We start from the raw sequence: 53,568 nt of genomic DNA, 5'->3' as shown, positions 1-53,568 counted from the left end.
GGCTCCGGAAGCCGGCACCACCACCATCGCCAAGCTTGCCGAGAGGGCGCCCGAGCCGGCGCGCGCCAGCGAGAGCCGTCCGGCCGTCGCCACCAGCAAGTGGGTCATCCAGCTCGGCGCGACCGACGACGAGGCCAAGGCCAAGGACATCCTGGCCCGCGCCCGCGCCAAGGCGGCCGGCCCCCTCGCCGATGCCTCGGGCTTCACCGAGAAGGTCGAAAGGGGCGGATCGACGCTGTTCCGCGCCCGCTTCGCCGGCTTCGAGGAGTCCAAGGACGCCCAGAACGCCTGCGCCAGGCTCAAGCGCGACGGCTTCGCCTGCTTCGCCACCCGCGGCTGACGGACAAGGACAAGGAACGCTGCCATGTCGTACCAGACCTCCTCCCTGTTCCCGGCCGGAACCTCACTTCAGAAGGACGTCCTTGGCCTGGTTGACGCGAGCGGCAAGACCGCTGGTGCCCCCGGCATCCGGGTGGATGCGCTTCATCAGGGCTCGATGGGCCTCGCGGATCGCCTCCTCGCCCGCCCCCGGCTGAAGCCCCAGGATCTCGTAGGCCTCCTGATGCGACATCGCGCCCGTGCCCGGCGCGCGGCCCTGCCCCGCGTCGCGGTGACGATCAGCGTCTTCACGCCAGCCGGGCGACCGGCGGTCGAGATATGCCTCTAGCAGGCGGGCTCCGTCAGGATCCTGCGCCAGGCATTCGCGCATCAGCGCGCCGATCTCCGGAAGCGCCAGCTCGTCGAGCCTGCGCCCGGCGAAACTCCCGCCGCTGACCGTTCCGGTCATCTCCCCGCTGTCATGGTCGAGTTCCATGGCGAGCAGCACGGACGTCACCTTGGAGCGGGCGCCGGGCGTGGCGGTGGTGTCCTGGCCCCAGGGAAAGCGTATCCCACCCGGCCCGGTCGCGCTCCAGCCGAGCAGCCAGGCGCCGATCCCGCCGACGAACAGCGCCATGTCCATGCGGCCGCGCATCATCAGCAGCCCGGCGACGCCGAGCGAGAGCACGCCGCCGCCGCTCTTCATGACCTTGGCCAGCGACTTCGGATTGGTGCCGGCGAAGAGCTTCGACACCCACCAGACCAGCAGGACGGCGGCTAGCCCATAGAGCAGCGTCAACGGCGGTCTCCATCCATCGCCCCAAGCAGCCCACGGACAGCGGGGCTCGCACCGGCAAGCTTCAACATCGCCTCGCGCCCGCCCGCGGCATAGGCGGCAGCGCCGCGCAGCAGCTCGAGCAGCGACTGCGGCGCGTTCACATCGAAGCGCGCATGCGCCCCGCCGGTGAGGCGCGCGATCGAGGCGAAGGCAGCGCTCGCCGCCGGATCATGCCCCTCCTGGAAGAGGAAGCCGCGAATGCCGCGCAGGCCGAGCTCGCCGGCGAGCGCCGCAAGCGCATCCGGCTCCTCCTCCATCGCGTCGCCGACGAGGACGAAAGCCCGGATCGGCACGGCTTTCGCTTCGTCGCGGACATGCTTCAGCACCCGCGCGATCTGGGTCTGGCCGCCCTCGCAGGCGATTCCGGCCATCAGTCCGTTGAGCCGTCGCGGCTCGCCGATCCAGCCGGAGGCGCGGCATTCGCCAAGGCCCCGGAAATAGACGAGTTGCACCGCGAGCCCGCCGCTCGTCGCGGCGATCTCGAACATCCGCGCCTGCAGCGAGCAGGCGAGATCCCAGGTCGGCTGGCGGCTCATTGTCGCGTCGAGCGCGAAGACGAGCCTGCCCGCCTGCCCCGTCGCCAGCGGCACGAGCTGTTTCGCAGCCCCCAGGAAGCGCTCGATCTCGCCCGGCGCGGACTGCGCGCTCACACCCTTGCCGGCACTCTTGTCCAGCGCCCTGTCGGTCTTGTCGCTCATGCCTCTGATATTGGCCATCGCCGGGACATTTGCTACCCGTCGCGGCAGGAACTCCCGTTCCTTCCAGCCCTCATCCTGAGGAGCCACGGCACGCGGCGTCTCGAAGGATGCTTCAGATGTCTCTCCCGAGCCTTCTGGGCCATCCTTCGAGACGCGCTCTGCGAGCGCTCCTCAGGATGAGGGCTGTGGGAGAGCGAGCGAACGAGAAGGTGAAGCCCATGACCGGAATCGCGGTGTTCGAGACGGTGTCCGCGATGCGGGCCGCGGTAGCCGGTTGGCACGTCGCCGGCGAGAAAGTCGGGCTCGTGCCGACCATGGGCGCGCTGCATGAGGGCCATATCGCGCTGGTGAAGGAGGGGCAGCGCCATGCGAGGCGCGTGATCGTCTCGATCTTCGTCAACCCGACGCAGTTCGCGCCGCATGAGGATTTCAAGAAATACCCCCGCACCTTCGACGACGACTGCGCCAAGCTCGTCGCCGCGGGCGCCGACGCGGTCTTCTTCCCGTCGGTCGAGGAGATGTACCCGGCCGGCTTCGCGACCCGGGTGCTGCTGCTCGGTCCCGCTGCCGCCGGCCTCGACGACCGCTTCCGGCCGACGCATTTCGAGGGCGTCGCGACGATCTGCTGCAAGCTGTTCACGCAGTCCCGCGCCGACTTCGCGGTGTTAGGCGAGAAGGACTACCAGCAGCTCAAGGTCGTGACGCGCATGGCCGCCGATCTCGACCTCGGCATCCGCATCGTCCCGCTACCGACCTTCCGCGAGCGCGACGGCCTCGCCATGTCCTCGCGCAACCGCTACCTCTCGCCGGAGGAGCGCGCGCTCGCACCGATGCTGCACAGGGTCATGCAGGCGCTCGCCGGCCGCATCCGCAACCGCGACGACCTGTTCCGGGCGGTAGCGGACGCGCAAGGCGAGATCATCTCCGCCGGCTTCGAGCTCGACTATCTGGAGGCCCGGCACGCCGAGACCCTGGCGCATGTCACGTCGCTCGCCGACGGGCCGATCAGGATTCTGGTCGCGGCGAGGATCGGCGCGACGCGGCTGATCGACAATATCGCGGTCTGAAGGCGCGATCTTAAAGCAGCCCCAGCCCTGCGAGCTCGCGCCGCATTTCCTCCGGCATCTCGCCGAAACCGCTGCCGCGATCGGCCAGATCGCGCGGCGCGTCCTCGGCCTGCAGGTAGCGCCAGCCCTGGAATGGCCGGAACGGGCGCGGCTCCACAGGCACCAGCACCGGCTCCATCACGAGATGGCAGCGGCCGATGCCCTCGCCGTCGGTGAAGGGGCGGATGTCGGTCAGGCGCTGGCGGGCCGAGATCTGGCCCTTGATCACCCAATAGAGCGAGCCGCCCGCGACGATCTCCTCGATGCGCTTGGGCACCATGCGGGTGGTGTGGAGCTGCTCCTGCGGCTCGCCGGCGCGGCGGCGCTGCGCCATGCGCTGCGCGATCCAGCCCTCGAGATCGCTGATCGATTCCGCGCCGACGCAGAGCTTGAGCAGATGTAGCGGCATGGGCGGCAACCTACTGCGGCAGGCGCAACCAGACCAGCGCCTGCCGCGCTTCTCCACAGATGTGAGGCACCGCCGGAGCATGACGCGCGGGACTGCGCTATCAATGCCAAAAGCACGGAGACTCTCATGCGCGGACTTTCGGGCAAGGCCTTCCTCGTCACCGGCTCCTCCAACGGCATCGGCCACGCCATGGCGCAGCGCCTCATCGAGGAAGGCGCCAAGGTGCTGGTCCATGGCCGGAACCGGGACGAGGTCGAGGCCGTCAGTCGAGAGCTCGGAGACGCTGCCCAGGGCACGACCGGCGACCTCGCCGATCCAACGACGCCGCAGGCGCTCGTCGATGCCACGGTGGGCGCCTTCGGCCGCATCGACGGGCTGGTCAACAATGCCGGGATCTACCCGCGTGGGATCATCGGCGAGACCACGGCCGACTTCTTCGACCATGTGTTCGCGGTCAACACCCGCGCGCCCCTCCTCTGCGCCGAGGCCGCGATCCGCGCCTTCCGCCGGCAGAAATCGAGCGGCTCCATCGTCACCGTCGGCTCGATCAACGCCTGGTGCGGACTGTCGAACCTGACCGTCTATTCGATGTCGAAGGGCGCGCTGATGACGATGACGCGCAACCTCGCCGACGCGCTCGGCCCCGAGCGCATCCGCGTCAACCAGCTCAATGTCGGCTGGACCTTCACCGAAAACGAGGACGCCACCCAGCAGCGCGAGGGCCGCAAGCCCGGCTGGCAGAATTCGCTGCCCCTCCGCCACGCCCCGACCGGGCGGATCATGCAGCCCACCGAGATCGCCGCCCACACCGCCTTCTGGCTCGCGGATGAGAGCGCGCCGGTGTCGGGGCAGGTCTACGAGGTCGAGCAGTTCCCGGTGATCGGGCGCGGATGAACGACGCTGCCCTCGCTCCCTTCGCGCCCTGGCTCGCCCGGTGGAAAGCCGTCGTCGACGGTCAGCCGATCACGACGCCCGCCAGCCGCCTGCTTCCGGTCAGGCAGCGCGGCGCGCCCGCCATGCTGAAACTGACGGACTCCGAGGACGAACGGCAGGGCCACCGGCTGCTCGAATACTGGAACGGCGATGGCGCCGCGCGCCTGCTCTCCCGCAGCGACGACGGCAGCGCCATGCTGATCGAACGCGCCACGGGCTCCCGCTCGCTCTCAGCCATGGCCCGCAATGGCTACGACGACGAAGCGACCGCGATCCTCTGCGACGCGATCGCCGCCCTGCACAAACCGCACGGTTCTGCGCCGGCCGGGCTGATCCCGCTCGAGACCTGGTTCCGCGAACTCTTCCCGATGGCGGCCAGCCGCGGCGGCGCCCTGGCGCACTCCGGCTCCGTGGCGCGCGAGGTCCTGGCGACGCAGCAGGAGATCGTACCGCTGCACGCCGATTGCCACCATGACAACGTGCTGGATTTCGAAGGACGCGGCTGGCTCGCCATCGATCCGAAATGCGTGATCGGTGACCGGGCCTTCGAATACGCCATCCTGTTCTGCGACCCGGATCTCGCCGATCCCCAGCCGCCTGTCGCCGTCGCACCGGGCGTCTTCGAGCGCCGGCTGGAGATCGTGCTGGAGAGATCGGGGCTGGAGCGCGGGCGACTGCTGTGCTGGATCATCGCCTGGTGCGGGCTCTCGGCCGCATGGTTCCTCGGCGACGACGATCCGCTTGCCGAGATCAACCTGACGGTCATGGCGAAAGCGATCGCCGCGCTCGATGACTGAATCAAAAAGCGAAGAACCGCCTGCAAGCGATTCCGCCGATTTGACTATTCCCCCAGCACCACCACCTTCGCGCCTTCCGCCACTTGCGAGCCCGGCTCGCCCACGACCTCGCTGACGGTGCCGTCGCGCGGGGCGGTGAGCACATGCTCCATCTTCATCGCCTCGACGATGGCGAGGCGCTGGCCCTTCGTCACCGGCTCGCCGGGCGCGACGAAGACGGCGACGAGCTTGCCGTGCATCGGCGCCTTGACGACGCCGCCGGAGCCCGCCGCCGCGTCGAGATCGACGGCGAAGGGATCGAACAGCGAGACCGTCGTCTGGCGCCCGCGATGAAGCGCGAAATAACTGCCCGGTCCTGCCTCGGCGAGGGTGATCTCATGCTCGCCCTCGCCGATGTCGTGGCCGGGCACGCTGACCCGCGCGCCCGCCTCATGCCATTCGATCTGCGCATCGACACGCTCGCCATCGACCGAGAGCGGCAGCCCCAGGGGCGGGCGCGGCATCAGCGAGAACACGTCGGCCTCGAGCCAGGGCGAGCGATGCTCGCCCTCGGCCCGCTCCGAGGCCAGGTTCAGCCCGGCGAGCTGGCGCTCCTCCTCGAGCTGGAGCGCGGCGGCCGCCACCGCCGCGGCGTCGAGAGGCTGCGGCTCGGCCCCGAGCGCCGCAAGGTTGCGCTCGATGAAGCCGGTGTCGAATGTGCCTTGGCGAAACCCCTCCGCCTCGGTCAAAGCCTTGAGGAAGGCGAGATTCGTGCGCGGGCCTGCGACCAATGTCTCGCCCAGCGCCTCGCCGAGCCGGTCCAGCGCTTCGGTCCGCGTCGCGCCATGGGCGATCACCTTGGCGATCATCGGGTCGTAGAAGGGCGTCACCGTATCGCCGGCCTCGACACCGGTATCGATGCGGATGTCGTCGTCATCGGGAAACTGCAGCGCCCAGAGCTTGCCGGTCGAGGGCAGGAAGCCCTTCTCCGGGTCCTCGGCATACAGCCTCGCCTCGACGGCGTGACCGGTCGCGGTGACGTCCGCCTGCGAGAAGCCGAGCGGCTCGCCAGCCGCGACCCGCAACTGCAGTTCGACCAGATCGAGGCCCGTGATCGCCTCCGTCACCGGATGCTCGACCTGCAGCCGCGTATTCATCTCCATGAACCAGAAGCCGTCGGCTCTGAGCCCCTCGCGCCCGTCGGCGATGAACTCGACCGTGCCTGCGCCGACATAGCCGACGGCCTTCGCCGCTTCCGTCGCCGCCTTGCCCATCGCGGCCCGGACCTCCGCCGTCATGCCCGGCGCCGGCGCCTCCTCGATCACCTTCTGGTGGCGCCGCTGCAGCGAGCAGTCGCGCTCGTAGAGATGGACGACATTGCCGTGACTGTCGCCGAACACCTGGATCTCGACATGGCGCGGCGCCAGCACGTATTTCTCCACCAGCACGCGGCCATCACCGAAGGCGTTCTCGCCCTCGCGCTGCGCGCTCGCCAGGGCCTCATCGAAATCTTCCGGCCGCTCGACCTTTCTCATGCCCTTGCCGCCTCCGCCGGCAACGGCCTTGATCAGCACGGGGTAGCCGATGCGACGCGCCTCGCTGCGGAGGTGATCGGCGCCCTGCTCGGCCCCGTGATAGCCCGGCACCACCGGGACGCCCGCCTTCTCGACCAGCGCCTTGGCGGCGTCCTTGAGGCCCATGGCGCGGATCGCCGAGGCCGGCGGCCCGACGAAGACGATGCCGGCCGCCGCGCAGGCCTCGGCGAAATCCGCATTTTCGGAGAGGAAGCCGTAGCCCGGATGAATGCAGGCAGCGCCGGCCTGCTTCGCGACGGCCAGGATCTTCCCGGCGTCGAGATAGCTCTCCCGCGCCGGCGCAGGCCCTATCGCATAGGCCTCGTCGGCCATCTGCACGAACAGCGCCTCGGCATCGGCTTCGGAATGGACCGCGATGGTGCGTAAGCCCAGCCGGCTTGCCGTGCGGATCACCCGGCAGGCGATCTCGCCGCGATTGGCGATCAGGATGGAGGGCAGTTTGGCAGCGATCGACATGGGTGGCGGTCCTCGAAGGCGTGCCGCCTTTATAGCCCGGCCGCCTGCCCTGTCGCCGCCTTATCCTGCACAGGCAGATCGGCAGGCTTCGCCCGCAGCGAGCGCCAGATCGCCCATGTCGCCTGGAAGCAGATGCCGGCGACGACGACGTCGAAGAGATATTCCGGCCAGCGCACCGGCGCGACGCGCGCCGCGAGACCGACCAGCGCGAACCCGGTCGTTGAGATGACGTCGTTGCGCGAGGACAGCCAGGTCGCCTTGATGACGGGATTGTCCTCGCCCCGGAAGCGCCAGAGCACTCCGACGATCAGCACCGCGACGACGATGGCGCTGGCGGCCGAGAAGCCGAGCATCCAGACCTCGATCGGCCGCGGCGTAATGATCTTGGAGGCGAGGTCGTAGAGCGTGTGCAGTCCAGCCGCCGCCATGACGGCGCCGATCGCCAGCGCCGCCACACGCTCGGCCCGCGCATCGCGGCCGAAGACCACCGCCGCGATGCCGTAGAGCAGGACGTCATAGACCCAGTCGACGCCGTCCTTGAAAAGCTGGGCGTTGCCGACCGCGAGCGCCCAGAGCACGACCGCGATGGCGAAGATCAGGATGCCGAGCGCGATGCCCCAGATGGTGAGGGTGTAGGCGCGGGCGACGGAAGGATGAGTGGTTGCGGGGCTTTCGTCTGCCTGCGTCATGCCAATCCCCGAGCGTCATCCCGGACAAGCGGCGAAGCCGCGCCGATCCGGGATCCATGCCTGAAGCGTTCCGGCATGGATCCCGGGTCTACGCTGCGCTACGCCCGGGACGACAGGCAAGCGGGATGTACCCTCACCCACGCCCGACGAAGGGCGCGTTCGTCGCCATCACGGTCACGAACAGCACGTTCGCCTCCGGCGGCAGGGCGGCCATGTGCAGCACCGTCGTCGCGACGTTGTCGACGTCCATCACCGCCTCGACCTTGATCGAGCCGTCGGCCTGCGGCACGCCCGTCGTCATCCGGCGCGCCATCTCGGTGAGTGCATTGCCGATGTCGACCTGCCCGACGGCGATGCCGTATTTGCGGCCGTCCAGCGAGGCGGTCTTGGTCAGGCCGGTGATGGCGTGCTTGGTCGCGGTATAGGCGACCGAGTTCGGCCGCGGGGCGTGCGCCGAGATCGAGCCGTTGTTGATGATGCGACCGCCCTGCGGCTGCTGGTCCCGCATCGCCTTGAAGGCTTCCTGCGTGCACAGGAACGGGCCGGTCAGGTTGGTGTCGACGACCTTCTGCCAGTCCTCGAGCGAGAGGTCCTCCAGCATGATGCCGCCCGGCGCATTCACGCCGGCATTGTTGAACAGGACGTCGACGCGGCCGAAGGCCTCCTTGGTCTTGGCGAACAGGTTCGCAACCGAAGCCTTGTCGGTCACGTCGGTCGGCACCGCGAGAACCTGGGCCGCCGGCGCGCCGGACAGCTGCGCGGTCTCCTCCAGCGCATCCTTGCGGCGCCCGGCCAGCACGGTGCGGTAGCCGTCCTTCAGGAAGGCGAGCGCCACGGCCCGTCCGACTCCCGAGCCGGCTCCGGTGATGATGGCGACCTTGTTGTGCGACGGCATGGCGTATCCTCTGGTTTCTTCTCGGCTAAACCGTTTCAGTTCGGTGCCGGCGACCATAGCAGCGGCGCCGCCGGACGGAACAGCATTTCGCCGCGCTCCACGGCGATTTCGCCGTCCCGCGTGCTTTAGAAACCGTGAGTTGCCAAGATGCGGCAGCGCTCTACTCTCGCCGGAAATGGGAAACCGACGCATGACCGATCCGACCCGCCGCCATCTGCTCGTCGTCGCCGGCGCCGCCATCGCCACGCCCGCGCTGGCGCAGCAGCCCGGCCATGAGCATCACGGCGGCCATTACGAGCGCCTGAACCAGCCCGGCCGCATCGAGAAGCCCGAGCTCGCGGCCAGCCAGAACGTCTTCGATTCGCCCGTTCCCAAGGCCGCCGATCCCGGACGCTGGAGCGCGAAGGCCTTCCTGCCGATGCCGCGCTCTGAAATGGCCTGGGCGGCGGCCCATGAGGACCGCATGCACATCGTCGGCGGCTATGCCGAACAGCGCGTCGACCGGCCCTATCACCATGTCTACGAGCCCAAGGCCGACCGCTGGAGCGACGCCGCTCCCCTTCCGCTCGGTGCCAACCATGTCGGCGTCGCCTTCCTCGACGGCAAGCTTTACGCCATCGGCGGCTTCCTCGACCAGAACCGCAGGCCGCATCCGCGCTGCTTCGTCTGGGACCCGGCGGCCGACCGTTGGAGCGAGATCGCCGCCCTGTCCCGCCCCGTCGGCTCGGCCGCGGTCGTCGGCCTGAACGGCGTCCTGCACGTCATCGGCGGCGCGATCGGCAACACCACCGAGTCCAAGCGCTCGGTCGATTGGCATCTTGTCTACGACCCCAAGGGCGACCGCTGGAGCGAGCGCACCCCGATGCCGACGGCGCGCGACCACACCGGCACGCTGGCGATCGGCAAGCTGATCCATGTCATCGGCGGGCGCGTCGACAGCTTCCACACCAATTCGAACCTGCACCACGCCTACGACCCGGCGACCGACCGATGGGCGCCGCGCAACCCGCTTCCGACCGCCCGCTCGGGCCATGGCGCGGTGCTCTATCGCGGCAAGGTGTTCGTCATGGGCGGCGAAGGCACGAACCGCGTCTTCGGCCAGATGGAGGCCTATGACCCGGCGACGGACGGCTGGGAGCAATACGCCCCGATGATCACGCCGCGCCACGGGCTGGGCGCGGCGCTGGTCGGCGACGCGATCCACGTCGCCGGCGGCGGCCCGGTCATGGGCGGCGGCGTGCAGAGCGCCGTGCATGAGGCGTTCGTGTTGGGGTGACCGTGCCCCCTAATCAATCATCGTTTCGACGAAAAGCTCCGGGTCGGCCCAGAATTCGCGCATGATCCTGAAATGCTCGGTCTCTTCGACGCGGATGGGATCGAGCCCGTATTTCGTAAGCCCCAGCAGGGTGGCACCCGGATAGGCCATCAGCATCGGCGCATGTGTTGCGATGATCACCTGGCAATGCCCCAGCCGGTCCATCCGGCGCAGCAGCTTCAGGAACTCGATCTGGCGGGAGGGCGACAGGGCCGCCTCCGGCTCGTCGAAGATGAACAGCCCCTGTCTCTGACAGCGCTCCTCGAAAAAACGCAGGAAGCCTTCCCCATGCGAATGAGACAGGAAATCCGGCGCAATCGGGCCACCAGCCTCATCGAGATAGCGCGCCACCGAAAAGAAGGTTTCGGCCTTGAAAAACCAGCCATTGGTGATCTTTGGAAGCCAGCTCGCCCTAAGCGCGATGGCCAGCCGCCCGCCCATCGCCTCGATCGCCTGCGAATGATCGACGGGACGATAGCCCTTCCCCCCACCGGCCTCGTCATAACCGGCCAGCGAGGCGATACCTTCCAGCAGCGTCGATTTCCCCGTCCCGTTCTCTCCGACGATGATTGTAATCGCCTTCTCGAATGAAACCTCGAACGCGTTACGCAGGAAGGGCAGGCAGAATGGATAGGCATCTGCGTCCTCGACTGCATTCGGATCGAGCCAGACGCGCTTGAGATAGGGCGCTGGCAGGCGGCTCGCGCGTGCTTTCATAGTCTCCCCGAGCATGGTGATGCACGGCGGGACTTAGGAGCCGTGCAAAGCGCTGTCGATAAGCTGGGAGCAACACGGCGAGTGCCCGGCGCACGACCTTCGGAACGAAGCACTCACATCCGGAACACGCCGAACCGCGTCTCAGGCGCCGGCGCGTTGAGGCAGGCGGAGAAGGCCAGCGCCAGCACGCGCCGGGTTTCCGAGGGCAGGATGATGCCGTCGTCCCAGAGGCGCGCCGTGGCGAAATAGGGCGAGCCTTCATCCTCGTATCTCTCGCGGATCGGCGCCTTGAAGGCCTCCTCCTCCTCAGCACCCCAGCTCTTGCCGTCGGCCTCGATGTTGTCGCGGCGCACGGTCGCGAGCACGCTCGCAGCCTGCTCGCCGCCCATCACCGAGATGCGCGAATTTGGCCAGGTGAACAGGAAACGCGGGCTGTAGGCGCGCCCGCACATGCCGTAATTGCCTGCGCCGAAGGAGCCGCCCACCAGCACGGTGATCTTCGGCACCCGCGCCGAGGCGACCGCGGTCACGAGTTTCGCCCCGTCCTTGGCGATGCCGCGCGTCTCGACGTCGCGGCCGACCATGAAGCCGGTGATGTTCTGCAGGAAGAGCAGCGGAATGCGCCGCTGGCAGCAGAGCTCGATGAAATGCGCGCCCTTCAGCGCACTTTCAGAGAACAGGATGCCGTTATTGGCGATGATGCCGACCGGCATGCCGTGGATGCGGGCGAATCCGGTCACCAGCGTCGTGCCGTAGAGCTTCTTGAACTCGTCGAACTCGGAGCCGTCGACGAGGCGCGCGATGACCTCGCGGATGTCGTACTGCTTCTTGAGGTCGGTCGGCACCACCGCCTCGAGCTCGGCGGGATCGTAGAGCGGCTCCAGCGGCTCGGCGATGTCGATATCCGGCCGCTTGACGCTGTTGAGATTGGCGGCGATGCGCCGGGCGATCGCCAGCGCATGAGTGTCGTCGCCGGCATAGTGGTCGGCCACGCCGGAATGGCGCGCATGAACGTCGGCGCCGCCGAGATCCTCGGCCGAGACGACCTCGCCCGTCGCGGCCTTCACCAGCGGCGGACCGCCGAGGAAGATCGTGCCCTGCCGGCGAACGATGACGGTCTCGTCCGACATCGCCGGCACATAGGCGCCGCCGGCCGTGCAGGAGCCCATCACCACGGCGATCTGCGGGATGCCTTCGGCCGAGAGCGTCGCCTGGTTGTAGAAGATGCGGCCGAAATGCTCGCGGTCCGGGAAGACCTCGGTCTGGTGCGGCAGGTTCGCTCCGCCCGAATCGACCAGATAGACGCAAGGCAGCCGGTTCTCACGCGCGATCTCCTGCGCGCGCAGATGCTTCTTCACCGTCATCGGATAATAGGTGCCGCCCTTGATGGTGGCGTCGTTGCAGACGACCATCACCTCGCGCCCCGCGACGCGGCCGATGCCGGCGATCATGCCGGCGCCGTGGACATCGCCCTCATACATGCCGAAGGCGGCGAGCGAGCCGATCTCCAGGAAGGCCGAGCCCGGATCGAGCAGGCGCAGCACGCGTTCCCTCGGAAGAAGCTTGCCGCGCGACGTATGGCGATCGCGCGACTTGGCGTTGCCGCCGAGCGCGGCCGTCGTGCGCCGCTCCTGCAGATCGGTCCGGAGGGCGGACCAGGCCTGCGCATTGGCGCGCATCTCGGCCGCGTTCAGATCGACCTTGCTTTCGATGACCGGCACGGATCCGCTCCCAGGCGATGGCGTCCTGCGGGTTATCGCGCGGCACGCGGCAAACGCCAACCGGCGCGGATGCTCACAGGCGAAAGCGCAAGGCGCCCATGCGGTCGGCGGGTCTAGCCGTCGAGCCGGTCGACCGAGCCCTTCACGCTCGGTCCGGCGACCGCACCGATCGCGCCGCCCGCAACCGCGCCGATCGGACCCAGCACGATCGCCCCGGCCCCCGCTCCGGCGGCGGCGCCGGCAATGCGCTGATCTGTGGTGGTGCAGGCTGCAAGACACGCCGTGATGGCGGCCGCGAGCATGATGCGTGTCATGATCGTCCCTCCTCTCCGTCTACCCGCCGGGAGGATGGCCGCACCATGGTCAATGGAGGGTAAATCGGACTATTGGAATGCGATTCCCCGTCTTTCGAGCCCTCGTTTGAAGAAGCCCGAAGGGCTGTCTCGAACGATGCTCCAGATGTCGCCGGAGCCTCCTGGAACGCCTTCGAGCCGCGCCTGCGGCTTCTCAGGATGAGGGCTGAGCGGCGTTTAAGCCAAGCTGTCAAAGGTCGGCAGGACCGGCCCTACCCCTTAAACTGCGACGGTTTCGCCGAAAATCTGCTCGAACTGCGCCCGCAGCACCGAATCGACGTCGGCCATCGTCAGCGGCAGGCCGAGATCGACCAGCGAGGTCACGCCGTGGCCGGTAACGCCGCAGGGCACGATGCCGTCGAAATGCGCGAGCTCCGGCTCGACATTGAGCGCAATGCCGTGGAACGACACCCAGCGGCGCACCCGGATGCCGATCGCGGCGATCTTGTCCTCGGCGCTCGGCGCCTTCTCCGGGCGACGCACCCAGACGCCGACGCGATCCTCCCGGCGCTCGCCGCGGATGTTGAAGCCGTCCAGCGTCGCGATCAGCCAGGCTTCGAGCGCGGCGACGAAACGGCGAAGGTCCGGCTCGCGCCGCTTCAGGTCGAGCATGACATAGGCCACGCGCTGACCCGGCCCGTGATAGGTGAACTGCCCGCCCCGCCCGCTGCGATGCACCGGGAAGCGTTCCGGCGCGATCAGGTCTGCATCGTCAGCCGAGGTGCCGGCCGTATAGAGCGGCGGATGTTCGACCAGCCAGGCCCGCTCGCGCGCCAGGCCGTCGGCGATCAGGCCAGCGCGCCGCTCCATTTCGGCGACCGCCTCGTCATAACCGGTCAGCCCCTCGGCGACGACCCATTCGACCGGCGCTGAGCCGGCTTCGGGCAGGAAAGTCTCGGCAAGCGCATCGCGCGTCTTCACGGCGCATTAACCCTGTTCGGCCAACCTCGGAATCGAAGCGGCGGCCAGCCTCATGCCCCCGGACGGGGAATCAGGCAAGTTTCGTTGGTTGAATTCTGAAGTAGGGTCTCGGAGGCAGGACTTGAAGGCCGATCTCGATCTCGTACCCGTCGAGCTGACCGTCGTGCTCGGCTCGGCCCGCATGCCGATCTACAAGCTGCTGCGCATGGGCCGCGGCGCCATCATCGAACTCAATGCCAGCGAGACCGACGAGGTCCAGATTCTCGCCAACAACCATCCCTTCGCCAAGGGAATCGTCGTCGTCAACGGCTCGAAGATCGCCGTCGAGATCACGCAGATGCTGAAACGACCGACCGTCTACAGCCTTCAGAGCGTCGCGGCGGCGGCCTGATCGCTTTTCCTTCCGAAGGCTCTTGTGGCGACGGATTCGATTTGCTAGACCCGCGCCGCTCCGGAGTTCTCCGCCACCAAGCGGACGGGTCCCGGGACACTGCGGTCATGGCGGAATTGGTAGACGCACTACCTTGAGGTGGTAGCGGGGAGACCCGTGGAGGTTCGAGTCCTCTTGACCGCACCAATTTGAGGGCTCCGGCCCCGCGAACGGCGATCCGAAAGGGTCGCCGTTTGCGTTTGGGGCGATGCTTGGCTTTTTGCCGCGGACGCGCGTTGTTGCATTGCAACCGGGCGGCCGCGCTGACACAAGGGCGCACAGGCGCCTCGCCGAATCCATCTCTTCGACATCTTCAAGCGCGGAACGGGCCCATGACGGACACCGAAAACGCTCCGGGCGAAACGTTCGACCGCAAGATCCGCAACGCGGACGGCGCCATCGATGCCGTGCTCGTCGAGCAGGTCTCGCAGGCGCTGCTGCTCTCGGATCTGACGACGCTGCGTGCCGTCGTCGCCGACATGCACGAGGCCGATCTCGGCGCGCTGCTGGAAGCGCTGGAGCCGGAGGAGCGGCCGCGCCTGATCTCGCTGCTCGGGCCGGACTTCGACTTCACGGCCCTGACCGAGGTCGACGATTCGGTCCGCGAGGAGATTCTCGAGGGCCTCTCGCCCGAGACTTTGGCGGAAGGCGTCCGCGACCTCGACACCGACGACGCCGTCTACATCCTCGAGGACCTCGACGAAGCCGACAAGCGCGAGGTGCTCGACAAGCTGCCGGCAGCCGAGCGCATCGCCCTGCAGCAGGGCCTTGACTATCCCGAGGACAGCGCCGGCCGGCGCATGCAGAGCGAGGTGGTGGCGGTTCCGGCTTTCTGGAATGTCGGCCAGACCATCGACTATCTGCGCGAGGCTGACGACATGCCGGAGCGCTTCTTCGAGATTTTCGTCGCCGACCCGGCGCATCACTTCGTCGGCACGGTCAGGCTCGACCGATTGCTGCGCACCAAGCGCCCGGTGCCGGTCGCGGAGCTGGTCGAGGACGACAGCCGCGTCGTCAAGGCGACGCAGGACATCGAGGAGGTGGCGCGCCTGTTCCAGCGCTACAACCTCATCGCCGCGCCCGTCGTGGACGATGCCGGGCGGCTCGTCGGCGTGATCACGGTCGACGACATCGTCGACGTGATCGAGGAAGCAGCCGACGATGACGTCAAGCAGCTCGGCGGCGTCCATGCCGACGAAGAGCTTTCGGACACGGTGCGCACCGTGGCGCTCGGCCGCTTCCGCTGGCGCTTCATCAGCCTCGTCGCCGCCTTCATCAGTGCATCCGTAATGGCTATGTTCGAGGCGCAGCTCTCGAAGCTCGTCGCGCTGGCGGTGCTGGCGCCGATCGTCGCCAGCCAGGGCGGCAACGCCGCAACGCAGACGATGACGGTCGCGGTGCGCGCGCTCGGCACCGGCGAGCTCGGCAGCTGGAACATGGCCCGCTTCTTTCGGCGAGAGATGATCGTCGGGCTCCTGAACGGCGTCGCCTTCGCGGCGATCACCGCGCTCGTGGCGGGCTTCTGGTTTGCCGATCATATGCTCGGCACGGTGATCGGCATCGCGATGTTGATCACACTGATCGTCGCGGCGCTGGCCGGCGTCGCGGTGCCGCTGGCGCTCGACAAGGCCGGCGTCGATCCTGCGATCGCATCCGGCACCTTCGTCACCACGATCACGGACGTGATCGGCTTCTTCTCCTTCCTGGGCATCGCGACGGTGCTGCTGCGTCTGGGGTGACGGAAGCGAAAAGCCGGTAACGTAAACCGGGCGTCAAGCTTTCTCCTCAATCTTGCGGCAATGACCGCCCGCCGCATGCAAACCTCATCCTTGGCCCTTCTCGCGTTGGCCGCTGCCCTCGCCCTTCTGGGCGGCTGCGTTGCCATGGAAGGCCATTATCCGGCCAAAGGCGACGCCAAACCCCATCCCGGCGTCGCCGACGCGCACAGATACCCGATCCACGGCATCGACATCTCGCGCTGGCAGGGCGAGATCGACTGGACCGCGGTCAAGGGCGCGGGCACCCGCTTCGTCTTCATGAAGGCGACCGAGGGCGGCGACCACATCGACCCCGCCTTCAAGCGCAACTGGGAAGGCGCGCGCCGCGCAGGCGTCGCGCGCGGCGCCTATCATTTCGTCTACTGGTGCCGCCCGGCCCATGAGCAGGCGATCTGGTTCAAGCAGCACATTCCCAACGACCCGGATGCCTTGCCGCCGGTGCTCGACGTCGAATGGAACGGCCATTCGCGCAGCTGCCCGCAGAAGATCGATCCCGAGCTCGCCCGCGAGAAGATCCGCCTCATGCTGACCGAGCTCGAGCAGCTCACCGGCAAGAAGCCGGTGATCTACACCGACATCCCCTTCCACAAGGACGTCCTAGAAGGGCAGTTCAACGACTATCCCTACTGGATCCGCTCCACCGCCGCCCTGCCCGAGACCCGCTACAACAACCGGCCCTGGGCGTTCTGGCAATTCACCACCACCGGCCGCGTGCCCGGCATCAAGGGCGATGTCGACCGCAACGCCTTCTACGGCAACGAGGGCGAGTTCGTCGGCTGGATGACCGGCCGCTTCGACATCGGCACGCGCCGCTGGACCCGCGAGCGGCCCGTGCCGCCCAATCCGGGCCCCGAGCGCGAGGCGCCGCGCGCGCCTGCCGTGGCGCAGATGCCCGGCAGCGCGACGCCCGTCTCCTCGGCCTTCCAGCCGGTGGCCGACGAGATCGCCGAGACCGAATGACCGGCGGCTGCGGCGGTTAACCACACCGCCCATCTTCCGCGCAATCCGAGCCGTCCAGGTAATACTCGCTTAACCGCGCTCGCCTCTCCTGACTTCGCTTGATGGAGGGTCTTGATGCCGGTTCGAACGACGATCTGGGCGCGCAGCGCCGCCGCGATGCTGTTGGCGGTCCTGCTCTCCCCCCTCGCCGCGACGGCCGGGCCCCACTATCCCAAGAAGAGCGACGCCAAGCCGCATCACGGCGTCCGCGAGGCACGGCTGCGCACCATCCACGGCATCGACGTCTCGCGCTGGCAAGGCGAGATCGACTGGGCCCGCGTCAAGGACGCCGGCACCCGCTTCGCCTTCATCAAGGCGACCGAGGGCGGCGACCATCTCGACCCGAATTTCCGCCGCAACTGGGCCGAGGCCAAGCGACACGGCGTCGCGCGCGGCGCCTATCACTTCGTCTGGTGGTGCCGCCCCGCCAGGGACCAGGTGCGCTGGATGAAGCGCCACATCCCGCGCGACCGGGACGCGTTGCCGCCGGTGCTCGACGTCGAATGGCAGAACGGCTCGCAATGCACCCGCAAGGTCTCGCGCGAAGACGCGCTCGAGAAGATGCGCATCATGCTCGCCGCGCTGGAAGAGCACACCGGCAAGAAGCCGATCATCTACACCGACATCAATTTCCACGAGGACATCCTCGAGGGCGAATTCAACAACTATCCCTATTGGCTCCGCTCGACGGCGGCACCGCTGAAGCACCGTTACAACCGCACCAAATGGGAATTCTGGCAGTTCACCACGACCGGCCGGGTGCCGGGCATCACCGGCGACGTCGATCGCAACGCCTTCTACGGCACCGAGCGCGAATTCGCGGCCTGGCGCGATGGTCGCTTCGACATCGGCACGCGCAGCTGGCGCGGCGGCGAGCCGAAGATCCAGGTCGCCCGCCCCGGCGTCCTGCCGACGCCGCCCGCCCGCGTTGCCGGAAGCCGCGCCGGAGCGCCGCCGCGCCCGCCTGCGCGCGTGCCGTCGCGCACCGCCGAGGCGCGCAACTGAGGCGAGCGGCCGGCTGCCTTGTCATGAAACTGTCAGGCGCGGCGCGCAGGGCTCGCGCCCGTCCCTCGTTTCTCCCGGCGCGCAGCCCATGACCTCGACCATCGAAGCCCTCGACCATCGCCATGCGGCCTGACGAGCAGTCGCGAGCCGGCATCGTCTGGGCCTACCGATTCGATGCAGCTGGCAGCCCTTCCCTGGTCCCGCGCGGCGAAATTCCGACCCTGCCGCCGCAGGAGGGTTTCGTCTGGCTGCATCTCGATCTCGTCCATAACCACACCAAGGCCTGGATCGGCCAGCAAGCGCGGCTGCTCTCGCCGACCGCCGAGGAGGTCTTCCTCTCGACGGAGCCGCATCAGCGGCTCGACCATTCGGCCGGGCTGGTCTGGGGCGTGTCGCATGACCTGATCCGCGACGTCGACCGCAACTCCGGCGAGGTCGGCGCGCTCTACTGGATCGTCGCCGAACGCTTCGTCATCACCGGACGGCGCGAGGCGATGCGCTCGACGAGGCTGGTGGCCGAGACGCTCGACCGCGGCGAGACGGTGGCCAGCACGGCCGATCTCTTCGAGCTCCTCGTCGAATTCATCATCGACGACGTCACCGACGCCGTGGTGCGGCTGATGGACTTGACCGACAGCGTCGAGGACCTCGTGCTCTCCGACAGCTTCGAGGGCGCGCCGAGCCGCATCGGCGCGATCCGGCGCACGGCGGTCCGCCTGCACCGGCAACTCGGCGGGCAGCACCTGCTGCTGCGCCGCTTCTCGGACGGCAGCTCGGGCCGGGGCGCACCCGATGCGATGCGGGCCTGCGCCGGCCGCCTGCTGCAGCGGATCGACGGGCCGCATGCCGACGTCCAGTCGGTGCAGGATCGCGCCCGCCTGCTGCAGGACGAGATGGCGGCCCGCTCGGCCAGCCAGACCAACCGCCAACTCTACACGCTCTCGATCCTGACCGCCCTGTTCCTGCCCGCGACCTTCATCACCGGGCTCTTCGGCATCAATGTAAAGGGCCTGCCCTGGGTCGAGACCGATCTCGGCGCCGGCTTCGTGACGCTGGCCTGCGTCAGCGCCGCGACGATGACGCTGATCCTGCTACGGCGACGCGGCGTGATCGGGAAATAGGTCTGCGCACCGGCTCATTCTCCCGTCATGCTCGCCCCTGTGGCGAGCAACCACGTCCTGAACACAGCCCTCGCCGAAAGAAGACGTGGATGGTCGGGACAAGCCCGACCATGACGAAATGGGCTCGGACGCCAAACCGACCTGCGCAGCCGCGCGCACTGACTCGCCGTCTTTCCACGCTATAACTCAGGAAAACGCCGCGCCCGCTCGCGGCCAGCCGGGAGGTTCACCATGCTCGCCAACGCGCCCCGCCCCTTCAATTTCGACCTCGGCGAAACCGCCGACGCCATCCGCGACACCGTCCATGCCTTCGCGCAGGAGAAGATCGCGCCGCGCGCCGAGGAGATCGACCGCAGCAACCAGTTCCCGCACGATCTCTGGCCGCAGATGGGCACGCTCGGCCTGCACGGCATCACCGTCAAGGAGGAGGATGGCGGCGCCGGGCTCGGCTATCTCGAGCATGTCGTGGCGATCGAGGAGGTTTCGCGGGCCTCGGCCTCGGTCGGCCTCTCCTACGGCGCCCATTCCAATCTCTGCGTCAACCAGATCGCCCGCAACGGCAACGCCGCGCAGAAGGCGAAGTACCTGCCCAAGCTGATCTCGGGCGAGCATGTCGGCGCGCTCGCCATGTCCGAGCCATCAGCCGGCTCCGACGTCGTGTCGATGAAGACGCGCGCCGAGAAGAAGGGCGACCGCTACGTCCTCACCGGCAACAAGATGTGGATCACCAACGGGCCGATCGCCGAGACGCTGGTGGTCTACGCCAAGACTGATCCGGCCGCCGGCTCGAAGGGCATCACCGCCTTCCTGATCGAGAAGGGCATGAAGGGCTTCTCGACCCATCAGAAGCTCGACAAGCTCGGCATGCGCGGCTCGGACACCTGCGAACTCGTCTTCGAGGACTGCGAGGTTCCCGAGGAGAATGTGCTCGGCTCAGTCGGGCGCGGCGTCAACGTGCTGATGTCGGGCCTCGACTATGAGCGCGTCGTGCTCTCGGCCGGCCCGCTCGGCATCATGCAGGCGGCGCTGGACGTGGTCATGCCCTATGTCCACGAGCGCAAGCAGTTCGGCCAGTCGATCGGCCAGTTCCAGCTCGTCCAGGGCAAGCTCGCCGACATGTATGTGATGATGAACGCCTGCAAGGCCTATGTGTATGCCGTTGCGAAAGCCTGCGACCGCGGCGAAACCACCCGCGAGGACGCTGCCGGCGCCATCCTGATCTCGGCCGAGAAGGCGACGCAGATCGCGCTGGACGCGATCCAGCTGCTCGGCGGCAACGGCTACATCAACGACTATCCGACCGGCCGCCTGCTGCGCGACGCCAAACTCTACGAGATCGGCGCCGGAACCAGCGAAATCCGGCGCATGCTGATCGGGCGGGAATTGTTCCAGAAGACGAAGTAGGACGAGGCAGCCGCAACGCCTTTCTTCCTTCTCCCGAATGGGAGAAGGTGGTCCGGAGGGCCGGATGAGGGCCTGCCGTTGCAGCAAAATGGCGCAACGTCTCCGTCACGGCTTGACGAATAGCGGCGGTCCCTCACCCTTGCCCCTCTCCCATCCGGGAGAGGGGTTCCCGAACCCCTCTGATTCAGACGTTTTTGCCAATGCCCCTCTACTTCGCCTACGGCCTTAACATGGACCGCGCCGGCATGGCCCAGCGCTGTCCCAACTCGCGCGCGCTCGGCCTCGCGCGCCTGCCGCGCCACCGCTTCATCGTCACACGCGACGGCTACGCCTCCGCCATCCGCGACCCGCGCGAGGAGGTCCATGGCGTGCTCTGGGATTGCTCGCTCGGCGACATCCGCACGCTCGACAAGTTCGAGGAGCTGGCGAGCGGGCTCTATGTGAAGATCAATCAGCCGGTGATCGTGCCCGGCGGAGCCAAGCGCGCGCTGATCTATATCGGCCGCTCGGCCGATCCCGGAAAGCCGAAGCCCGGCTATATGGAGACGGTCATCGCCGGAGCGAAAGAGTTCGGCCTGCCAGAGAGTTACGTCAGCGGCCTGAATCGATTCCTGAGCAAGCCGAATCTGGATGTGAGGTCGCTGGATCATGAGCCAAGCGACCTGCCGCCTGGGCCGGTGAAGGGCGTGCGGCCCCGCGCGCTGGCGCCGAAGTGAGAGCCGAAGGCCGTCATGCTCGGGCTTGGCCCGAGCATGACGGCACCGTTCACACCGCGAGCCCTTTGGCGAGCTCGCTGACCTGCTTCTCGAACAGCGCCCGATAGGCGCCGCCCTCGACGCCGAGCAGCGCCTCGTGCGGCCCCTCCTCCACCACCCGGCCCCGGTCAAAGACGAGGATCCGGTCCATCGCCCGGACCGTCGAGAGCCGGTGCGCGATCACGATGGTGGTGCGGCCTTCCATCAGCCGCTCCATCGCCTCCTGGATCAGCGCCTCCGATTCCGAATCGAGGCTGGAGGTCGCCTCATCCAGGATCAGGACCGGCGCATCGGCAAGGAAGGCGCGCGCGATCGCTACGCGCTGGCGCTCGCCACCCGAGAGCTTGACGCCGCGCTCGCCGACCATCGTCGCGTAGCCCTTCGGCAGCCGCACGATGAAGTCATGCGCGTTGGCGAGCATCGCCGCCTGCTCGATCTGGGCGAGCGAGGCGCCGGGGCGGCCATAGGCGATGTTCTCCGCCAGCGAGCGGTGGAACAGCACGGGCTCCTGCTGCACGATGGCGATCTGCCGGCGCAGGCTCTCCTGCGTCACCTCGGCGATGTCCTGCCCGTCGATGGCGATGCGACCCGCGGTGAGGTCGTAGAGCCGCTGCACCAGCTTGACGAAGGTGGTCTTGCCCGAGCCCGAGCGCCCGACGAGCCCGACCTTCTCGCCGCCCTGGATGGTCAGCGAGAAGTCGCGATAGAGCGGCTCGTGATGGCTGCCATAGTGGAAGGTGACGTTCTCGAAGGCGATCTCGCCCGCCGTCACGCCCATCGCGACAGCGCCCGTCCGGTCCGGCACGCCATAGGGAAGATCGTGCATCGCGACGAGCTCCTCCATGTCGTTGACCGAGCGCTGCAGGTTATGCACGTGCTGGCCGACATCGCGCAGATAGCCATGCACCACCGCATAGGCCGTCAGCACGAAAGCGACGTCGCCCGCACTCGCCTGGCCCTTCAGCCACAGCCAGATCACAAGGCCGATCACCGCCGCGCGCAGCGCCAGCAGCACCACGAGCTGGCCGGTACCCGACCAGGTGCCCCGCAGCCAGGCGCGGCGCGTGCGCAGGCTCCATTTCGCCATGACGGTCGCAAGGCGGCGATCCTCGCGCGCCTCGGCGCCATAGGCCTTCACCACCGGGTTGCAGGTGATCGCGTCGGCCAGCGAGCCGCCGAGACGGGTATCCCAGGCGTTGCCCAGCCGCGCCGCCGGTGCGACGAAGCGCAGCGACAGCCCGAGCGTCAGCCCGATATAGACGAACGCCCCCACCGCGACGACGAGCCCCATCACCGGCCAGTGCCAGGCGAGCAGCACCGTCATGCCGAGCAGGATGACGAGCGAGGGCAGCAGCGCGATCAGGATCGTGTCGGTCAGGAGGTCGAGCGCCCACATGCCGCGCGTGATCTTGCGCACCGTCGAGCCGGCGAAGTTGTTGGCGTGCCAGTCGGTCGAGAAGCGCTGCAGCCGCGCGAAGGATTCCTGCGCCACGTCGCTCATGGTCCGCAGCGTCATGGTCGTCAGCCCGACATAGGCGAAATGCCGCCCGAGCACGGTGATGGCGGCGAGCACCATCATGGCGCCGAGCGCCCATAGCGCCGCATCGGCCGCACCGGTGCCGCTCGCCACGGCATCGACGAGGCGGCCGGCATAGAGCGGGGTGAACAGCTCCGCCAGCGTGCCGGCGATGGTCACGCCCGAGACCCAGGCGACCTGCCCGGGCTGGCGCGCCCAATGGTTGAATGTGAAGCCGAGAACGGCCCGGAACGGCTCGCGCCGCCCGGTTGAATCGAGTCGGGACATGATCGTATTCGGCCCGTAAAGAGCCGACTCCGGAGCAATGCGAAGACGGCGCGGCGCGCCGGTCTTCAGCGAAGGACAAGAAGCGATGGAAGAATGCTCAGGCGCCGCCTCGGGCGGGCCACGGGCGAATCCGGCCTAGCGGCGTGGTCGCCTGGGCATGGACGCCGAAGCGAACTCGGGCCAAGAGGCGAACTCTGGCCAAGAGGCGAACTCGGGCGAAGGGACGAACTCGGGCGAAGGGACGAACTTGACGATGAATTCCATTCGGCCCTCCCTGTCCGCGTTGTGAGCAACGTCCCAAAATGCCGCAGCACGGCCGCTCTGGCAAGCCGCCCCGGCGCTTCCCTGCCGGCATGAGGCTTCCCGGCAACAGCCACCCGCCTCCGGCAGGGTGCCGATGAGCCCGCTCACCAGAACAGCGCGAACAACCTGATCGCGATCACCAGCAGGAAGGCGGTGATGACGATGCCGACGACCTGGTGGCGCTTCGCCCGGTCCGGGAACTGGCGCGCCAGCAGCCGGCCCAGCGGCCTGCGGAACACGAAGGCAACGACGACGAGAACGATCAGGATGTGGGACAAGGCGCAGTCTCGAACCGTTCCGGTGGCAGCAGGCGGGACGATTCGCCGGCTGCGGCCTGCGTTCTTCCTGCTCGACACCCTTGTCGGCTCCAGCGAAGCAGGTCAATGCAGGGGTGTCTTCAAGCGGCGACGGAACCCGCAAGCTGTCGGCAGGGGATGGGCATGATCGGATTCGAGACCCTCGACATCATCGGCGCGGTGTTCTTCGGCGCGGCCTGGATCGGCTATCACTTCGCCGTCGAGATGGGCCCGCATGCCGGCAGGAGCCTCAACATGCGGATGAACCTGCGCCGCGCCCGCTGGATCCGCGAGGCGATGAGCCGGGACAATCGAATCTTCGATGCGCAGATCATGAACGGCCTGCAGAACGGTACCGCCTTCTTCGCCTCGACCTCGCTGATCGCGATCGGCGCCACGCTGACCCTGCTGCAATCGACCGACCGCGTCGTCGCGATCTTCGCCGACATCCCGCTGGGCACGGCGCCGACACGCGCCGCCTGGGAGCTCAAGGTGATCGGGCTCGCCGTGATCTTCGGCTACGCCTTCTTCAAATTTGCCTGGAGCTACCGGCTGTTCAACTACTGCGTCATCCTGCTCGGCTCGCTGCCGCCGGCCAGGGAGCATGAGGCAAAGGACGCCGAGCGCGCCGTCCATGAGGCGATCGAGATGAACATCGCCGGCGGGCGGCATTTCAACCGCGGCCAGCGCGCCTTCTTCTTCGCGCTGGCCTATATGGGCTGGTTTCTCGGCCCGATCACCTTCCTCCTCTTCACGGGAGCCGTCCTGGTGGCGATGTACCGGCGGCAATTCGCCTCCGACGCCGCCCGCGTCTTCCGCTATCCGGACATCACATGACCAAGCCAGACGACAGCGAGCTCGAGGCGGCGATCCTGAGGCTCGCGGCAGAGCGGGGCGAAGGCCGCACCATCTGCCCCTCCGAGGCTGCGCGCGCGCTCGGCGGCGACCATCCCGAAGGCTGGGGCCCGCTGATGCAGCCGATCCGGCGGACCGCGGTGCGGCTGATGAAGGAGGGCCGGATCGTCATCACCCGCAAGGGCCGCCCGGTCGATCCCGACGATTTCCGCGGCGTCTACCGGCTGCGGCTGCCTGAGGGCGAGTAGGCCCGCCCGGCCAATCGCACCGTCCTCACGGCCCCGGAAACAATGCGTCGGTGTAACCGACGAGGCGGTAGGCCACGAGCCCGACCCATTCCTTGAATCCGTCATCGGCGATCATCAGCCCGCGCGGCGCACGCCCCGAGACACGCAGGAACTCCTGCAGCCTCTCCTCGGTCAGGTAATCGACCGGGAAGGCCTCGACATCGAAGCCGGCCTTGCGGAACACCCCCATCGAGCGCGGCATGTGCCAGGCCGAGGTCACCAGAAGCCAGCGCTCGCCGGGCTTGGGATCGACCAGCTGCTTCGTGAACATCGCGTTCTCGCGGGTGTTGCGCGACTTGTCCTCCAGCACGATCCGCTTGCGCGCGATGCCGAGCCCTTCGAACAGCACGCTCGCCCCGTCCGATTCCGTCTTGGTGACCGGGGAGATCAGGTTGGCGGCCCCGCCGGCGAAGACGATCCTGGCTTCCGGATGCAGCCGGGCGAGCTCGACCGCCTTGGTCATGCGCGCCCCGGCGCTGGTCAGCACCACGTCGCCGCGCGCCACGCCGATCGACCCGCCGAGCACGATGATGCCGGCGACCGGGCCCTTCTCCGCCGGCTGCTGCGGAAAGCGGTTCTCGAGCGGCCACATTACCAGCCGCGGCAGCGGGCTGAAGGCCATCAATATCAGGAACAGCATCGCGGCGGCGCCGAACCAGCGCGCCAGCCAGGCGAAGCGCGTGAAGGCAAGCAGCGCGGCCAGGGCCGCGAGCAGGATCGCGAGGTTCACCGGCGACAGGACGAACCAGACCAGCTTGGAGAGAACGAAGAACATGAACGGGCTCCAGGCCGGGGCGGATGAGCGCTCCTCTTAACCCGCGAAGCCTGACAGCAAGCTAACGCGCCGGTTTGGGATCAGCGGATGATCCGCGGCGGCTGCGCCGGCCGGCGCTGCGCGCCCTGCCCCGGCATGCCGCGCTCCAGTTCCAGCGCTCGCGCAGCGACCTCTCGCAGCTCGCAGCCCGCCTGCCGCCCGGCCTGCCAGCCCTCGCGCTGCGTCGTTCCATAGAAGGCGCACTTCTGGGCGATGTAGCCTTCCCAGGTGATGTGAAGGGCCGCGAGCCGGCTGCGTTGCCCGGCATCGAGTCCGCGCCCGCTCTGCTGCATCGCCGCCGTCAGGCGCTCGCGCCAGGCCGCCTCCTCGCGCCGCGCGCAGCCGAACTCGGCCGCACGCCTGTCGCCGGTGGCGGCGCGCACGCAGGAAACCGCGATCCCGCCGACGCAGGAGGATCGCTGAGAGCGGCTGTCGCGCAGGCAGGCGGCCAGGGCTGCGCGGTCGCTCGCAATCGTTGGATTGCCCTGCGCCGCAGCAGGCGCAGCCGGCACGAAGGAGAGCAGGAGGATGGGCGAAAGCAGGAAGGCGAGTCTTGGCAGCAGCATGGGCCCATCTTGCCATCCATCGCGCCGGGGGCAAGTGCCGCCGCGATCACGTCACCGGCAGTGCAAGCGCAGGCCTAGCCGCCGGGCGGGCGAAGATCGCCTCGTACCAGCGCTGGACTTGCGGCCGAGCGAAGCGCTCGACCGGCATGTTGAGCCAGCGATGCGCGCCGCAGCCGACCGCAATGTCGGCCATGCCGAAGCGCTCGCCGGCCAGGAAGCTGCGCTTGGCCAGATGATTGTCGAGAATCTCCATCAGCCGCTCGGCCTTCGCGATGCTCGCCGCGATCTGCTTCGGCTCCATGAATTCCGGCTCCTTGCGGACGAGACCGCGGAGGACGGGCGCCAATGCCGGCTGCAGCTCAGACTGCATCCAGTCCATCCAGCGGTCGGCATCGGCGCGCTTCGCCGGATCCTCCTCCCAGATCCAGCCCGAGCCGTAGCGCGCGGCGAGATAGCGCACGATGCTGTTGGATTCCCAGATGCAGACCTCGCCATCCTCCAGCACCGGAATCTGCGCATTGGGATTCTTGTCGAGGAAAACCGGCTCGCGCAGGCCGCCGAACGGTCCACCGCAATCGATGCGCTCGAAGCTTTGGCCGACCTCGCCGGCCGCCCACACCGCCTTCTGGACGTTGATGGAGCTGATCCGCCCCCAGATCGTCAGCATGCGCAGCTCATTCCTCGTTATCGTCGCTCGAACTGTCCGCGCGCCCGACTTGATTGGCAAGGCTTACGTCATTGCGAGCGCAGCGAAGCAATTCAGGGGGACGTAACGCTCCACGATGCTGGGTTGCTTCGCGGAGCCTGCTGGCTTGCCGAAGGCAAGACTCGCAATGACGAAGCTCAGGCGAATTCCATGATCACGGCGTCGACGGCGAGCGAATCGCCTTCCTTCGCCAGGATCTTGGCTACGGTGGCGTCCTTCTCTGCCCGCAGCACGTTCTCCATCTTCATGGCCTCGACCATGCAGAGCGCCTCGCCGGCCTTGACCTCCTGCCCGACCGTAACCGAGATCGCCTTGACCACGCCGGGCATCGGGCAGAGCAGGACCTTGCCGGTGTCGGCCGCGACCTTTTCCGGCATCAGCGCCGCGAGCTCGGCCTCGCGCGGCGTATGCACCTGCGCGTCGGCATAGGCGCCGGCATGGCCGAGCGAGACGCCATTCAGGATCGCGCGGACCTGCGCCGCGACCGCGACCCCGTCGAGCGTGCCGCGCCAGACCGGTTCGCCCGGCCTCCAATCGCTGACCACTGACAGGCTGCGCGAGCCGAAATCGATCGCCACCGCATCGCCCTGCTCGCTGACCTGCCCCTCGAAACGCTCAGCCCCCAGAGCGACGATGCGTGTGCGTTCGAAGGCGACCCTGCGCCAGCCTTCCATCTGCGCCGAGACATGGCGCTTGCGCTGGTTGAGCCTGTGGTCGCAGGCGATCGCGATCGCCGCCATCCGCAAGGCGACCTCGCCCTGCGGCGCCGGCAGCGCAAAACCCTCGGGAAATTCCTCGGCGATGAAGCCGGTCGAAAGATCGCCCGCAATCCAGCGCGGATGGTGCATCAGCGCCGAGACAAAGGGGATGTTGTGGCGGATGCCGTCGATGGCGAAGGCATCGAGCGCCCGCCCTTGAGCCTTGATCGCGGCCTCGCGCGTCGGCGCATGGGTCACGAGCTTGGCGATCATCGGGTCGTAATAGATCGAGATCTCGCCGCCCTCGTAGACGCCGGTGTCGTTGCGCACCGTCGCATCGCCATCGGGCCCCTCCGCCGGCGGGCGGTAGGTCACGAGCCGGCCGGTCGAGGGCAGGAAGTTGCGGGTCGGGTCCTCGGCATAGACGCGGCTCTCCACCGCCCAGCCGTCCAGCTTTACATCGGCCTGGGTGAGCCTGAGCTTTTCGCCATAGGCGACGCGGATCATCGCTTCGACCAGGTCGACGCCGGTGATCATCTCCGTCACCGGATGCTCGACCTGAAGCCGCGTGTTCATCTCGAGGAAGTAGAAGGACTTGTCCTGCCCCGCGACGAACTCGACCGTGCCGGCGGAATCGTAGTTCACGGCCTTGGCCAGCGCGACCGCCTGCTCGCCCATCTTGCGGCGGGTCGCCTCGTCGAGCAGCGGCGACGGCGCCTCCTCGACGACCTTTTGATTGCGGCGCTGGATCGAGCATTCGCGCTCGCCGAGATAGATGACGTTGCCGTGCTTGTCGCCCAGCACCTGGATTTCGATATGGCGGGGATCGACGATGAACTTCTCGACGAAGACCCGGTCGTCGCCGAAGGACGACGCAGCCTCGGACTTGGCCCGCGCGTAACCCTCCGCGACCTCACCGGCGGAATGGGCGATGCGCATGCCCTTGCCGCCGCCGCCGGCCGAGGCCTTGATCATGACGGGATAGCCGATCTCGTCGGCGATCCTGACCGCGTGCTCGGGGCTGTCGATGACGCCGAGGAAGCCCGGCACCGTCGAGACCTTCGCCGCGGCCGCGGCCTTCTTCGATTCGATCTTGTCGCCCATCGCGGCGATCGCGCCCGGATTGGGGCCAATGAAGACGATGCCGTTATCCTTCAACGCAGCAGCGAAGGCCTCGCGCTCGGAGAGGAAGCCATAGCCCGGATGCACGGCCTCGGCGCCGGTCTGCTTGCAGGCGGCGACGATCTTCTCGATCTGCAGATAGGATTCCGCAGCGGGTGCGGCGCCGATATGCACGGCCTCGTCGGCCATCTCGACATGGAGTGCATCCCGATCGGCGTCCGAATAGACCGCGACGGTCCTGATGCCGATGCGCCGCGCCGTCTTGATGACACGGCAGGCGATCTCGCCGCGGTTCGCGATCAGGATCTTCGAGAACATGCGTGGCGCCTCCCCGGGGTCTGTCGACCCAGTTAGAGCATCTCGGGCAGAACCGGCTACCCGATTCTTGCACGGCCGGACGGCAAAATGCCGGATCGGCGCGCCGATCCGGCTCGGGGTGTAGGGAACGCCGAAAGCGGCGTCCACCGATGCTAAAGTCGGCAGCCGGCTATCGGCGCGTCGCCGACCGGCTTTGCGTGCATTCAGGAAACCAGCAAGCGGCGCTCGCGACGGGCGCGCGACACCGGGCGCAGCGCGGTGTCGAAGGCAAAGGTCAGCAGCGTCTCGTCGCAGCCCTCGGCCTCGCGAACGATCTCGGCGGCGATCCGGCGCGCCGTCGGCGTCGGGCCCTCCCCGGCGGAGAGCGTCGTCACCAGCCAATAGGCCTTGTCGCGATCGATATAGCCGGTCGGGCGGTTCTGCCAGACGGCGAAATCGACGGTGAGCGCGACGAGGAGATCTGCAAAAGCCTCGCAGCGCCGCGGCACGGCACGGTCGAGTGCGATCAACACATCGATGTCGTCGCGCGTCAGCACGGCATCGGCGACAATATCACGCTGAAAGAACTTGACGTCATCGATGTTGATCGCGCCGCGATCCAACACGAGATCGACGAATTCACGAAGCTGAAGAGCAATCATTGTTCGACCCCTGCTCGGCTTTGTTTTGAGCCGTTGCGTTCCTGCTGTGGGAACACCATGGATCGCCACCATCCAGCAGGTGGTTAACAGCCAAATCTGAACACGTGTTCAGGTTAAACGCTCCTGATCGGACGTGGTTGCGAGGTCGTTACTGGTCCGCCCTCATGGGTACCCGTCAGCGGCTCTGCGGGCTGCGCCCAGTGCATTGGACGTGGTCGCACAGGGCGCTCTACCGTGCCCTTCGGATTCCCCACTTTGAGAAGACAGGCGACAATGACTTCTTCGGACACACTGGCTGCGGTCTTCGAGCATATCGAGACGAACCGAAGCGCCTTCCTCGATCGCCTGATCGCCTATCTGCGCCACCCCAGCATCAGCGCCGAGAACATCGGCATCGCCGAGGTCGGCGCGCTGCTGGTCGAGATGCTGACCGAGATCGGGCTGGAAACCAGCCTGGTGCCGACCGACGGCCATCCCATGGTGGTCGCGCGCTGGCAGAAGGCTCCGGGCAAGCCCACCGTACTGCTCTACGGCCATTACGACGTGCAGCCGCCCGATCCGCTCGACAAATGGCTCTCGCCGCCGTTCGAGCCGACCATCCGTGACGGCCGCATCTATGCGCGCGGCGTCGGCGACAACAAGGGCCAGCACTTCGCCCAGATCCTCGCGATCGAATCGCATCTGAAGGTGCACGGTACGCTGCCCTGCAACGTCATCCTGCTGCTCGAGGGCGAAGAGGAGATCGGCAGCCCGAACATCGCCGGCTTCGTGCAGGCCAACAAGGCCCTGCTCGAGGCCGACCTGGCTGTCACCGCCGACGGGCCGCGGCACGCCAGTGGCGCGGCCGCGATCAAGTTCGGTTCCCGCGGCGTGGTCTCCTTCGAACTGCGCTGCCGCCATGCCAGCCGCGACGTCCATTCCGGCAATTTCGGCGGCGTCGTGCCGAACCCGATCTGGACCCTGGTCCACCTGCTCGGCACCATGAAGAACGCGGACGGCGAGATCACCATCGCAGGCCTCCATGATGACATTGAAGCGCCGACGCCCGAGGAGCTAGACGCCATCGCGCGCCTGCCGCTCGACATCGAGGCGGTGCAGCGCAGCCTCGGGCTGACGCGCCTCGACGCGCCCGCCGACCGGCCTTTCTATGAGCGCCTCTGCTTCCGCCCGACGCTGACCATCAACGGCTTCCATGGCGGCTATGGCGGGCCCGGCACCAAGACCGTGCTGCCCAACGAGGCCTTCGTGAAATGCGACATCCGCCTGGTCGAGGCGCAGGATCCGCAGGACATCCTGCGCAAGGTCGCAGCCCATGTCGCCGAGCACGCGCCGGAGGTCGAGTTCGTCGCGGCCGATAGCGGCATGCAGCCCTCGAAGACGCCGATCGCCTCGCCCTTCACCGCCCCGCTGCGGCGCGCCTTCGTCGCCGCGCAGGGCGTGGAGCCGCTGCTGATCCCGGCCGGATTCGGCAGCCTGCCCGGCTACGTCTTCACCAAGATCCTCGGCATCCCCGCCTTCGTCACGCCCTATGCCAACCCGGACGAGGCGAACCATGCGCCGAACGAGAACCTGACGCTCGACTGCTTCTATAGCGGGCTGCGCACCGGCGCCGCGCTGTTGCACGAACTCGGGCAGTTCAAGGCGCCCTGAGCGGTCGCAGCGCCCGCATCTGGCCGCCTCTTCAAGCCGGCTGCGGCCGCCCGTCGACGATATCGAGCAACGCGTCGCAGCGCTCGATCACATGCCGCGCTCCGGCCGCCCGCAGCGCGCCGACCGGCTGGAAGCCCCAGGAGACGGCGACGGGTATAACCCCGGCCGCCGCCGCCATTTCCATGTCGAAGGAGCTGTCGCCGACCATCAGGGTCCGCTCGGGCCTTGACCTCGTCTCGGCCATCGCCTGCAGGATCATCTGCGGATGCGGCTTCGAGATCGCGTCGTCGGCGGTCTGGATGGTGGCGAACAGGCCGCCCCAACCATGGCGTTCGATGATGTAGTCCGCGCCGCGTCGCGACTTGCCGGTGGCGATGCCGAGCTTGAGGCCGGGCCGTGCGCCAAGCGTCGCCAGCGTCCCGGCGACGCCGGGAAACAGCGGCTCGTCGAGGGCGGCATCCGACAGCGCCTGCTGCCGCATGGCGCCGAAGACCTCCTTGTAGGTCGCGGTCAGCGCCTCGTCCGGCAAGGCGAGGCCGCCGAGCCGCATCAGCGCGATGTTGAGCGTCAACCCGATCACGCCGAGCCCGGCCTCGCGGCCGGGATGGACGAGCCCATGCCGCACGAAGGTCTCGACCTGCGCTGCGAGCAGGATCGCTTCGGAATTGATCAGGGTGCCGTCGAGGTCGAAGATGACGAGGTCCATGTGCGCGCTGTAGCCCGGATCGCGGATGCGATCCATTGCATGGCGCTCATGGCACCCCGGCCGACGGCCTCGCGATCGCTCAGGAACGGGCCTCGCGGGCGCAGCTGTCGACCGCCTTGCGCAGGTCGGCCCCGTCGAGCCCCTTGCCGCGCGCCTCCTTGCGGCATTCGGCGCGCTGGGCGAGGTCCGGCCGCTTGGCATTGAAGCAGGAGACGAGGGCAGCCGTCCGTCCGGTACCCGACAGGCCCTGGCCATCCGCCTCCTGCTTGCAGGCGGTCCGTGCCGCCGCAGCCGTGGGCTTGCCGTCGCGCGTCAGCCCGTCGCGGGCGTAGAGCTGCACGCCCGGAAACTTGGCCTGGATGCAGTCGCGCATCGCCACCCTGAGATCGTCGCCGGACAGCGCGACATGCTCGGCCAGGCAGTCCTGCCGCGCCTTGGCCCGCTCGGCGCGCGGCACGGGTTAGTCGGCCTGGGCGGCAACGGGCGTTGCGGCGGACGCAGCGGAATTCTGGGCGTTAGCCGGAACGGCTGTGGCAAGGAGCAGGCCGGCAAGCAGGAAGGCGAAACGAGACATCGGAGCACCTGCGACAAGAGAACGGGAACAAATTTAGAACACAGTCAAATCTGTTCCGCAATCGTTCACTTACGTTAGGTCACATCAACTTCATTCCGACTCGTGTTTCGGCGCCCTTGCGCGCTCTCGGGGCTCAAGCGTCGGGCGCGTCGACGATCGGGTCGTAGCGCTCATCCTCGAAGCCCAGCAGGTTCCAGCTCTGGCGCATATGCGGCGGCAGCGGCGCGCTGACGTCGATCGTACCCTTGCCGCGCGGATGCGGCACGACGATGCGCCGGGCCAGCAGATGCAGCTTGTTCTGGATGCCGCCCGGCAGTTCCCAGTTCTGGATGTTGAAGTATTTCGGATCGCCCACGATGGGATGGCCGATATGGGCGGCATGGGCGCGCAGCTGGTGGGTGCGCCCCGTGACCGGCTTCAGCGAAAGCCAGCCGAGCTTCTGCGCCGCGGTCTCGACCACGGCGTAATAGGTCACGGCATGCATGGCGCCGTCCTCGCCATGCTTGGCGACCGCCATGCGCTGGTCCCCGTCATAGGCCTCCTCACGGGCGAGGTAGGTCGAGATCCGGCCCTGGCGCACGCGCGGTACGCCGGCGACCAGCGCCCAGTAGACCTTGCGCGCCGAGCGCGAGCGGAAGGTCTTGGCCAGCGTCGCAGCGGCGAAACGCGACTTGGCGATGACGAGGCAGCCGGCGGTGTCCTTGTCGAGCCGGTGGACCAGGCGCGGCTTCTGGCCGCTCTTGTCGGTCAGGACCTCGAGCATCTGGTCGACATGGCGGGTCGTGCCGGAACCGCCCTGCACGGCGAGGCCGGCCGGCTTGTTCAGCACCATGACGTCGTCGTCCTCATAGAGCGTGATCGAGCGCAGGAAGCCGATCGTATCCTCGTCCGCCTTGGCCGAGCGCGGCCGCTCGGCATTGGGCTCGAGCTTCAGCGGCGGGATACGTACGGTCTGGCCCTCTTCGAGCCGGTCCTTGCTGTCGGCGCGCTTGCCGTTGACGCGAAGCTCGCCCTTCCGGACGATGCGCTGGATATGGCTGAAGGAGAGCTGCGGGAAGCGGCTTTCGAGGAAGCGGTCGATCCGCATCTCGTTCTCGTCGGCGGTGACCACGAGTTGCTGCACGCCGGTGGCCAGTACCTGCGCGGTCTCGGCCTTCACCTCGGCGCGGGTCGGCGCATCGCTGATAGGCGCCTTGCGCGGCGCGGCCGGCTTGGGAGAGGGCTTGGGAGCCGGCTTCCTTGGGCCGGCCGCGCGCGGCGCGGGATGATGCGGCTTCGGGTTGCGCGTCGGCTCGGTGCGAATCTCCGCCTCCTCGCGCACAGGCCGCGTCGCGGCGCGGGCCGAGCGGCGCGCGTCATGGCTCGGCCGCTTGCCCTTCGGCCCTGCGGATGCCGGCGTCCTGCCGCCACGCCCGGGGCCTGCCCCCGCTCCCCTGCCGCCTGCCTTGCCGGCACCGGCTCCCTTGCCACCGCTTCTCATGACAGGCTCCGGACGAGTGCGAGGCCGGCGCCGAGAGCAGCCAGCGAGAGGACGACGGAACCGGCGACATAAGCCGCGGCGAGCATGGCCTCGCCCCGCTCCCAGAGCAGCATCGCGTCGAGCGAGAAGGCCGAGAAGGTGGTGAAGCCGCCGAGGATGCCGGTGGTCAGGAACAGGCCGAGATGGCGCGACCAGTCGGGCTGCATCCTGAAGGCAAGCCAGCCTGCGACCAGCCCCATCAGGGCCGAGCCCGCAATATTGATCAGCATCGTGCCGGCCGGGAAGCCGGTGCCGAACCAGCGGGGCGAGACGAGATTGACGCCGTGCCGCAGCACGCCGCCGATGCCGGCCCCCAGGAAAACCAGAACAGTCGAGGTCATGCCCCTGCAATAGCCAGCGCACTGCGGCCGCACAAACGAATTCGGGCCATGAGCCGGGTTAGGGCCTGATTGACTTGGCTCCGCACGCAGGGGCTTCATGGACTTGGGGATCAGGGGGCTGCGACGGCATGTCGAAAGCGGCAAAGGATGTGGCAAGCGGGCCGGGCGCCCCGTCTGTCCTTGTCCTGATGCTCGCCCTCGCAGGCGCAACCGGGACGCTGTGGCAGGTTGAGGCCGCCCCCCTTCGCCCGCTGCCGGCCAAGGCGCCCATGCTGGCTCGAAGCTGCATCATCAAGGCCCCCGACATTGCGCCCGTGTTCCCGTCGCCCGATGCAGAGGCCAAGACCGCCGAAGATTCGAGCGACGATAAGGACGACGACGATGATGATGATGATGACGACAGCCCCGGCCTGATCCTGCCGGGCTCGGCAACTTGTCTTGCGATCTCGGGCACGCTCACGGCCGGCTTGCAATTCGACAGCTACCGGGTGCCGCGGGGCGGCTCGCAGGTACCGCCGGACGGCTTCACCTGGCTGCCCAGCGCCTCCTTCCGGATCGAGACCGCGCATGACCTCGCCTCGGGGCTCAGGCTCGGCACTGCCTTCGAAATGTCGGTAGCCACCAATCCCGGCCAGCCCGACAGCGTGACGCTCGACGAGGCGACCGTCACGCTCGGCACCGTCACCTTCGGCCTGACCGATTCCCGTTTCAACTTCTGGACGGGCGACGAGTTCGCCTTCAGCGCGCGGCTGCCGGCCAGGAACGCCACCCTGATCGCTTGGGAACGCGACCTGACGGATCGCTGGAACCTCGCGCTCTCGCTCGAGGAGCCGTCGGCGGGGACCACGGCCTCGCTGCCGGCGCCCGCCAGCCGTGTCCCCGACGGGGTGGCGCGCATCACCTATACGAACGGCCCGCTGACCGTGCATCTGGCCGGCGCCCTGCGCGAGGTGGCCGGCCGTCCTGCCAGGCTCGGCCGCGCCGGCATTCTCGGGGCCACCTATGAGCTTAACGTGCTCGGCGCCGCCGGCGAGGTCACCGCGCAGATCGCAGGCGCCATCGACGCGGCGCCCTATATCGGCTCGTCGCTGGACGCGGCTGTGGTAAGGCAGGTCCTGCTCCCGCAGGATTCGACGCGCGGTTTCTCGGCCGTGCTCGCGGCCCGCCGGGAATGGAGCGAGCACTGGGCGAGCAACGTCTATGTAAGCCGCTACCTGATCACGCTGCCGCTGCCGGCGCAGGCCAAGGGCAAGCTCAGGATCGACCGGCTCGCCGCCAATCTCGTCTGGACGCCCCTGGACGGGTTCAAGGCCGGCTTCGAGGCGACGCTCGCCTGGGGCCGCGCCGAGATCGCAAGCCGCACGCTGCCGGCAACCCTCGGCGGGCGCCAGATTTCGGGGCAGCTGTTCCTGGAGCGGACGTTTTAGACTACCCCCGCTCCTGACGGAGCTTCTCCCAATATTCCAGCCGCTTCCTGATCTCGCGCTCGAAGCCGCGCTCCGGCGGGTCGTAGAACTGCTGGCGGCCAAGTGCGTCGGGCCAGTAATTCTGCCCCGAGAATGCATCCGGCGCGTCGTGGTCATAGGCGTAGTCGGCGCCGTAGCCCTCCTGCTTCATCAGCTTGGTCGGCGCATTGAGGATCGTCTTGGGCGGCATCAGCGAGCCGCGCTCTGCGGCGACCCGGCGCGCCGCCTTGTAGGCCATATAGGCCGCGTTCGATTTCGGCGCGGTGGCGAGATAGATCACCGTGTTGGCGAGCGCGAGTTCGCCCTCCGGCGTGCCGAGCTGCTCATAGGTCTCGGCCGCGGCCCGGGCATGGACCAGCGCCTGCGGGTCGGCGAGCCCGATATCCTCGACCGCCATCCGGACCAGCCGACGCGCCAGGAAGCGCGGATCCTCGCCGGCATCGAGCATGCGCGAGAAATAGTAGAGCGCCGCGTCGGGGTCCGAGCCGCGGATCGTCTTGTGCAGCGCCGAGATCAGGTTGTAGTGGCCGTCCTGCGCCTTGTCGTAGATCGGAGCGCGCCGCTGGATCACCTCGGCCAGCCCGGCCTCGTCGAAGATTTCGTCGGGCTTGGCGGCGCGCCAGAGCTCCTCGGCCAGCGTCAGCACCGCCCGGCCGTCGCCATCGGCGAAGCGGGCCAGCGCCGCCCTCGCTTCCGGCGTCAGCGGCAACTCGCGGTTCTCCAGCAGCTCGGCGCGGCCGAGCAGGAAGAGCAGCGAGCCCTCGTCGAGCGACTTGAAGGTCAGCACGCGCGCCCGAGAGAGCAGCGCCGCATTGAGAGCGAAGGACGGGTTTTCGGTGGTGGCGCCGACCAGCGTAATCGTACCGTCCTCCATCACCGGCAGGAAGGCGTCGAGCTGGGCACGGTTGAAGCGGTGAATCTCGTCGACGAAGAGCAGTGTGCCCTTGCCGCCGAGCCGGCGCCCGCGCGCGGCCTCGAAGACCTTCTTGAGATCGGCGATTCCGGAGAAGATCGCGCTGATCTGCTCGAAGCCGAGATCGACCTGCCCTGCCAGCAGCCGCGCGACCGTGGTCTTGCCGGTGCCCGGAGGGCCCCAGAAGATCAGGCTGCCGAGCGAGCCCGACTGCACCAGCCGCGTCAACGCCCCCTCCGGGCCGGTCAGGTGCTCCTGGCCCGCGACCTCGGCAAGCGTGGTCGGCCGCAGGCGATCGGCCAGCGGGCGCGGGCCGGACTTGTCCAGCCCGGAGGCGGCGAAGAGGTCGCTCACCCCGGAAAGACCGAGGTGATGCTCTGCCCGCCCCGCGAGATCGTCACCTCCCAGGCACGCCGCCGCTCCCTGAAGGCGTTCTCGACGTCGCGCGACCGCGTCATCCGCTCGCCATTCAGCGCCTGGACGATGTCGCCCTTCTGGAAGCCGATCCGCTGAGCCGTGCCGCCCTCCTCGAGTTCCGCGACCACGACCCCTTCCGTGCCGGCATCGATGCCGAGCTCCTCAGCCAGCGCCGGCGACAGGTTCATCACTGTCGCCCCCGCCAGCGGCGAGCGGCCGGAAAGCTTTACCGGCTCGCGCGGGCGCAGTTCCGGCGCAGGAGTCAGGGCGATCGGCAGGGCGATCCGCTTGCCGCCGCGCAGGACGGTGAGCTCCACAGTGCCGCCGATCGGCCGCGTCGCGAAGCGGTAGCCGAAGGATTCCGGATCATCGACGCTGACCCCATCCACGGCCAGAATCACGTCGGAGCGGCGCAGGCCGCCCTCGGCGGCCGGGCCCTTCTCGACGACGCTGGCGACGACCGAGCCCGCAGGGCGGTCCAGCCCCAGCCCATCCGCCACATCGGCCGTCAGCGCCTGCAGGCGAGCGCCGAACCAGGGCCTGCGCACGGTCTTGGCACCAGCCTTGGCGCTTTCCAGGACCACCCGCACCATGGCGGAGGGAATCGCGAAGCCGATACCGTGACTGCCGCCGGAGCGCGAGAAGATCGCCGTGTTGATGCCGATCACCCGGCCCTGCATATCGACCAGCGCACCGCCGGAATTGCCGGGATTGATCGCCGCATCGGTCTGGATGAAGGACTGCGCGTCGCCGACGCCGACCTGCGTGCGCGCGAGCGCCGAGACGATGCCCTGCGTCACCGTCTGGCCGACGCCGAAGGGATTGCCGATCGCCAGCACGATGTCGCCGATCTCGACCTTGTCGGAATCGGCGAGGTCGATCGCCGTCAGGTCCTTGGCGTTGTTGAGCTTGAGGACGGCGAGATCGGTACGCTGGTCGCGCAGCAGGATCGTCGCCTCGACCTCGCGCTTGTCGGCAAAGGCGACCTTGACCTCGCTCATGCCCTCGATGACGTGGTTGTTGGTCACCACGAGGCCGCTCGCATCGACGATCACGCCCGAGCCGAGCGAGCGCTGCACGCGCTCCTGCGGCACGCCGAAACCGCGATCGCCGAAGAAGCGCCGGAAGAACGGATCGTCCATGAACGGGTTGCGCGGCTGCTTCTCGACACGTGCGCCATAAACGTTGACGACAGCGCCGGCGCTTTTCTTCACCACGCCGGCGAAAGACAGCGAGATTTCCGCCCGCGATTCGGGAACCTGTCGCTGCTGTACCTGCGCGATGGCGGGCGAAGTCAGCAGCACGGCGGCGGCAAGCGCCCCCCGGATGACGGTGGCTCGGCCTGGCATGTCGAATCTCCTTCGCGATCACCGCGACTCGGCCTGAGAAATAGGGCGAGGACGACGGCATTTCCAGCCAAGCGGTCGCCCGGCCGGAACGAAAAAGGGCGGCCCGATGGGCCGCCCTTCGATCTCTGGGGAACTGAGCCGGGCTCAGGCCGCCTCGTCTTCCGCCGTGAAGACCGGGCCGGAATCCAGCCCCTTGGCATCGACGTCGCGATCGACGAACTCGATGATCGCCATCGGCGCATTGTCGCCGAAACGGAAGCCCGCCTTCATGATGCGGAGATAGCCGCCGTTGCGCTCCTTGTAGCGCGGGCCCAGCACCGCGAAGAGCTTGCCGACCAGCGCGACGTCCTTGATCTGCGCGATCGCCTGGCGGCGGGCATGCAGGTCGCCGCGCTTGGCGAGCGTGATCAGCTTCTCGACGACCGGACGCAGGTCCTTGGCCTTCGGCAGCGTGGTGGTGATCTGCTCGTGCTTGATCAGGGCCTGGGACATGTTGGCGAACATCGCCTTGCGATGCTCGGCCGAGCGATTGAAACGACGACCGCGAAAACCGTGACGCATGATTGGCTCCTTCGGTAATTACGGCCGCCGTGCCACGGTACGGCCGTTCTTTATGCTCCATCGCGTCTGCGACGGGCGGGGATGGCGCGGGACGAGCCCGCGCCGGGATCAGTAGTGCTCCTCGAAGCGCTTCGCCAGCTCTTCGATGTTCTCCGGCGGCCAGCCGGTGACGTCCATGCCGAGATGGAGGCCCATGGTGGCGAGCACTTCCTTGATCTCGTTCAGCGACTTGCGGCCGAAGTTCGGGGTGCGCAGCATCTCGCCCTCCGACTTCTGGATCAGGTCGCCGATATAGACGATGTTGTCGTTCTTCAGGCAGTTCGCCGAACGCACCGAAAGCTCGAGCTCGTCGACCTTCTTGAGCAGCGCCGGGTTGAAGGGCAGCTGCGGCGCGGTCGAGACGGCCTCTTCCTTGCGCGGCTCCTCGAAGGTGATGAACACCGCGAGCTGGTCCTGCAGGATGCGGGCGGCGAGCGCCAGCGCGTCCTCAGGCGTCACCGAGCCGTTGGTCTCGATGTTCAGGGTCAGCATGTCGCGATCGAGATTCTGGCCCTCACGGGTGTTCTCGACGCGGTAGGACACCTTCTTGACCGGCGAGTACAGGCTGTCGACCGGGATCAGGCCGATCGGCGCGTCCTCGGGGCGGTTCTGCTCGGAGGGGACATAGCCCTTGCCGGTGTTGACCGTGAACTCCATGCGGATCTCGGAGCCCTCGTCCAGCGTGCAGAGCACGAGGTCGGGGTTCAGGATCGAGACGTCGCCGACGGTGTTGATGTCGCCGGCGGTGACGGTGCCCGGGCCGGTCTTGCGCAGGGTCATGCGCTTGGGGCCCTCGCCCTGCATCTTGACCGCGATGGCCTTGATGTTGAGGACGATGTCCGTCACGTCCTCACGGACGCCCGGGATCGATGAAAACTCGTGCAGAACGCCGTCGATCTGGACCGCGGTGACGGCCGCACCCTGCAGCGAGGAGAGCAGCACGCGGCGCAGCGCGTTGCCGAGGGTCATGCCGAAGCCGCGCTCCAGCGGGCGCGCGACGACGGTCGCCAGCCGCTTCGGATCGTCTCCGACCTTGACTTCGAGCTTGTTGGGCTTTGACAGATCCTGCCAGTTCTTGCTGATCACGACCGCACTCCTCGTGCTTGAATTCAATGGCGGCGGCGGCCGCCCCGGACAGGCGCCCGCCGGTGCGGGCGCCTCGAAGGTCACAGCTCAGACGCGACGGCGCTTGCGCGGGCGGCAACCGTTGTGCGGGATCGGCGTCACGTCGCGGATCGAGGTCACGGTGAAGCCAGCGGCCTGCAGCGCGCGAAGAGCCGATTCACGACCCGAACCCGGACCGGTAACCTCGACCTCGAGGGTGCGCATGCCATGCTCGGCGGCCTTGCGGGCGGCGTCTTCAGCGGCAACCTGCGCGGCATAGGGGGTCGACTTGCGCGAGCCCTTGAAGCCCATCGTGCCGGCCGACGACCACGAGATCGTGTTGCCCTGCGCGTCGGTGATGGTGATCATGGTGTTGTTGAAAGAGGCGTTCACATGCGCGACGCCGGAAACGATGTTCTTGCGTTCGCGACGACGGACGCGCTGGGCTTCCTTGGCCATAGTCTTCTCTCTTGTCCTTCAGACGCGCCCGTGATGCCAGGCGCTGGGGAAGCCGCCCGCCCCTGCTGGGGTCAGGCGGCGCAAAGCAGCGGGCCGGAGAACCGGCCCGCCGAAATCACTTCTTCTTGCCGGCGATCGGCTTCGCCTTGCCCTTGCGGGTGCGGGCGTTGGTATGCGTGCGCTGGCCGCGGACCGGCAGCGAGCGGCGATGACGGAGGCCGCGATAGCAGCCGAGATCCATCAGGCGCTTGATGTTCATCGAGACGTCGCGGCGCAGATCGCCTTCGACGAGATAGTCGCGGTCGATCGCCTCACGGATCTGGAGAACCTCGGCGTCGGTCAGCTGGTTGACCCGACGCTCGTCGGCGATGCCGACCTTCGCGCAGATTTCCTTGGCCTTGTAGGCGCCGATGCCGTGGATGTACTGCAGGCCGATGACGACGCGCTTGTTGGTCGGAATGTTGACGCCCGCGATACGAGCCATGATCGTCTCTCCATGTCGGCCGGATCGCGCCCGATGGCGGCCCGGCGGTGAACAAGAAACTCCGCGCCGGTGGAGGCCGGCCTCTGCGAAGCGTTGAACCAGCTCCATGCAGGAACGCGACGCCGCCCCTTCTCGCGAAGGTAACGGCATCGCTGGCATGAAACCGGAAGTCGGGTCGTTAGTCGCTTGATCACGGAGAGTCAACCCGCCGTGACCAAGAAACGTGCCAACGCCGAAATCAGTTGGAAGTCAGAGCCTTCTCGATGGCGGCGGAGACGCCGTCGATCGGCTGCATGCCATCGATCGTCACGACCTGTCCGCGCGAGGCGTAATATGGCGCCACGACCGCAGTGTCGCGGTTATAGGCCTCGAGCCTGGTCTTGAAGACCTCCGGGTCGTCGTCCTTGCGCACCGGCTGCCCGGCCGCCCTCGCCTCTTCGGCACGCTTGACGATGCGATCGACCAGCTTGCCCTGGTCGACCTGGAGCTCGAGCACCTTGTCGAGCTTCAGCCCCTTGGAAGCGAGCATGCCGTCCAACGCCTCGGCTTGCGCCAGCGTCCGCGGGAAACCGTCGAGGATGAAGCCCTTCTTGGCGTCGGCCTCCTCGATCCTGTCGGCGACGATGCCGATCACGATCTCGTCCGAGACCAGACCGCCAGCATCCATCACCGCCTTGGCCTTCACGCCGACCGGCGTGCCGGCGGCGACCGCGGCGCGCAGCATGTCGCCCGTCGAGAGTTGCGGAATGCCGTGCTTCGCGACGATGCGCGCAGCCTGAGTGCCTTTACCCGCCCCCGGCGGCCCCAGGAATATGAGTCGCATCAGCGCTTGGCCCCCCTGAGCTTAGCCTTCTTCACCAGCCCCTCATATTGATGGGCCAGCAGATGTCCGTGAACCTGCGCCACGGTATCCATGGTCGTCGTCACCACGATGAGCAGCGAAGTGCCACCGAGGAGGATGATCGGAATCTGGGCATAGGTGATCATGAATTCGGGAATAAGGCAGACGATCGTCAAATAGCCGGCCCCGAGCACGGTGATGCGCGTCAGCACGCGGTCGATATGCTCGGCGGTGCGCTCCCCCGGGCGGATGCCCGGCATGAAGCCGCCATGCTTCTTGAGATTGTCGGCCGTCTCCACCGGGTTGAACACGATCGCGGTGTAGAAGAAGCAGAAGAAGATGATCAGCGCCCCATAGAGGATCATGAACAGCGGCCGGCCATGCGCGAGATAGGTCGCAACGACCGATAGGAAGCCTGTGCCGCCGGAGGCCTGGCTGAAGCTCGCGATCGTCGTCGGCAGCAGCAGCAGCGACGAGGCGAAGATCGGCGGGATGACGCCGGCCGTGTTGAGCTTCAGCGGCAGGAACGAGGTCTGGCCCTCATACATCCGGTTGCCGACCTGGCGCTTGGGATAGTTGATCAGCAGTCGGCGCTGGGCGCGCTCCATGAAGACCACAAAGCCGATGACGCAGATCGCCATGACCAGGATCAGGAGCAGCAGGCCGGTCGAGATCGCCCCCTGGCGGCCGAGTTCCAGCGTCTGCGCGAGCTGCGACGGAAACTCCGCGATGATGCCCGAGAAGATGATCATCGAGGTACCGTTGCCGATGCCACGGCTGGTGATCTGCTCGCCCAGCCAGAGCAGGAACATGGTGCCGCCGACGAGCGTGATCGTGGTCGAGAGCAGGAAGAACGGCCCCGGCTCCAGCACAAGATTGCCCGAGCCCTGCAGGCCGACGCCGATGCCATAGGCCTGGAAGATCGCGAGCACGAGGGTGAGGTAGCGGGTGTACTGGTTCAGGACCTTGCGGCCCTGCTCGCCCTCCTTCTTCAGCGCCTCGAACGTCGGGACGACGCTGGAGAGGAGCTGGATGATGATCGAGGCCGAGATGTACGGCATGATCGCCAGCGCGAAGATCGCCAGGCGGCCGACGGCGCCGCCCGAGAACATGTTGAACATGCCGAGCATGCCGGACTGCGATTGCCTGAACAGATCGGCGACGGCCTCGGGGTTCATGCCCGGCAGCGGGATGTAGGTGCCGATCCGATAGATGATCAGCGCCCCGAGGGTGAACCAGATCCGCTTCTTCAGCTCGTCCGCCTTGGCGAACGCCCCGAAGTTCAGGTTGGAAGCAAGCTGTTCAGCCGCCGATGCCATGCGTCTGTCCTTAACGTCGCGGTTCGTTTCCCAAGACGACGACGTCGTCAAAGGCGATCGAGGGAAGACCCCAGATCCATGCCTGAACCCTCAAGGCCGAGGCTCAGGCATGGACCCCGTCTCTGCGCTCCTTCCGGCCGGGACGGCCGCCCCATGCAAGCTCTTATGGCCGCATCGTCGGAGCACACTCAAACAGTCGAACGGCGGCCAGGGCGCAAGGCCCGGCCGCCGTTCGCAAGCGCTCATGTAAGCGCTGGTGTCACGCCTGTGAAGCGGCAGCCAGAATCTTGACCGAACCGCCGGCCTTCTCGATGGCCTCGACCGCGCCCTTGGACGCGCCGGCAACCTCGAATGCGAGCTTGGTCTTGAGTTCGCCCACGCCCAGGATCTTCACGCCGTCCTTGGCCTGGCGGGTGATCACGCCGGCGGCGACCAGCGCCTCGATCGTAATCGCGCCCTTGGCGTCCAGCTTGCCGGCTTCCACCGCCTGCTGGATGCGCCCGAGGTTCACCTCGTTCAGATCCTTGGCGAAGAGATTGTGGAAACCGCGCTTCGGCAGGCGACGATAGAGCGGCATCTGGCCGCCTTCGAAGCCCTTGACCGCCACGCCGGCACGGGCCTTCTGACCCTTGACGCCACGGCCGCCGGTCTTGCCCTTGCCGGAACCGATGCCACGGCCGACGCGGATGCGCGACTTGTGCGCGCCTTCATTGTCACGGATGTCGTTGAGTTTCATCGAACGATACCCCCCTCACTTCGCGTCGACGACGCGCACGAGGTGCCTGACCTTATCGATCATGCCCCGCACGGACGGCGTATCGACCAGGGTCGACTGCCGGCGGATCTTGTTGAGGCCGAGACCGATCAGGGTCTGGCGCTGCGACGCCTCGCGGCGGATCGGGCTGCCGATCTGCTCGACGACGACGGTCTTCTCACCTTTTGCCATGGTCGAACCCTCACGCTTCGGCCGCAGCATCCGCGCCGGCATCGCGGCGGCGGGTCTGCAGGGAGGAGACCTTGAGGTTGCGACGCGCGGCGACGCTGCGCGGGCTGTCCTCGTTCTTCAGCGCGTCGAAGGTGGCGCGAACCAGGTTGTAGGGGTTCGACGAGCCGAGCGACTTCGACACCACGTCCTGCATGCCGACCGCCTCGAACACGGCGCGCATCGGACCACCGGCGATGATGCCGGTACCGGCAGGAGCCGCGCGCAGCACGACCTTGCCAGCGCCGTGGCGGCCCTGCACGTCGTGATGGAGGGTGCGGCCCTCGCGCAGCGGGATACGGACCAGGCCGCGCTTGGCGGCTTCCGTCGCCTTGCGGATGGCCTCGGGAACTTCCCGGGCCTTGCCGTGGCCGAAGCCGACGCGGCCCTTCTGGTCGCCGACGACGACGAGCGCGGCGAAGCCGAAGCGACGCCCGCCCTTCACCACCTTGGCGACGCGGTTGATGTGGACCAGACGGTCCACGAATTCGGAATCGCGCTCTTCGCGATCGCGGTCACGAGGCTCTCTCGCCATTGTCTTTCCTCTTACTTGCGCGGCGACGAGGTCCAGGCCCCGCGCCGCTCGCTCGAGCGTTCCTGATGGAACGACTTCTCTTCAAAAGATAGAGCCCGGCCCCTGCCCCGGCGCCTTGCGGCGTCGAAGCTGGAAAACCGGGTTGGTCCAGGTCAGAAGTTCAGGCCGCCTTCGCGAGCCGCTTCCGCCAGCGCCTTGACGCGGCCGTGATACATGTAGGCGCCGCGGTCGAAGACCACGTCCTTCACGCCGGCCTTGACGGCACGCTCTGCGATGAGCTTGCCGATCGTCGAAGCGGCATCGACATTCGCGCCCGACTTGATGTCGCCGCGGATGTCCTTGTCGAGGGTCGAGGCCGACGCAAGGGTGAGACCCTTCGCGTCGTCGATGACCTGGGCATAGATCTGCTTGCCGGTGCGGTGCACGGACAGGCGGGCGCGGCCATTGGCAACGGCCTTGATCGCGCGGCGAACGCGGGCCTTGCGGCGCGCAGTGTTTTCGGTCTGCTTGCTCATGGCGCTTACTTCTTCTTCCCTTCCTTGCGGAAGATGAACTCGCCGGCGTACTTGACGCCCTTGCCCTTGTAAGGCTCGGGCCCGCGATAGTCGCGGATCTCGGCTGCGGTCTGCCCGACCACCTGCTTGTCGATGCCGGTGATGACGATCTCGGTCGGCTTCGGCGTCGTGATCGCGACGCCCTCCGGCACCGGATAATCGATGTCGTGGCTGTAGCCGAGCGAGAGCTTGAGCACCTTGCCGTTGACGGCGGCCTTGTAGCCGACGCCGTTGATCTCGAGCTTCTTCTCGAAGCCGGCGGTTGTGCCGACGACGAGATTGGCGATGCGGGCACGCGAGGTGCCCCAGAGCGAACGGGCGCGCTTGCTCTGCGAACGCGGCTGCACCGCGATCGCGCCGTCCTCCATGACGACGGAGACGTCGTCGGGAACGGTGAAGGACAGCTCGCCCTTCGCGCCCTTGATCTTGACGAGCTGGCCGGCGACGTTGGCGGTGACGCCAGCGGGAACCGGAACCGGCTTCTTACCAATACGAGACATTGGATCTCTCCTGAAAATGAGCGGCGTCTGTAAGGTCAGAAGACCTTGCAGAGCACTTCGCCGCCCACGTTCTGCTCGCGGGCCAAATGATCGGCCATCACGCCCTTCGGGGTCGAGACGATCGTCACGCCAAGGCCGTCGGCCACGCGCGGCATTGTCTCGACCGACGAATAGACGCGTCGGCCGGGCTTCGAGACACGGGAGATCGACCGGATGACCGGCTGCCCCTCGTGATACTTCAGCTCGATGTCGAACTCCGTCCGGCCGTTGCCGAACTCGGTCTGCGAATAGCCGCGGATGTAGCCCTCGGACTGAAGCACGTCGAGCACGCGGGCCCGCAGCTTCGAACCGGGCGTCGAAACGCGCGACTTGCGCCGCATCTGCGCATTGCGGATGCGGGTCAGCATATCTCCAAGCGGATCAATGATCGCCATGTTGCGTACTCCTCACCAGCTCGACTTGACGAGGCCGGGAACCAGCCCCTTGTTGCCAAGCTCGCGCAAAGCAACGCGCGACATCTTCAGCTTGCGATAGAACGCGCGCGGACGACCCGTCACTTCGCAGCGGTTGCGCACCCGGGTCGGGGCCGAGTTGCGCGGCAGTTCGGCCAGCTTGAGGCGAGCGAGGAAGCGCTCGTCCATGGACTGGCTTTCGTCATTGGCGATCGCGAGAAGCCGCTCGCGCCTGCCCGCGAACTTCTTCACGAGGGCCTTGCGGTGGTTGTTGTTCTCGACGGAGCTTTTCTTAGCCATCGATCTCTCCTGGTTTCCGCGTATGAGCGGTGAGGCTCACTGCCGGAACGGGAAGTTGAAGTGCTTGAGCAAGGCGCGTGCCTCGTCGTCCGACTTCGCAGTCGTGCAGACGATCACGTCCATACCCCAGACCTGGTCGACCTTGTCGTAGTTGATCTCGGGGAACACGATGTGCTCCTTGATCCCGAGCGCGAAATTGCCGCGCCCGTCGAAGGACTTCGGGTTGAGGCCCCGGAAGTCGCGAACACGCGGCAGCGCGATGGTGACGAGCCGGTCGACGAACTCGAACATCTTGGTCTTGCGCAGCGTGACCTTGCAGCCGACCGCCATGTTCTCGCGCAGCTTGAAGCCGGCGATGGCGAGACGGGACTTGGTGATGACCGGCTTCTGGCCGGCGATCAGGGCGAGGTCGCCGGCGGCGTTGTCGACCTTCTTGCGGTCGGCAGTCGCTTCACCGACACCCATGTTGATGACGACCTTCTCGATGGTCGGCACTTCCATGGCGTTCTTGTAGCCGAACTCGGCGATCATCGCCGGACGGACGACGTCCTCGTAATGCTTCTTCATACGCGGCGTGAGGGCCGCCTGCTGATTCTCAGCCATCGATCAGATCCCCCGAACGCTTGGCGAAACGGACCTTGCGGCCATCATCCAGGACCTTGAAACCGACGCGGGTCGGCTTGCCGTCCTTGGGATCGGCCACGGCGACGTTCGACAGGTCGATGGTGGCTTCCTTGGAGATGATGCCGCCCTCGGACTGCGCCGAAGCCTTGGTGTGCTTCTTGACGAGGTTGACACCGCGCACCACGGCGCGGGCATCCTTCGGCAGAACCTGGAGCACTTCACCGGCCTTGCCCTTGTCGCGGCCGGCCAGCACGACGACCTTGTCGCCCTTCTTGATCTTCGCAGCCATCACAGCACCTCTGGCGCAAGCGAGATGATCTTCATGTGGTTCTTCGCGCGCAGCTCGCGCGGAACCGGTCCGAAGATACGGGTGCCGACCGGCTCTTTCTGGTTGTTGATCAGCACGGCCGCATTGCGGTCGAAGCGGATCACCGAGCCGTCGGCGCGCTTGACGTCCTTGGCGGTGCGAACGACGACCGCCTTCATGACGTCGCCCTTCTTCACGCGACCGCGGGGAATGGCTTCCTTGATCGAAACGACGATGATGTCGCCAATGCGGGCATAGCGCCGCTTCGACCCGCCCAGAACCTTGATGCACATCACGCGACGGGCGCCGGAATTGTCGGCGACCTCGAGATTCGTCTGCACCTGGATCATGGCCTTGATCCTTCCATGTGTATCAGCGCGGTTTCCCGCCAGGCATCAGCGCCGACGGGACTACGACTGACGGGGGTCGCTTCGCCCCCTGGCCTCAAAACAAAGCACGATCCGCAAAAGTGGCGCCCACTCTTGCGGCGTAACATGCCCGACTTTTACCTCGCCCCCGCTTCCCGATCGCCCGAGTGATTCGGGCGTCGGACAGCAGGTTGACCTACGCCTTGGGGGCGTTGTCGAGCAAAACCCAGCTTTTCAGCTTGGAAATGGGCTTGGACTCTTCAATCCAGACCTGATCGCCAACCTTGGCCACCTGCGCCTCATCGTGCGCGTGGTAGTTCTTGGTACGGCGAACCGTCTTCTTGAGGAGTGGGTGCGTATAGCGCCGCTCGACCTTGACCACAACAGTTTTGTTCTGCTTGTCGCTGACGACGACGCCCTGCAGCACGCGCTTCGGCATTGTCTAACTCCTCAGGCGCTCGCCGCGACGGTCTTCGACCGCTGCAGCGTCTTGATGCGGGCGATGTCCTTGCGGACTTCGGTCACCCGAGCGGTGTTCTCGAGCTGGCCGGTGGCCTTCTGGAAGCGCAGGTTGAACTGCTCCTTCTTGAGCTTCAGGAGCTCATCCTGAAGCAGGTCCACGCTCATGGCGTTCAGGTCGGACAGGCGTTGCGAAGCTTTCATCTCGTCCTCCCTTACTCGGCGATGCGCTGAATGAAGCGCGTCTTGATCGGCAGCTTGGCGGCACCCAGGCGCAGCGCCTCACGGGCGATATCCTCGGGCACGCCGTCGAGCTCGAACATGATCCGGCCAGGCTTGACCTTGGCTGCCCAGAATTCAGGCGCGCCCTTGCCCTTGCCCATGCGGACTTCGGTCGGCTTCTTGGAGACCGGCACGTCAGGGAAGATGCGGATCCAGACGCGGCCGGCGCGCTTCATGGCGCGGGTGATCGCGCGGCGGGCCGCCTCGATCTGCCGGGCGGTGACGCGCTCAGGCTCCTGGGCCTTCAGGCCGAACTGGCCGAAGTTCAGGTCCGTGCCGCCCTTGGCGACGCCGGAAATGCGCCCCTTGAACTGCTTGCGGAACTTGGTTCTTTTCGGTTGCAACATGGCTCTTCTCGATCAGCCTTACGCAGCCTGCTCGCGACGCTCGCGACGCTCACCGGAGCGGCCGCCTTCGTCCGAGAGACGCTTGTCCTGGGCCATCGGGTCATGCTCGAGGATCTCGCCCTTGAAGATCCAGACCTTGATGCCGCACGTGCCGTAGGTGGTGAAGGCGGTGCCCACACCGTAATCCACATCGGCGCGCAGCGTGTGCAGCGGCACGCGACCTTCGCGATACCATTCGAGGCGCGCGATCTCGGCGCCGCCGAGACGGCCCGAGCAGTTGATGCGGATGCCCTCGGCGCCGAGACGCATGGCCGACTGAACGGCCCGCTTCATGGCGCGGCGGAACGCGACGCGGCGCTCGAGCTGCTGCGCGATCGAATCGGCGACGAGCGTCGCGTCGATCTCCGGCTTGCGCACCTCGACGATGTTAATCGCAACATCCGCCTTGGTGAGCTTCATCACCGTCTTGCGCAGCTTCTCGATGTCGGCGCCCTTCTTGCCGATCACCACGCCCGGACGAGCCGAGTGGATGGTGACGCGGCACTTCTTGTGCGGGCGCTCGATGATGATCTTCGAGATCGCGGCCTGCTTGAGCAGCTTCATCAGGGCGGCGCGGATAGCCATGTCCTCATGGAGCAGCTTGCCGTACTCGCCCTTCTGCGCGAACCAGCGGGAATCCCAGGTCCGGTTGATGCCGAGGCGAAGCCCGATCGGATTGATTTTCTGACCCATCGTTCTCTCCTCAGGCCTTCGCAGCCTGGACTTCGCGCACCACGATCGTGATGTTCGCGAACGGCTTCAGGATGCGGGCGCCACGGCCGCGGGCGCGGGCATGGAAGCGCTTCATCACGAGCGCCTTGCCGACGAAGGCCTGGGCCACGACGAGATCGTCGACATCGAGATCATGATTGTTCTCGGCGTTGGCGATCGCGCTCTGAAGGCACTTGCGGACGTCGAGCGAGATCCGCTTGCGCGAGAACTCGAGATCGGCGAGCGCGGTCGAGACCTTCTTGCCCCGGATCAGCTGGGCGACGAGGTTGAGCTTCTGCGGCGAGACGCGCAGGTTACGGGCGACCGCAACCGCTTCGTTCTCGGGCAGCGCACGGGGGGCTGATGCTTTACCCATGGCTTACTTCCTCTTCGCCTTCTTGTCGGCAGCGTGGCCGTGGAAGGTGCGCGTCGGCGAGAACTCGCCGAACTTGTGGCCCACCATTTCCTCGGACACGGACACCGGCACATGCTTATGGCCGTTGTAGACGCCGAACGTCAGACCGACGAACTGCGGAAGGATCGTGGAGCGACGGCTCCAGATCTTGATGACCTCGGACCGGGTCGCCGAACGGGCAACCTCGGCCTTTTTCAGAAGGTATCCGTCGACAAACGGACCTTTCCAAAGCGAACGCGCCATGACGGACCTCAGTTCTTCTTCTTGCGGGCGTGACGGCTCGACACGATGAACGTATCGGTCCGCTTGTTCGAGCGGGTCTTCTTACCCTTGGTCGGCAGACCCCAGGGCGTGACCGGATGACGGCCGCCCGAGGTACGGCCTTCACCACCGCCGTGCGGATGGTCGACCGGGTTCATCGAGACGCCGCGGTTATGCGGACGACGGCCGAGCCAGCGCGAGCGACCCGCCTTGCCGTCGTTCCGGTTCATGTGATCCGGATTCGAGACGGCGCCGACGGTAGCATAGCACAGGCCCGAGATCAGGCGCTGTTCGCCTGAATTCAGGCGGACGATGACGTAGCCCTGGTCGCGGCCGACGATCTGGGCGTAGTTGCCGGCCGAACGGGCCAGCTGGCCGCCCTTGCCGATCTTCAGCTCCAGATTGTGGACGATCGTGCCGATCGGCAGCGAGCCCATCGGGGCCGCGTTGCCGGGCTTCACGTCGACCGACGGGCCGGAGACGACGCTGTCGCCGACGGCCAGGCGCTGCGGGGCCAGGATGTAGGCCTGCTCGCCGTCCTGATACTTGATCAGGGCGATGAAGGCGGTGCGGTTCGGATCATACTCGATCCGCTCCACGACGGCCGGGATGCCATCCTTGCCGCGACGCTTGAAATCGATCAGGCGCAGCGTGCGCTTGTGTCCACCGCCGCGGAAGCGGACGGTGATGCGGCCGAGATTGTTGCGGCCGCCCGAGGACGACTTGCCCTCGGTCAGCACCTTGAGCGGCTTGCCCTTGTAGAGCTCGCTGCGGTCGACGATCACGAGCTGGCGCTGGCTCGGCGTGATCGGCTTGAAGCTTTTCAAAGCCATGATGACGATCTTTCCTTACAGGCCCGTGGTCACGTCGATGGAGTGACCTTCCTCGAGGGTCACGACCGCCTTCTTGACATCCGAGCGCTGGCCGAGCCGGCCCCGGAAGACCTTCATCTTGCCTTCGGTGACGAGCGTGTTGACGCTCTTCACCTTGACATCGAACAGCTTCTCGACCGCCGCCTTGATCTGCGGCTTGGTCGCGGTCTTGGCGACCTTGAAGACGACCTTGTTGTGCTCGGAGAGCATGGTCGCCTTTTCGGTGATCACCGGGCCACGGATGACGTCGTAGTGGCGCGGGTCCAGGTTCTTGGCGGACTGGCTCATTTGAAGCGCGCCTCCAGCGCATCGACAGCCGCGCGCGTCAGGACGAGCTTGTCGCGACGCAGGATGTCATAGACGTTGATGCCCTGAACCGGCAGCACGTCGACATTCGGGATCGAACGGGCAGCCAGGCCGAAATTGGTGTCGATCTCGGCGCCGCCGATCACCAGCGCGCTGGACAGGTCCAGCTTGCCGAAATGCCCGAGCAGCACCTTGGTCTTCGGCTCGTTCAGCTTGACGTCATCGATGATGATGAGGCCGGCATCCTTAGCCTTGGCCGAGAGCGCATGGCGGAGCGCCAGCGCACGGACCTTCTTGGGCAGATCATGGGCATGGTCGCGCAGAACCGGACCGAAGGCCTTGCCGCCGCCGCGGAACTGCGGAGCCGAAGCCGCACCGTGGCGAGCGCCGCCGGTACCCTTCTGCTTGTAGATCTTCTTGCGGGTGCGGTCGACCTCCGACCGGCCCTTGGACTTGTGCGTGCCGGCGCGGCGCTTGGCGAGCTGGTAGCGCACCATGCGGGCGAGAAGATCGGCGCGCGGCTCGAGGCCGAAGATCGCATCCGAGAGCTCGACCGAGCCGGCCGAGCCACCTTCCAAGGTGGTGATATCGAGTTTCATCACGCGTTCTCCTCAGCCTGGGCCGCAGGAGCCTCTGCCGTCGCCTCGCCGGCGGACTTGAACTTGCCAGGCAGCGGCGCATCCTTCGGAAGCGGGCGCTTGATGGCGTCACGGACGTGGATCCAGCCGCCAGCAACGCCGGGAACGGCGCCCTCGACCAGGATCAGACCGCGCTCGGCATCCGTCTGGACGACGCGCAGGTTCTGCGTGGTGACGCGCTCGGCGCCGAGATGGCCGGGCATCTTCTTGTTCTTGAAGGTCTTGCCCGGGTCCTGACGGCCACCGGTCGAACCGATCGAGCGGTGCGAGACCGAGACACCGTGCGTGGCGCGCAGACCGCCGAAGTTCCAGCGCTTCATGCCGCCGGCAAAACCCTTACCGGTGGTGGTGCCGCTGACATCGACGAACTGGCCGACGACGAAGTGGTCCGCGGTGAGCTCGGCGCCGACCGGGATCAGCGCATCATCGCTGACGCGGAACTCGACCACCTTGCGCTTGGGCTCGACCTTGGCGACCGCGAAGTGACCGCGCTCCGCCTTCGAGACATTCTTCACCTTCGCCGCGCCGGAGCCCAGCTGCACGGCCACATAGCCGTTCTTCTCGATCGTGCGATGCGCGACGACCTGGCAGTTGTCGAGCTTCAGCACGGTGACCGGGATATGCTCGCCGGCATCGGTGAAGATGCGGGTCATCCCGACTTTCTGTGCAATCACACCGGAACGCATCGGTGCATACCTTCCTCTTGGGTCATGTCCATCCGGGGGAACCGGAAACAGAGGACCCGTTTAAACTGGATCAGAGCTTGATTTCGACGTCGACGCCGGCGGCGAGATCAAGCTTCATGAGGGCATCGACCGTCTGGGGGGTCGGGTCGACGATGTCGAGAACCCGCTTGTGGGTCCGCATTTCAAACTGCTCGCGCGACTTCTTGTCGATGTGGGGCGAGCGGTTGACCGTGAACTTCTCGATGAGCGTCGGCAGCGGGATGGGGCCGCGGACCTGAGCGCCCGTCCTCTTTGCGGTCGACACGATCTCGCGCGTCGAAGCGTCGAGAATGCGGTGGTCGAACGCCTTGAGGCGGATCCGGATGTTCTGACCGTTCATGGTCTCAATCTTCCTCGTGACGTGAAAGGGCGAAGGCCCGACAGGGCCTGCGCCCTCACGAAAACGCGTTACGCGATGATCGTTGCGACGACGCCGGCGCCGACGGTACGGCCGCCTTCACGGATGGCGAAGCGGAGCTTCTCTTCCATCGCGATCGGGACGATCAG

At 67.2% G+C, this 53,568-nt stretch carries 66 protein-coding genes, 1 tRNA gene and 1 pseudogene (1 of these 68 only partly in view); 17 read left to right on the top strand and 51 right to left on the bottom strand.

Annotated elements, in window-relative coordinates:
• Positions 1–340, top strand: partial view of an SPOR domain-containing protein gene (locus tag ASE63_RS07840; protein WP_082609755.1) — the 3' end only. The gene continues 1,307 nt to the left of window position 1, outside the view; the window shows 340 of its 1,647 coding nt (coding positions 1,308–1,647); the start codon falls outside the window, past its left edge; its stop codon occupies positions 338–340.
• Positions 341–403: 63 nt separating this feature from the next.
• Here ASE63_RS07840 and ASE63_RS07835 read toward each other — a convergent pair whose 3' ends face one another.
• Positions 404–1,117 carry a DnaJ domain-containing protein gene (locus ASE63_RS07835; protein ID WP_056799138.1) on the bottom strand — a complete coding sequence of 238 codons (714 nt, stop codon included), beginning with the start codon at positions 1,115–1,117 and terminating at the stop codon, positions 404–406.
• The gene (locus ASE63_RS07830; RefSeq protein ID WP_082609754.1) at positions 1,114–1,854 is read right to left on the bottom strand and encodes a hypothetical protein; all 741 of its coding nucleotides are present in this window, start codon (positions 1,852–1,854) and stop codon (positions 1,114–1,116) included. Before ASE63_RS07830 ends, ASE63_RS07835 begins: the two co-directional genes overlap by 4 nt.
• Positions 1,855–2,072: 218 nt before the next feature.
• Between ASE63_RS07830 and panC the strand changes: the two genes are divergently transcribed.
• Positions 2,073–2,921 carry a pantoate--beta-alanine ligase gene (panC, locus tag ASE63_RS07825; RefSeq protein WP_056799327.1) on the top strand — a complete coding sequence of 283 codons (849 nt, stop codon included), beginning with the start codon at positions 2,073–2,075 and terminating at the stop codon, positions 2,919–2,921.
• Positions 2,922–2,931: 10 nt separating this feature from the next.
• Here panC and ASE63_RS07820 read toward each other — a convergent pair whose 3' ends face one another.
• Positions 2,932–3,369 (bottom strand): DUF1489 family protein, encoded by a 438-nt coding sequence (locus tag ASE63_RS07820; RefSeq protein WP_056799133.1) that lies wholly within the window; start codon positions 3,367–3,369, stop codon positions 2,932–2,934.
• A 126-nt stretch (positions 3,370–3,495) separates the two neighbouring features.
• Between ASE63_RS07820 and ASE63_RS07815 the strand changes: the two genes are divergently transcribed.
• Both ASE63_RS07815 and ASE63_RS07810 read left to right on the top strand, forming a co-directional pair.
• Positions 3,496–4,263 carry an SDR family oxidoreductase gene (locus ASE63_RS07815; protein ID WP_056799130.1) on the top strand — a complete coding sequence of 256 codons (768 nt, stop codon included), beginning with the start codon at positions 3,496–3,498 and terminating at the stop codon, positions 4,261–4,263.
• Positions 4,260–5,099: an aminoglycoside phosphotransferase family protein gene (locus ASE63_RS07810; protein ID WP_056799128.1), complete on the top strand. Its 840-nt coding sequence runs from the start codon at positions 4,260–4,262 to the stop codon at positions 5,097–5,099. Before ASE63_RS07815 ends, ASE63_RS07810 begins: the two co-directional genes overlap by 4 nt.
• 44 nt (positions 5,100–5,143) lie before the next feature.
• On the opposite strand, the gene ASE63_RS07805 is transcribed toward ASE63_RS07810, so the two are convergent.
• The 3 genes from ASE63_RS07805 to ASE63_RS07795 form a co-directional block, all read right to left on the bottom strand.
• Positions 5,144–7,129, bottom strand: a complete 1,986-nt coding sequence (locus ASE63_RS07805; RefSeq protein WP_056799125.1) for a biotin carboxylase N-terminal domain-containing protein — start codon at positions 7,127–7,129, stop codon at positions 5,144–5,146.
• A 29-nt stretch (positions 7,130–7,158) separates the two neighbouring features.
• Positions 7,159–7,818 carry a cation transporter gene (locus ASE63_RS07800; protein WP_056799121.1) on the bottom strand — a complete coding sequence of 220 codons (660 nt, stop codon included), beginning with the start codon at positions 7,816–7,818 and terminating at the stop codon, positions 7,159–7,161.
• Between the two features lie 133 nt (positions 7,819–7,951).
• The gene (locus tag ASE63_RS07795) at positions 7,952–8,713 is read right to left on the bottom strand and encodes an SDR family oxidoreductase (RefSeq protein ID WP_056799118.1); all 762 of its coding nucleotides are present in this window, start codon (positions 8,711–8,713) and stop codon (positions 7,952–7,954) included.
• A 190-nt stretch (positions 8,714–8,903) separates the two neighbouring features.
• Here ASE63_RS07795 and ASE63_RS07790 point away from each other — a divergent pair, with 190 nt between their 5' ends.
• A complete protein-coding gene (locus ASE63_RS07790) occupies positions 8,904–9,989 on the top strand; it encodes a kelch repeat-containing protein (protein ID WP_056799114.1) in 1,086 nt (361 codons plus the stop codon).
• 9 nt (positions 9,990–9,998) lie between these two features.
• Here the strand turns inward: ASE63_RS07790 and ASE63_RS07785 are convergent, their stop codons facing one another.
• From ASE63_RS07785 to lipB, 4 genes are all read right to left on the bottom strand, one after another.
• Positions 9,999–10,745 carry an AAA family ATPase gene (locus ASE63_RS07785; RefSeq protein WP_056799111.1) on the bottom strand — a complete coding sequence of 249 codons (747 nt, stop codon included), beginning with the start codon at positions 10,743–10,745 and terminating at the stop codon, positions 9,999–10,001.
• Between the two features lie 113 nt (positions 10,746–10,858).
• Positions 10,859–12,466: a carboxyl transferase domain-containing protein gene (locus ASE63_RS07780; protein WP_056799109.1), complete on the bottom strand. Its 1,608-nt coding sequence runs from the start codon at positions 12,464–12,466 to the stop codon at positions 10,859–10,861.
• A gap of 113 nt (positions 12,467–12,579) precedes the next feature.
• Complete coding sequence (locus ASE63_RS07775) at positions 12,580–12,780, bottom strand: hypothetical protein (protein WP_056799107.1); 201 nt, start codon at positions 12,778–12,780, stop codon at positions 12,580–12,582.
• Positions 12,781–13,038: 258 nt separating this feature from the next.
• Positions 13,039–13,740 (bottom strand): lipoyl(octanoyl) transferase LipB, encoded by a 702-nt coding sequence (gene lipB, locus ASE63_RS07770; RefSeq protein ID WP_056799104.1) that lies wholly within the window; start codon positions 13,738–13,740, stop codon positions 13,039–13,041.
• A gap of 121 nt (positions 13,741–13,861) precedes the next feature.
• On the opposite strand from lipB, the gene ASE63_RS26430 reads away from it, so the two are divergent.
• The 8 genes from ASE63_RS26430 (at position 13,862) to ASE63_RS07730 (ending at position 21,193) form a co-directional block, all read left to right on the top strand.
• Positions 13,862–14,131 carry a FliM/FliN family flagellar motor switch protein gene (locus tag ASE63_RS26430; protein WP_056799101.1) on the top strand — a complete coding sequence of 90 codons (270 nt, stop codon included), beginning with the start codon at positions 13,862–13,864 and terminating at the stop codon, positions 14,129–14,131.
• A gap of 101 nt (positions 14,132–14,232) precedes the next feature.
• Positions 14,233–14,317: transfer RNA gene (locus ASE63_RS07760), tRNA-Leu, on the top strand.
• Positions 14,318–14,502: 185 nt separating this feature from the next.
• Positions 14,503–15,909: a magnesium transporter gene (gene mgtE, locus ASE63_RS07755; protein WP_056799099.1), complete on the top strand. Its 1,407-nt coding sequence runs from the start codon at positions 14,503–14,505 to the stop codon at positions 15,907–15,909.
• A 75-nt stretch (positions 15,910–15,984) separates the two neighbouring features.
• Positions 15,985–16,908, top strand: a complete 924-nt coding sequence (locus ASE63_RS07750; RefSeq protein ID WP_244491324.1) for a glycoside hydrolase family 25 protein — start codon at positions 15,985–15,987, stop codon at positions 16,906–16,908.
• A 114-nt stretch (positions 16,909–17,022) separates the two neighbouring features.
• Positions 17,023–17,952 (top strand): GH25 family lysozyme, encoded by a 930-nt coding sequence (locus ASE63_RS07745; protein ID WP_082609744.1) that lies wholly within the window; start codon positions 17,023–17,025, stop codon positions 17,950–17,952.
• A 122-nt stretch (positions 17,953–18,074) separates the two neighbouring features.
• The gene (locus ASE63_RS07740; RefSeq protein ID WP_056799096.1) at positions 18,075–19,073 is read left to right on the top strand and encodes a CorA family divalent cation transporter; all 999 of its coding nucleotides are present in this window, start codon (positions 18,075–18,077) and stop codon (positions 19,071–19,073) included.
• A gap of 231 nt (positions 19,074–19,304) precedes the next feature.
• The gene (locus ASE63_RS07735; protein ID WP_056799094.1) at positions 19,305–20,477 is read left to right on the top strand and encodes an isovaleryl-CoA dehydrogenase; all 1,173 of its coding nucleotides are present in this window, start codon (positions 19,305–19,307) and stop codon (positions 20,475–20,477) included.
• Between the two features lie 200 nt (positions 20,478–20,677).
• Positions 20,678–21,193, top strand: coding sequence for a gamma-glutamylcyclotransferase family protein (locus tag ASE63_RS07730; RefSeq protein WP_082609743.1), 516 nt, complete (start codon positions 20,678–20,680; stop codon positions 21,191–21,193).
• Between the two features lie 49 nt (positions 21,194–21,242).
• On the opposite strand, the gene ASE63_RS07725 is transcribed toward ASE63_RS07730, so the two are convergent.
• Positions 21,243–23,036, bottom strand: a complete 1,794-nt coding sequence (locus ASE63_RS07725) for an ABC transporter ATP-binding protein (protein ID WP_056799091.1) — start codon at positions 23,034–23,036, stop codon at positions 21,243–21,245.
• A 407-nt stretch (positions 23,037–23,443) separates the two neighbouring features.
• Entirely contained in the window at positions 23,444–23,617 is a 174-nt protein-coding gene (locus ASE63_RS27110; protein WP_156410241.1) for a hypothetical protein, read from the bottom strand.
• 162 nt (positions 23,618–23,779) lie between these two features.
• Between ASE63_RS27110 and ASE63_RS07720 the strand changes: the two genes are divergently transcribed.
• Positions 23,780–24,472, top strand: a complete 693-nt coding sequence (locus tag ASE63_RS07720; RefSeq protein WP_056799320.1) for a DUF599 family protein — start codon at positions 23,780–23,782, stop codon at positions 24,470–24,472.
• Complete coding sequence (locus tag ASE63_RS07715; RefSeq protein ID WP_056799088.1) at positions 24,469–24,738, top strand: DUF3253 domain-containing protein; 270 nt, start codon at positions 24,469–24,471, stop codon at positions 24,736–24,738. Before ASE63_RS07720 ends, ASE63_RS07715 begins: the two co-directional genes overlap by 4 nt.
• Positions 24,739–24,763: 25 nt before the next feature.
• Here ASE63_RS07715 and ASE63_RS07710 read toward each other — a convergent pair whose 3' ends face one another.
• The 5 genes from ASE63_RS07710 to ASE63_RS07690 form a co-directional block, all read right to left on the bottom strand.
• Entirely contained in the window at positions 24,764–25,552 is a 789-nt protein-coding gene (locus ASE63_RS07710; protein WP_056799086.1) for a YdcF family protein, read from the bottom strand.
• A gap of 80 nt (positions 25,553–25,632) precedes the next feature.
• Positions 25,633–26,157 (bottom strand): DUF1311 domain-containing protein, encoded by a 525-nt coding sequence (locus ASE63_RS07705; protein WP_056799084.1) that lies wholly within the window; start codon positions 26,155–26,157, stop codon positions 25,633–25,635.
• 46 nt (positions 26,158–26,203) lie between these two features.
• Positions 26,204–26,824 (bottom strand): glutathione S-transferase, encoded by a 621-nt coding sequence (locus tag ASE63_RS07700; protein ID WP_056799081.1) that lies wholly within the window; start codon positions 26,822–26,824, stop codon positions 26,204–26,206.
• Between the two features lie 176 nt (positions 26,825–27,000).
• Positions 27,001–29,001, bottom strand: coding sequence for an acetyl/propionyl/methylcrotonyl-CoA carboxylase subunit alpha (locus ASE63_RS07695; RefSeq protein ID WP_056799080.1), 2,001 nt, complete (start codon positions 28,999–29,001; stop codon positions 27,001–27,003).
• Between the two features lie 203 nt (positions 29,002–29,204).
• Positions 29,205–29,714: a hypothetical protein gene (locus tag ASE63_RS07690; RefSeq protein ID WP_156410240.1), complete on the bottom strand. Its 510-nt coding sequence runs from the start codon at positions 29,712–29,714 to the stop codon at positions 29,205–29,207.
• A 201-nt stretch (positions 29,715–29,915) separates the two neighbouring features.
• Between ASE63_RS07690 and ASE63_RS07685 the strand changes: the two genes are divergently transcribed.
• A complete protein-coding gene (locus tag ASE63_RS07685; RefSeq protein ID WP_056799074.1) occupies positions 29,916–31,292 on the top strand; it encodes a M20/M25/M40 family metallo-hydrolase in 1,377 nt (458 codons plus the stop codon).
• Positions 31,293–31,323: 31 nt separating this feature from the next.
• Here the strand turns inward: ASE63_RS07685 and ASE63_RS07680 are convergent, their stop codons facing one another.
• The 4 genes from ASE63_RS07680 to crcB all read right to left on the bottom strand — a co-directional run bounded on the left by ASE63_RS07680 (position 31,324) and on the right by crcB (position 34,432).
• Entirely contained in the window at positions 31,324–32,034 is a 711-nt protein-coding gene (locus tag ASE63_RS07680; RefSeq protein ID WP_056799070.1) for an HAD-IA family hydrolase, read from the bottom strand.
• Positions 32,035–32,077: 43 nt separating this feature from the next.
• Positions 32,078–32,455: a hypothetical protein gene (locus ASE63_RS27105; RefSeq protein ID WP_056799066.1), complete on the bottom strand. Its 378-nt coding sequence runs from the start codon at positions 32,453–32,455 to the stop codon at positions 32,078–32,080.
• Between the two features lie 250 nt (positions 32,456–32,705).
• Positions 32,706–34,052 carry an RluA family pseudouridine synthase gene (locus tag ASE63_RS07670; protein WP_056799063.1) on the bottom strand — a complete coding sequence of 449 codons (1,347 nt, stop codon included), beginning with the start codon at positions 34,050–34,052 and terminating at the stop codon, positions 32,706–32,708.
• On the bottom strand, positions 34,049–34,432 hold the full coding sequence (gene crcB, locus ASE63_RS07665; protein ID WP_056799060.1) for a fluoride efflux transporter CrcB: 384 nt from the start codon (positions 34,430–34,432) through the stop codon (positions 34,049–34,051). The genes ASE63_RS07670 and crcB overlap by 4 nt, the downstream gene beginning before the upstream one ends.
• A 269-nt stretch (positions 34,433–34,701) precedes the next feature.
• Between crcB and ASE63_RS07660 the strand changes: the two genes are divergently transcribed.
• Entirely contained in the window at positions 34,702–35,859 is a 1,158-nt protein-coding gene (locus ASE63_RS07660) for a porin (protein ID WP_156410239.1), read from the top strand.
• Position 35,860: 1 nt separating this feature from the next.
• Here the strand turns inward: ASE63_RS07660 and ASE63_RS07655 are convergent, their stop codons facing one another.
• The 30 genes and pseudogenes from ASE63_RS07655 to ASE63_RS26425 form a co-directional block, all read right to left on the bottom strand.
• Complete coding sequence (locus ASE63_RS07655; RefSeq protein ID WP_056799056.1) at positions 35,861–37,165, bottom strand: replication-associated recombination protein A; 1,305 nt, start codon at positions 37,163–37,165, stop codon at positions 35,861–35,863.
• Positions 37,162–38,577, bottom strand: coding sequence for a DegQ family serine endoprotease (locus ASE63_RS07650; RefSeq protein ID WP_056799055.1), 1,416 nt, complete (start codon positions 38,575–38,577; stop codon positions 37,162–37,164). Before ASE63_RS07650 ends, ASE63_RS07655 begins: the two co-directional genes overlap by 4 nt.
• 144 nt (positions 38,578–38,721) lie before the next feature.
• Positions 38,722–39,138, bottom strand: coding sequence for a 50S ribosomal protein L17 (gene rplQ, locus ASE63_RS07645; protein WP_056799052.1), 417 nt, complete (start codon positions 39,136–39,138; stop codon positions 38,722–38,724).
• Between the two features lie 108 nt (positions 39,139–39,246).
• Positions 39,247–40,263: a DNA-directed RNA polymerase subunit alpha gene (locus ASE63_RS07640; protein WP_056799049.1), complete on the bottom strand. Its 1,017-nt coding sequence runs from the start codon at positions 40,261–40,263 to the stop codon at positions 39,247–39,249.
• Positions 40,264–40,350: 87 nt separating this feature from the next.
• Positions 40,351–40,740: a 30S ribosomal protein S11 gene (gene rpsK / locus ASE63_RS07635; protein ID WP_043237079.1), complete on the bottom strand. Its 390-nt coding sequence runs from the start codon at positions 40,738–40,740 to the stop codon at positions 40,351–40,353.
• Between the two features lie 115 nt (positions 40,741–40,855).
• Positions 40,856–41,224, bottom strand: coding sequence for a 30S ribosomal protein S13 (rpsM, locus tag ASE63_RS07630; protein WP_056799042.1), 369 nt, complete (start codon positions 41,222–41,224; stop codon positions 40,856–40,858).
• 238 nt (positions 41,225–41,462) lie between these two features.
• Positions 41,463–42,047 carry an adenylate kinase gene (locus ASE63_RS07625; RefSeq protein WP_056799039.1) on the bottom strand — a complete coding sequence of 195 codons (585 nt, stop codon included), beginning with the start codon at positions 42,045–42,047 and terminating at the stop codon, positions 41,463–41,465.
• Entirely contained in the window at positions 42,047–43,384 is a 1,338-nt protein-coding gene (gene secY / locus ASE63_RS07620; protein ID WP_056799036.1) for a preprotein translocase subunit SecY, read from the bottom strand. Before secY ends, ASE63_RS07625 begins: the two co-directional genes overlap by 1 nt.
• Before the next feature lie 259 nt (positions 43,385–43,643).
• The gene (gene rplO, locus ASE63_RS07615) at positions 43,644–44,120 is read right to left on the bottom strand and encodes a 50S ribosomal protein L15 (RefSeq protein ID WP_056799033.1); all 477 of its coding nucleotides are present in this window, start codon (positions 44,118–44,120) and stop codon (positions 43,644–43,646) included.
• Positions 44,121–44,135: 15 nt separating this feature from the next.
• Positions 44,136–44,330 carry a 50S ribosomal protein L30 gene (rpmD, locus tag ASE63_RS07610; protein WP_056799314.1) on the bottom strand — a complete coding sequence of 65 codons (195 nt, stop codon included), beginning with the start codon at positions 44,328–44,330 and terminating at the stop codon, positions 44,136–44,138.
• Positions 44,331–44,340: 10 nt separating this feature from the next.
• Positions 44,341–44,901, bottom strand: coding sequence for a 30S ribosomal protein S5 (rpsE, locus tag ASE63_RS07605; RefSeq protein WP_056799028.1), 561 nt, complete (start codon positions 44,899–44,901; stop codon positions 44,341–44,343).
• Positions 44,902–45,053: 152 nt separating this feature from the next.
• Positions 45,054–45,416, bottom strand: a complete 363-nt coding sequence (gene rplR / locus ASE63_RS07600) for a 50S ribosomal protein L18 (RefSeq protein ID WP_056799026.1) — start codon at positions 45,414–45,416, stop codon at positions 45,054–45,056.
• 5 nt (positions 45,417–45,421) lie between these two features.
• Positions 45,422–45,955, bottom strand: a complete 534-nt coding sequence (gene rplF / locus ASE63_RS07595; RefSeq protein WP_056799022.1) for a 50S ribosomal protein L6 — start codon at positions 45,953–45,955, stop codon at positions 45,422–45,424.
• 35 nt (positions 45,956–45,990) lie between these two features.
• A complete protein-coding gene (gene rpsH, locus ASE63_RS07590) occupies positions 45,991–46,389 on the bottom strand; it encodes a 30S ribosomal protein S8 (RefSeq protein WP_056799020.1) in 399 nt (132 codons plus the stop codon).
• A gap of 12 nt (positions 46,390–46,401) precedes the next feature.
• Positions 46,402–46,707: a 30S ribosomal protein S14 gene (rpsN, locus tag ASE63_RS07585; protein ID WP_056799018.1), complete on the bottom strand. Its 306-nt coding sequence runs from the start codon at positions 46,705–46,707 to the stop codon at positions 46,402–46,404.
• 36 nt (positions 46,708–46,743) lie between these two features.
• Positions 46,744–47,310, bottom strand: a complete 567-nt coding sequence (rplE, locus tag ASE63_RS07580) for a 50S ribosomal protein L5 (protein WP_056799015.1) — start codon at positions 47,308–47,310, stop codon at positions 46,744–46,746.
• Positions 47,303–47,620 (bottom strand): 50S ribosomal protein L24, encoded by a 318-nt coding sequence (gene rplX, locus ASE63_RS07575; protein WP_056799011.1) that lies wholly within the window; start codon positions 47,618–47,620, stop codon positions 47,303–47,305. Before rplX ends, rplE begins: the two co-directional genes overlap by 8 nt.
• Positions 47,620–47,988 (bottom strand): 50S ribosomal protein L14, encoded by a 369-nt coding sequence (gene rplN / locus ASE63_RS07570; RefSeq protein ID WP_054144259.1) that lies wholly within the window; start codon positions 47,986–47,988, stop codon positions 47,620–47,622. The genes rplX and rplN overlap by 1 nt, the downstream gene beginning before the upstream one ends.
• A 214-nt stretch (positions 47,989–48,202) precedes the next feature.
• Complete coding sequence (rpsQ, locus tag ASE63_RS07565) at positions 48,203–48,445, bottom strand: 30S ribosomal protein S17 (protein ID WP_056799008.1); 243 nt, start codon at positions 48,443–48,445, stop codon at positions 48,203–48,205.
• 11 nt (positions 48,446–48,456) lie between these two features.
• Positions 48,457–48,669 carry a 50S ribosomal protein L29 gene (gene rpmC, locus ASE63_RS07560; RefSeq protein ID WP_056799005.1) on the bottom strand — a complete coding sequence of 71 codons (213 nt, stop codon included), beginning with the start codon at positions 48,667–48,669 and terminating at the stop codon, positions 48,457–48,459.
• A gap of 11 nt (positions 48,670–48,680) precedes the next feature.
• On the bottom strand, positions 48,681–49,094 hold the full coding sequence (gene rplP / locus ASE63_RS07555; RefSeq protein WP_056799002.1) for a 50S ribosomal protein L16: 414 nt from the start codon (positions 49,092–49,094) through the stop codon (positions 48,681–48,683).
• A gap of 18 nt (positions 49,095–49,112) precedes the next feature.
• On the bottom strand, positions 49,113–49,826 hold the full coding sequence (rpsC, locus tag ASE63_RS07550; protein ID WP_056798999.1) for a 30S ribosomal protein S3: 714 nt from the start codon (positions 49,824–49,826) through the stop codon (positions 49,113–49,115).
• A 10-nt stretch (positions 49,827–49,836) separates the two neighbouring features.
• Entirely contained in the window at positions 49,837–50,220 is a 384-nt protein-coding gene (gene rplV / locus ASE63_RS07545; RefSeq protein ID WP_056798997.1) for a 50S ribosomal protein L22, read from the bottom strand.
• A gap of 3 nt (positions 50,221–50,223) precedes the next feature.
• The gene (rpsS, locus tag ASE63_RS07540; protein ID WP_056798994.1) at positions 50,224–50,502 is read right to left on the bottom strand and encodes a 30S ribosomal protein S19; all 279 of its coding nucleotides are present in this window, start codon (positions 50,500–50,502) and stop codon (positions 50,224–50,226) included.
• Positions 50,503–50,510: 8 nt separating this feature from the next.
• Complete coding sequence (rplB, locus tag ASE63_RS07535) at positions 50,511–51,353, bottom strand: 50S ribosomal protein L2 (RefSeq protein WP_056798991.1); 843 nt, start codon at positions 51,351–51,353, stop codon at positions 50,511–50,513.
• Between the two features lie 15 nt (positions 51,354–51,368).
• Positions 51,369–51,680: a 50S ribosomal protein L23 gene (locus tag ASE63_RS07530; RefSeq protein WP_056798987.1), complete on the bottom strand. Its 312-nt coding sequence runs from the start codon at positions 51,678–51,680 to the stop codon at positions 51,369–51,371.
• The gene (gene rplD, locus ASE63_RS07525; RefSeq protein ID WP_056798982.1) at positions 51,677–52,297 is read right to left on the bottom strand and encodes a 50S ribosomal protein L4; all 621 of its coding nucleotides are present in this window, start codon (positions 52,295–52,297) and stop codon (positions 51,677–51,679) included. Before rplD ends, ASE63_RS07530 begins: the two co-directional genes overlap by 4 nt.
• Entirely contained in the window at positions 52,297–53,022 is a 726-nt protein-coding gene (rplC, locus tag ASE63_RS07520; protein ID WP_056798979.1) for a 50S ribosomal protein L3, read from the bottom strand. Before rplC ends, rplD begins: the two co-directional genes overlap by 1 nt.
• 70 nt (positions 53,023–53,092) lie before the next feature.
• Positions 53,093–53,401 (bottom strand): 30S ribosomal protein S10, encoded by a 309-nt coding sequence (rpsJ, locus tag ASE63_RS07515; RefSeq protein ID WP_043237115.1) that lies wholly within the window; start codon positions 53,399–53,401, stop codon positions 53,093–53,095.
• 68 nt (positions 53,402–53,469) lie between these two features.
• Positions 53,470–53,568 (bottom strand): annotated as a pseudogene (locus ASE63_RS26425) (elongation factor Tu); the annotation flags it as partial.

Source organism: Allobosea sp. Root381 (assembly GCF_001429395.1).
Classification (GTDB): domain Bacteria; phylum Pseudomonadota; class Alphaproteobacteria; order Rhizobiales; family Beijerinckiaceae; genus Allobosea.
The sequence above is the reverse complement of the archived record's forward strand: the minus strand, read 5'-3'. Positions and strand labels throughout refer to the sequence as shown.

Coding starts and splice junctions, on each gene's coding strand:
- rplQ (WP_056799052.1), bottom strand. CDS start 39,138: ATGCGTCACGGTTTTCGCGGTCGTCGTTTCAATCGCTCGGCCGAGCAT.
- rpsQ (WP_056799008.1), bottom strand. CDS start 48,445: ATGCCGAAGCGCGTGCTGCAGGGCGTCGTCGTCAGCGACAAGCAGAAC.
- ASE63_RS07670 (WP_056799063.1), bottom strand. CDS start 34,052: ATGAGAAGCGGTGGCAAGGGAGCCGGTGCCGGCAAGGCAGGCGGCAGG.
- ASE63_RS07715 (WP_056799088.1), top strand. CDS start 24,469: ATGACCAAGCCAGACGACAGCGAGCTCGAGGCGGCGATCCTGAGGCTC.
- ASE63_RS07530 (WP_056798987.1), bottom strand. CDS start 51,680: ATGAGCCAGTCCGCCAAGAACCTGGACCCGCGCCACTACGACGTCATC.
- rplP (WP_056799002.1), bottom strand. CDS start 49,094: ATGTTGCAACCGAAAAGAACCAAGTTCCGCAAGCAGTTCAAGGGGCGC.
- rpmD (WP_056799314.1), bottom strand. CDS start 44,330: ATGGCAAAAGGTGAGAAGACCGTCGTCGTCGAGCAGATCGGCAGCCCG.
- rplD (WP_056798982.1), bottom strand. CDS start 52,297: ATGAAACTCGATATCACCACCTTGGAAGGTGGCTCGGCCGGCTCGGTC.
- rpmC (WP_056799005.1), bottom strand. CDS start 48,669: ATGAAAGCTTCGCAACGCCTGTCCGACCTGAACGCCATGAGCGTGGAC.
- ASE63_RS07710 (WP_056799086.1), bottom strand. CDS start 25,552: ATGTTCTTCGTTCTCTCCAAGCTGGTCTGGTTCGTCCTGTCGCCGGTG.
- ASE63_RS07685 (WP_056799074.1), top strand. CDS start 29,916: ATGACTTCTTCGGACACACTGGCTGCGGTCTTCGAGCATATCGAGACG.
- rplO (WP_056799033.1), bottom strand. CDS start 44,120: ATGAAACTCAACGACATCCGTGACAATGAAGGCGCGCACAAGTCGCGC.
- ASE63_RS07805 (WP_056799125.1), bottom strand. CDS start 7,129: ATGTCGATCGCTGCCAAACTGCCCTCCATCCTGATCGCCAATCGCGGC.
- ASE63_RS07730 (WP_082609743.1), top strand. CDS start 20,678: ATGCCCCTCTACTTCGCCTACGGCCTTAACATGGACCGCGCCGGCATG.
- ASE63_RS07740 (WP_056799096.1), top strand. CDS start 18,075: ATGCGGCCTGACGAGCAGTCGCGAGCCGGCATCGTCTGGGCCTACCGA.
- rpsH (WP_056799020.1), bottom strand. CDS start 46,389: ATGGCGATCATTGATCCGCTTGGAGATATGCTGACCCGCATCCGCAAT.
- ASE63_RS07800 (WP_056799121.1), bottom strand. CDS start 7,818: ATGACGCAGGCAGACGAAAGCCCCGCAACCACTCATCCTTCCGTCGCC.
- rplF (WP_056799022.1), bottom strand. CDS start 45,955: ATGTCTCGTATTGGTAAGAAGCCGGTTCCGGTTCCCGCTGGCGTCACC.
- ASE63_RS07795 (WP_056799118.1), bottom strand. CDS start 8,713: ATGCCGTCGCACAACAAGGTCGCCATCATCACCGGAGCCGGCTCGGGA.
- ASE63_RS07720 (WP_056799320.1), top strand. CDS start 23,780: ATGATCGGATTCGAGACCCTCGACATCATCGGCGCGGTGTTCTTCGGC.
- ASE63_RS07660 (WP_156410239.1), top strand. CDS start 34,702: ATGCTGGCTCGAAGCTGCATCATCAAGGCCCCCGACATTGCGCCCGTG.
- ASE63_RS07815 (WP_056799130.1), top strand. CDS start 3,496: ATGCGCGGACTTTCGGGCAAGGCCTTCCTCGTCACCGGCTCCTCCAAC.
- ASE63_RS07745 (WP_082609744.1), top strand. CDS start 17,023: ATGCCGGTTCGAACGACGATCTGGGCGCGCAGCGCCGCCGCGATGCTG.
- ASE63_RS07705 (WP_056799084.1), bottom strand. CDS start 26,157: ATGCTGCTGCCAAGACTCGCCTTCCTGCTTTCGCCCATCCTCCTGCTC.
- ASE63_RS07830 (WP_082609754.1), bottom strand. CDS start 1,854: ATGAGCGACAAGACCGACAGGGCGCTGGACAAGAGTGCCGGCAAGGGT.
- rplE (WP_056799015.1), bottom strand. CDS start 47,310: ATGGCTGAGAATCAGCAGGCGGCCCTCACGCCGCGTATGAAGAAGCAT.
- panC (WP_056799327.1), top strand. CDS start 2,073: ATGACCGGAATCGCGGTGTTCGAGACGGTGTCCGCGATGCGGGCCGCG.
- rplC (WP_056798979.1), bottom strand. CDS start 53,022: ATGCGTTCCGGTGTGATTGCACAGAAAGTCGGGATGACCCGCATCTTC.
- ASE63_RS07625 (WP_056799039.1), bottom strand. CDS start 42,047: ATGCGACTCATATTCCTGGGGCCGCCGGGGGCGGGTAAAGGCACTCAG.
- rpsM (WP_056799042.1), bottom strand. CDS start 41,224: ATGGCTCGTATCGCGGGCGTCAACATTCCGACCAACAAGCGCGTCGTC.
- ASE63_RS07735 (WP_056799094.1), top strand. CDS start 19,305: ATGCTCGCCAACGCGCCCCGCCCCTTCAATTTCGACCTCGGCGAAACC.
- secY (WP_056799036.1), bottom strand. CDS start 43,384: ATGGCATCGGCGGCTGAACAGCTTGCTTCCAACCTGAACTTCGGGGCG.
- rplN (WP_054144259.1), bottom strand. CDS start 47,988: ATGATCCAGGTGCAGACGAATCTCGAGGTCGCCGACAATTCCGGCGCC.
- ASE63_RS07680 (WP_056799070.1), bottom strand. CDS start 32,034: ATGGATCGCATCCGCGATCCGGGCTACAGCGCGCACATGGACCTCGTC.
- rplV (WP_056798997.1), bottom strand. CDS start 50,220: ATGGGTAAAGCATCAGCCCCCCGTGCGCTGCCCGAGAACGAAGCGGTT.
- ASE63_RS07790 (WP_056799114.1), top strand. CDS start 8,904: ATGACCGATCCGACCCGCCGCCATCTGCTCGTCGTCGCCGGCGCCGCC.
- ASE63_RS07700 (WP_056799081.1), bottom strand. CDS start 26,824: ATGCTGACGATCTGGGGGCGGATCAGCTCCATCAACGTCCAGAAGGCG.
- rpsC (WP_056798999.1), bottom strand. CDS start 49,826: ATGGGTCAGAAAATCAATCCGATCGGGCTTCGCCTCGGCATCAACCGG.
- ASE63_RS07650 (WP_056799055.1), bottom strand. CDS start 38,577: ATGCCAGGCCGAGCCACCGTCATCCGGGGGGCGCTTGCCGCCGCCGTG.
- rpsJ (WP_043237115.1), bottom strand. CDS start 53,401: ATGAACGGTCAGAACATCCGGATCCGCCTCAAGGCGTTCGACCACCGC.
- ASE63_RS07775 (WP_056799107.1), bottom strand. CDS start 12,780: ATGACACGCATCATGCTCGCGGCCGCCATCACGGCGTGTCTTGCAGCC.
- mgtE (WP_056799099.1), top strand. CDS start 14,503: ATGACGGACACCGAAAACGCTCCGGGCGAAACGTTCGACCGCAAGATC.
- rplR (WP_056799026.1), bottom strand. CDS start 45,416: ATGAGCAAGCAGACCGAAAACACTGCGCGCCGCAAGGCCCGCGTTCGC.
- ASE63_RS07785 (WP_056799111.1), bottom strand. CDS start 10,745: ATGAAAGCACGCGCGAGCCGCCTGCCAGCGCCCTATCTCAAGCGCGTC.
- ASE63_RS07690 (WP_156410240.1), bottom strand. CDS start 29,714: ATGGTGGCGATCCATGGTGTTCCCACAGCAGGAACGCAACGGCTCAAA.
- rpsN (WP_056799018.1), bottom strand. CDS start 46,707: ATGGCTAAGAAAAGCTCCGTCGAGAACAACAACCACCGCAAGGCCCTC.
- rpsE (WP_056799028.1), bottom strand. CDS start 44,901: ATGGCGAGAGAGCCTCGTGACCGCGATCGCGAAGAGCGCGATTCCGAA.
- ASE63_RS07725 (WP_056799091.1), bottom strand. CDS start 23,036: ATGTCCCGACTCGATTCAACCGGGCGGCGCGAGCCGTTCCGGGCCGTT.
- ASE63_RS07820 (WP_056799133.1), bottom strand. CDS start 3,369: ATGCCGCTACATCTGCTCAAGCTCTGCGTCGGCGCGGAATCGATCAGC.
- rplB (WP_056798991.1), bottom strand. CDS start 51,353: ATGGCTTTGAAAAGCTTCAAGCCGATCACGCCGAGCCAGCGCCAGCTC.
- rpsS (WP_056798994.1), bottom strand. CDS start 50,502: ATGGCGCGTTCGCTTTGGAAAGGTCCGTTTGTCGACGGATACCTTCTG.
- ASE63_RS07810 (WP_056799128.1), top strand. CDS start 4,260: ATGAACGACGCTGCCCTCGCTCCCTTCGCGCCCTGGCTCGCCCGGTGG.
- crcB (WP_056799060.1), bottom strand. CDS start 34,432: ATGACCTCGACTGTTCTGGTTTTCCTGGGGGCCGGCATCGGCGGCGTG.
- ASE63_RS07695 (WP_056799080.1), bottom strand. CDS start 29,001: ATGTTCTCGAAGATCCTGATCGCGAACCGCGGCGAGATCGCCTGCCGT.
- ASE63_RS07750 (WP_244491324.1), top strand. CDS start 15,985: ATGCAAACCTCATCCTTGGCCCTTCTCGCGTTGGCCGCTGCCCTCGCC.
- rpsK (WP_043237079.1), bottom strand. CDS start 40,740: ATGGCCAAGGAAGCCCAGCGCGTCCGTCGTCGCGAACGCAAGAACATC.
- rplX (WP_056799011.1), bottom strand. CDS start 47,620: ATGGCTGCGAAGATCAAGAAGGGCGACAAGGTCGTCGTGCTGGCCGGC.